Raw genomic sequence first — 57,671 nt, forward strand, 5'->3', positions numbered from 1 at the left:
GAAAAGCCCAGTCGCTTTCGAGCGGAAGGTGGCCTAAACGAGCGCCGGGGGCGGCACAAAAACGGGACAGGTCCAAACTGTACACCACATCCGTATTACCTCTAATGCTCGTCACGATCGTATTCAGCTTTTCGAGCATCTCGTTGAGTGTCAGGGCGATATCGCCGAAAACGCCCTTGTGAGTTGTCGCTACGGTGTGGTTCAGATCGCCGTGAGACAATGCGCTCAGCGCGTCCGAAATGTCGTGCAAGGCTTGCCCGGTCGATTCCGAAATGTCGTTGATGCCGGAACAGATTTTTTCGAACACGCCATCCTTGTCTTGTAGTGATAGTCGTTTGCCAAAATCACCTTCGGCACAGGCCGCCACAACCTCGGAAATCTCTTCGGCGATAGCGATTTCCCGTTTTCTTGCGGCCTCAAGTTCGGCTTCGCGATGCAAAGCCTTTTCCTTCTCGTCTTCCTGCTGTTGTCTTTTTTCTTCCTGCAGAAGCCTCTGATCTTCCTTTTCCCTTTCATGCCGCAGCGCTTCCTGTTCGCTCGCTTTGATGGTTGCGGTGCGGAAATGATCCAGTGCAACGACAATCTCGCCAAGCTCAGAGCTGGTGGCCTGCGGCATCAGTATCGCGAGATCCCCCTCGGCCATCCGCGACGCGGCTATTGAAACTTCGGCCATGTATTCGCGAACGGGGTGTGACACCATCCAGACCGCAAAGGCTCCCAGAGTGATAGCGACCAAGCTCGCCACTAAACTGATGATCGCCTGGTTGCGCGTGTCGCCATGACGAGTTTCGAGCGCGAGGAGTAGATCCTTTGCAAGCTGATCTTCGAAGCCTTTCAAGAGGTTGATTTTCTTTGTCATCGCGCCGAAAAAATCATTGCCGGTGAACCCCTGAAGGTTCTGAAAGGCAGTGCTCTCAAAGGCGACTTCCCGCATGCGTTCGACATCGCCAAAGGCTTCCGAGGTGGTCAGTTCTTCGTAGGCCGTCGCAACCTTTACGCTGGCTTCCTCAAGGAACATGTTGAAAAACGTGTTCTGAACGCTGATCAACTCTTGAAGTTTCAGCAGCCGGTCGACAGTGAAGCGTCCGATGCCAAAGCCGCTGGAACCAATAGCGCGTTCGATACCGGCGCGTTCCTTGCCATTCAGAAAGCTAGAAAACGCCTTTATTTCCATTGCTGTAGTCGTGTCATTACTGGCAAGAGAGGCCAGCGTCACGACACTCAACATGGCATTGTTCAGCCCGGTATAATAGGAAATCGCCTGTGGCGGTGCGATCGAAAGCGCATCGACTTGCTCTCGGATTTCGGTCATCTCGCCAAGTTTCTGCTTTATATCGCGGAGCTTTTCGACAACTCGGAGACTGGTCTCGCTGTCATCGGCCCGGCCCATATATTTCGCCATCGATTGCTCGGCGAGCACGCGTTTTTCGTCGGTGTTCTTTCTCTGCGCGGCGAGTTCTTCGGAAAAGGAAGCACCGGCGGTGCTGAGGAATACCGCCGTGGCGCCGCGTTCCTTTTGTTGTTCGTGTACAAGGTTCGAGAGAAAGGTCGTCAGCTCGGCAATGTCCAGAATCCTGTTGAATTCCGACATCTGGCGGAGCTTGGGGTAGGTCAGAAAGAAGGACATGCAAATGGTGAACGCCACCGGCACGGCGGCCACGAGGATCATGGAACGGGTGATTGGCATGCTTCGGATGGCATGGGCAAAATTTCGCATAGATCTCTTTCTGGAAAACGCTCTTGGTGAAACGGGTAAGCGACAGGGGTTACGGGCCTGTTAATTTGCGTTGCCCTCCGTCGTTCAAAGCTTTCGAATCCGTTCCAAATTTGACGGATCCGTATCGCGGGAAGAAAACGCAACTTTGCTTGCCCTGCTTCCGCAAAGAAACGAGACTGCCGCAATGACGGAACAGGATTTCAAGCTGCGCCTCAGGCTGGTTTTCGGGCCCGAGGAAATGATCGGACCGGGCAAGGCCGAATTGCTGGAACGTATCGCGCGCACCGGCTCTATCGCTGCAGCGGGGCGTGAGATGGGGATGAGCTACAAACGCGCCTGGATGCTTGTCGAAACGATGAACGCCATGTTCAATTCGCCTGTCGTCACGAGTTCGCGCGGCGGGGCCAAGGGAGGTGGCGCCGAGGTGACGGAAACCGGCAACGAGGTGCTGCAAGCCTATCGCGCGCTTGAGGAAAAGGCCCGTCACGCGGCCATCGAAGAGATCGAACAGATGAACAACCTACGGAAACCGACTGAAACCTGAAGTTTTTCCTTGCGAGCACTAGGGGTAGGGTCGATATGTTTTGAGGAACATATCGGAAGTTGGAATGCGCCACGTCCCGCGAAACCTGTTGTCCGCCTTTCTTTTGGCGGTTCTCGTCCTGACCCCGTGGGCGGGAAGGGCGGCGGATCTGACTGTGTTCGCCGCCGCAAGTCTCAAGACCGCGATGGATCAGATCTCCGACCGGTTTGAAGAGGCTTCCGGTCTTGAGATCGCCGTAGCGCTTGCCGGTTCGTCCGCACTGGCGCGGCAGATCGAACAGGGTGCGCCGGCGGATGTCTTCATTTCCGCGAATTTAGATTGGATGGATCATCTTGAAAGAAATGGATTTATCCGGTCGGATAGCCGATTTGATCTTCTCGGCAACAGGCTTGCGCTGATCGCTTATGGCGCTTCTTCTGAGCCGGTTGTCATCGATTCAGCGCTGGATTTGACGGATATGCTGAAGGGAGGCCGCCTTGCCATGGCTCTCGTCGATGCGGTGCCGGCCGGGATCTATGGCAGGCAGGCACTTGCTTCGCTCGGGCTCTGGGAGGAAGTGGCGCCACAAGTTGCACAGGCCGATAACGTTCGCGCCGCGCTGGCGCTCGTGGCGACCGGCGCGGCTCCTTTGGGTCTTGTCTACGCCAGCGACGCCACGGATGAGACACGGGTTAAGGTGATTGGTATCTTCCCCGAGGAAAGCCACGATCCGATCATCTATCCCGTCGCGATCACGTCACGTGGCGGTGCAGAACTGGCGCCGCGCTTTCTCGACTTCCTGCGCGAGCCGGAAAATCGCCTGATATTTGAAGAACAGGGGTTCGAGGTGCTGGCTGAATGAACTGGCTGACGCCCGAAGAAATGGCCGCCGTCATGCTGTCGATGAAGGTGTCTTTCTGGGCGACCTTGGTCAGCTTGCCCTTCGGCATTCTGGTGGCGCATGCGCTGGCGCGGTGGCAGTTTCCGGGCAAGCTTTTGTTGAACGGGCTGGTTCACCTGCCGCTGATCCTGCCGCCTGTCGTAACAGGTTACCTCCTTTTGATGACGTTTTCACCGGTGGCCCCCTTGGGTCGGGCACTGGAAAGCATCGGTATTGTCTTTGCCTTTCGCTGGACCGGCGCGGCGCTTGCGGCGGCGGTCATGGCCTTCCCTCTCATGGTCAGGGCAATCCGGCTGTCGATCGAAGCTGTCGACCCCGGGCTAGAGCAGGCGGCGGCCACCCTTGGCGCCTCAAGGGTCTGGGTCTTTCTCACAGTCACCTTGCCCTTGATCCTGCCGGGCATTCTGACCGGGTGCATTCTTGCCCTTGCCAAGGCCATGGGCGAGTTCGGCGCCACGATCACCTTCGTCTCGAACATCCCCGGCCAGACCCAGACTCTGCCGACAGCGATCTACGCATTCCTACAGGTGCCCGGCGGGGAATCTTCCGCGTTCCGTCTGGTTCTGATCTCGATTGCGCTGGCGATGGGGGCCCTTCTGCTGTCGGAAATCCTCGCTCGTAGGCTCGGCAAGAGATTGGGGGGCGCATGACGGTTTCGGTTCGGCTGTCGCATCAATTCTCGGGGTTCGGTCTCGACGTCGATTTCGAAGCGCCCGCAGGTCTTACCGTGCTCTTTGGGCGATCCGGGTCGGGCAAGACGACCATCATCAACGCGGTCGCGGGTCTGCTGAAACCGGACCGGGGGCGGGTGACCATCGATGGGCGCGACCTGCTTGATACGGATCGGCGGATCGACCTTCCGACCCATCGACGTCAGCTTGGCTATATCTTTCAGGATGCGCGGCTGTTTCCACATCTGACGGTTGCTCAGAACCTGTCTTATGGGCGTTGGTTCGCGCGCCGCCCCCAAGATGGCGATGAAATGGATCGCGTGGTCGACATGCTCGGTCTTTGCCCGCTTATGTCGCGCAGACCCGCGAGACTGTCCGGCGGCGAAAGACAACGTGTGGCCATCGGGCGCGCGTTGCTGGCTCGTCCACGTCTGCTGCTGGCGGACGAACCGCTGGCCTCGCTCGACGAAGGGCGCAAGGCGGAAATCCTTCCGTATTTTGAACGGCTTCGGGATGAGGTTGACGTGCCGATCCTCTACGTCAGCCATGCCCCTGCCGAGGTTGCGCGGCTGGCAACCACGGTCATCGCGCTCGAAAATGGCCGGGTCGTTCGGCAGGGCCCGGCGCTCGAGGTGCTGGGCGATCCGATGGTGACACCGGCGGGTATCCGTGCCGCAGGGGCGGTACTACGCGCAGAGGTAAAGGCGCATCACGACGACGGTCTGAGCGAACTCGATGCCGGTGGCATTCCGCTGTTCCTGCCGCGCGTCCCTCACAGACCGGGCAGCTTCATTCGCATCCGTATCGCCGCGCAGGAGGTGATCCTGTCGCGCGAGCGGCCTGCAGGCCTTTCGGCGCTTAACATTCTGCCCGGCCGGGTGGAATCGCTGCGGGCGGGCGAGGGGCCGGGCATGCTGGTATCGCTCGCGACGCCCGCCGGAACCATCCTTGCCCGCATCACCCGGCGTTCGGCCATGACCCTTGGGCTGGACGAGGGCGTCGAATGCCACGCCATCGTCAAATCCGTCGCCATCGCGCCCGAGGATGTGGGCGGGGCCCGACCCCGGTCAGACGGATAGAACCGTCCAGCTTCCGTCGTCGAACATCAGCCGCTCAAAGGCATATTCGTCCGAATAATAGTGGTTCTTCAGCAGGATATCGCCCTTGGCCCAGCTTATCGACAGATCGTAGGTGCCGCTGCGGGCAAAGCTCAGCTCATCCACCGAAGAGACCGAGTTGAACAGGATCGTGTCGAGACTGTCCGAGCGGCTGTCGTCGAAGGTATCGCTGCCTTCGCTGGCGACATATGTATCGTCGCCGGTCGAGCCGTAGAGGAAATCGTCGCCAAGTCCGCCATCCATCCAGTCGTTGCCATCATAGCCATAGAGACGGTCATCCCCGTCCAGTCCGAACATCCGATCATTTATCGACCCGAGATCGGCCCGGTTGCCACTAAGGGTGTCATTGCCGCCGGTACCTCTCAATTCGGCATTGATGCTGGTCAGATCCTCCTTGGTGCCATCGGCAAACTGAAGGGTTTCAATGGCATAGCGTTTGTTGAACGCGTACTGGATCGTGACGGACCCGCTATCCCAGTGGATGACCAGTTCTGAGCTTGAGGTGAGCGTATAGCTGACATCGCTGGCCGAAATCCCGGATTTCAGCTTGATCACGTCGGCCTTGTCCGCGGAATCTCCATAGTCCGAGATCTTGTCATGACCGTCGCCGACAAGATAGATATCGGCCCCGGCCGCGCCATACATGGTATCATTGCCAAACCCACCGATCAGCGTGTCGTCGCCATCATACCCATAGAGCCGGTCATCGCCGTCGAGACCGTAAATCACGTCCGTCTTCGACCCGATGTCGCCATTGTTGCCCGAAACGGTATCGTTCGCGTTGGTGCCAAAGGTCGGCGCGGCGATCTTGGTCAGGTCCACCGTGGTCCCGTCGGAATAGATGAGCTGTTCGACCGCATAGGTCGACCGGAAGGCGTTCTGGATAGTGAATGACCCGTCGGCCCATTCCGCGATCAGACTGCCGTTGCTGCGCGAATAACTGACATCTGAAGCAGAAACCCCGGACTTCATCCGGATCACATCTTTCGGATCGCCCGTCTGCCCGTAGTCCCAGATCAGATCGTGACCATCTCCGACGTAATAGGTATCGCCCCCTTCGGCCCCGTACATGCTGTCATCGCCAAGCCCGCCGCTTAAGCGGTCGTTACCGTCGTAGCCATACATGGTGTCGTCGCCGTCCAGCCCGACCAGCAGGTCATTGCGCGAGCCGAAATCCCCGCGGTTGCCGTAGAGCGTGTCATCCGCCGTGGTGCCATGGGTCTCGAGCGCGAGCGAGGTGAGATCGACCACAATGCCGTTGCCATAGCGCAGCTTTTCGACCGCGTAGGAGTTGTCGAACCCGTTGTCGATGGTGACTGATCCGTCGTCCCAGCCGATCCAGATATCGCCGTTTTGCAGGCGCATCGTGACATCGCCGGGGTTGATCCCGCTTTTTAGCCTGACTTCGTCATCGCTGTCGCCGGTCGTGCCGCGATCCGAGATATAGTCGTCTCCGTCGCCGACGAGATAGATATCGCCGCCCTCGGCACCATAAAGATTATCGTCGCCAAGCCCGCCATCCAGAATGTCGTTCCCGTCATAACCGTAAAGCTGGTCGTCGCCATCAAACCCACGAAGCGTGTCGTTGCGCGACCCTAGCGTTTCGCGGTTGCCGCGCAGGTTGTCGTTTCCACCCGTGCCGATTGTGGCGACAGAGATCGTCGTCAGATCCTGCGTGGTGCCGTTCCCATAGCGCAATGTTTCCACGGCATAATTTTTGCTGAACGCATTTTTGATCGCAACCGATCCGCCCTTCCAGTCCAGCATAAGCGTGCCGGAACTGTCGCGGCTGAAAGAGACATCGCCGGGGTTGATCCCCGATTTCAGCTGGATCACATCTGCCGCGCTGCCGCTGCTGCCGTAGTCGGTGATCTCGTCATCACCATCGCCCACCTTGTAGGTGTCGCCCCCGTCGCCGCCTTGCAACGTGTCATTGCCAAGACCGCCCTCAAGCGTGTCGGCCCCGGCATAGCCATAAAGCCGGTCGTTGCCGTCTTCGCCTGTCAGGCTATTGTTCCCAGCATCGCCGTAGAAATACTTATTGGGCGGTGTCGTGTAAGCCGTCTTTGCCTGTGTCACGAGGTCGATGATGGTGCCATCGGCCAGCCGTGCCTTTTCCACCTGGTAGCGCGCCGTAGACCAGTTTTGCACCTGTACGGAACCGTCCTCCCATGCCACCCGCAGATGCTGGTTATCGACCAGCAGGAAGGATAGATCGCCCGCGTCGATACCCGCGACAAAGTTCAGATAATCGTCGCCATCGCTTGTGTCGCCATAGTCATTGATGAGGTCATGCCCCTGACCGACTATGTATTCGTCCTCGCCCGCGGCGCCGTAGAGCTTGTCATCGCCAAGCCCGCCGTCAAGCGTGTCATTGCCGTCATAGCCGTAGATCGCGTCATCCCCGTCAAGTCCGGTGATGACATCGTCCCGCGTGCCGAATTCCTCGTCATTGCCATAGATCGTTTCACTGCCGTTGGTGCCAGTGATGGTCACTGCAAGCGTGGTCAGATCGACCGTCACGCCGTTGTCGTAAACCAGCCGTTCCACGGCATAGCGTTGGTCGAAGGCATAGGCGACGCGTGCAGAACCCGTGCCCCATGAAATCAGAAGATCGCCATTGCTATACGCCTGATAGGTGACCATCGCTTGCGTGATACCTGCGGCCAGCCGGATGGTGTCGGGACCGTCGCTCAGATCCGACTTGCCGGCGTCGATGATATAATCATCGCCTTCGCCAGCACGGTAGGTATCCGCGCCTTCGCCACCGTAAATGGTGTCGTCGCCATCGCCGCCTTCGAGGATATCCGCGCCGTCATAGCCGTAAAGCGTATCGTTCCCGTCGCGCCCGACGAGATAGTCGTCGCGGCTGCCAAGCTCTTCACGGTTGCCGCCAAGGGAGTCATTGGCGTTCGTGCCTACGGTCGGCGCAAAAGCATCCGTGAGAGCGATCTTGCCGCCATTGGCGAATTGCAGGGTCTCGATGGCACGGCTCTGGTCATAGGCCGACTGGATGCTGACCGACCCGCTGCCCCAATCCACGAGCAGGGTGCCGTTGCTGTAACGTGTATAGTCCAAGTCGCTGGCGGAAATGCCCGCCCCCAGAAGAAGCGTATCCGCACCGCCTGAATCCTGAATAAAGTTCTCGCCCGCGCCGGGGAGGTAGATGTCGTCGCCATCCCCGCCGTTCATCTGGTCGTCGCCGTCACCGCCATCCAGCCGGTCATTGCCATCATAGCCGTTCAGCCGGTCATCGCCCTCCAGACCATAGAGCTTATCGTCGATGCCGCCGTAATCTTCGGTATTGCCGTAGATGTAGTCATTGCTGCTGGTGCCGATGGTGGGCAGGGCCAGCTTGGTCAGATCGACGCTCGTGCCATTGGCGAAGGCCAGGGTTTCAACCGCGTAGCGGGCATCGAAGGCATAGTCGATCTGGACCGATCCGGTGGTCCACTCGATCATCAAAGCGCTATCGATCGTCCGGCGATAGCTGACATCGCCGGGCGCGATGCCCGTCGCCATCTCGATCCGGTCCTTGCCTTCGCTGCTGGCACCCGACCCGTAATCGCGGATAAGATCGTGGCCGAAACCGACGTGATAGATGTCTCCATCTGCGCCGCCTTCAAGCTGGTCATCGCCTTCGCCGCCATCGAGTATATCGGCCCCGTCAAAGCCATACAGGTAATCGTCCCCGTCCAGCCCGTAGATGGTATCATCACGGCCGCCGTAATCGGCGCGGTTGCCATAGATCGTCTCGCCGCCATTTGTCCCGAGTGTATCGGCAGAGATGCTGGTCAGATCGACCGTAGAACCGTTGGCAAATTCCAGCAGTTCCACCGCGTAACGCTTGGAAAACGCGTTATCGATCCGGGCCGATCCGCCCTTCCACGAGATTACGAGATCGCCGTCGGAATTGCGGGCATAGCTGATGTCGGCGGCGCTGATGCCGGGGGCAAGGACAACCCTGTCCTTGCCATCCGTATCGGTGCCGTAGTCGCTAATGAAATCATCGCCCGAACCGACAAGATAACGGTCCGCGCCGATGCCGCCATACATGTCGTCATCGCCTTCGCCGCCGTCGAGCGTGTCGTTGCCGTCCTGACCATAAAGTCGGTCATCGCCGCCGAGCGCGACAATCTTATCGTCGTGACTGCCAAGTGCCTCGCGGTTGCCGTAGATGTTTTCTCCGTCTTCCGTGCCACGGGTGACGACAGCCTGACTGGTAAGGTTGACTACCCGGCCACCGGCCAGTTCCAGCTTTTCGATCGCGTAAGCTTCGCGATAGGCATTGTCGATCCGGACCGACCCGCCTTTCCACGAAATCAGCAGATCTCCGTCCAGCATCCGTGCAAAGTCGAGATCGCCCAGACCAAAGTTGCGGTCCAGCACGATCCTGTCGGCCTTGCCGCCTTGATATTCATAGTCCTGAACGAAATCGTCGCCGAGGCCGACCACATAGCTGTCGCCGTCCGCGCCCCCATACATCCAGTCATTGCCAAGACCGCCGATAAGGGTGTCATTGCCGTTCGCGCCATAGAGATAGTCGTCGCCCGCACCACCATCGAGCGTATCGTCGTCTTCGTAGCCATAGATGCGGTCGATGCCGAGCCCGCCGCGCAGCACGTCCTTGCGGGCCACGCCGCCTTCGTCACCGCGCAGGTAATCGTTCGCATCGCTGCCCCGCGTCTCGATCGCCATATCCGCGATATTGAGTGTGCTGCTGCCGTTTTTGTTCTTGAGCTTGAGCTGCTCGATGCCGCCGCCTTCGGTAAAGTGGCCCTGCACAAGAATGGAATCCTTGCGGGTTTCGATTGTCAGATCATCGGACAAAGCTGTGCGATACAGCGTTATGTCTTTTTCCGTGAGACCCTTGCGCATCATCACGGTATCCGTGCCGCCATCCTCGATGATGGTTTCCTTGCCGCGCGCTTTGTAGGTGTCATTGCCCATGCCGCCGCGGCTGATGTCGATGCCGGCACCGCCGATGAGCATGTCCTTGCCCGCGCCGCCAATCTGGATGTCGTCGCCTTTCCCGCCCTTGAGCTTGTCGTTGCCGCCTTGTCCCTCGAGAACGTCAGAGCCCTTGCCGCCCTTGATGATGTCCTTGCCGGCAAGGCCGATGATCCGGTCCGAAAGGATGAATTCGTTGACATCGCCTCTCAGAACATCGCCCTTGCGGGTGCCGACGATGCCCTGCGCCTGACGTTCAAGATCAAAGATCGTGCCGTCCTTGAGCTCAAGCAGTTCTATGGCGCCATTGGTGCCGTAAAATCCTTCGATGCGGACGATCAGCTCGCCCGAGGCATAGATTTCAAGATCAAGCTCGTTGGCCTGCGACTTGAGAAAGGCCATGTCCGATAGATCGAACTTCTTCTGGATGCGCAGACGGTCGTTGCCGCTGGTATCGACGATCGTGTCAAAGCCGCTGCTGTAATAGTAGATATCGTCGCCATTGCCGCCGAACATCAGGTCGTTGCCCGCGCCGCCGTTCAGGATGTCGTCGCCTTCGCCCGCGTTCAGGTTGTCGTCCCCGCGCAGACCGAACAGACTGTCATTGCCGACACCGGTGGACAGGCTGTCACGTCCGCCACCGCCGCGCAAATTGTCGTCGCCGCTTGTCCCGTTAAGGCCCAGCGACTGGGCAGGGTAGATCTCGGACAGAACCGCGTCCACGGTGATGCCGGTGTCGCCGTCGAATTTGGACATGACCTTGTCGAGCTTTTTCGCCTGCTTGCGCGACATGGTGTCGATATCGATGGCGGTATCGATCACGCGGATGAGGTTGGTCCATACGCCAGCCATGTCCGCGCCCGATTTCTCATAGTCTTTTGCCAGCTTTTTCGAAGCCTTGAAATTCAGCTTGAGCGGCTCTTCGAAGCGGTCCGGTTCCCATTCGTAATCCGGTTCGCCCTTGAAGATCACCGCCGCATCGGTTTGGGCAAGGATCTTGGTCAGCGTCACGTTGCGCGCGTTCTCATAGGCGGTCTTGAGCGTACGTCCTGCCTCGGGCGCCGGATCCGAGCGATAGCCCTGCAGGAAAGCGCGGTCGGTGAAGGCCTCGATAAAGGCAAGCTGACGGCCATCAATATAATAGCCGCGACCGTTCGGATCTTCGCCAGACACCTCGGCCCACCGGTAGAGGATCGAATCCATCCGGCCAAGCGCATCCTGATCGGGATCAAAGACCTCCTTCGCCGAAAGCGCGGCCAATTCGGCGACAAGCTTTTCCAGTTCGCCGTCGCGCGCCATGGCGGTGTGCAGATCGGGCAGCATGCCATAGCCGCGCAGGTGGGGCAGGGCAAAGGCATCGGGATCAAACGGCACGTCGCCCTGCGCGCGGGTCAGCACGTTGTCATAGGCAAACCAGACATCCGAGATTTCGCGGGTCTGGCCCTTGTCGTTGGTGTAGCTCGAAATATGGGTGACGCGGTTGTCAGCGATCATGCCTGTGCCAAGCGCGGCATCCAGCTTGATCGAGACCACGCCGGATTTCTCGAGGCTTTTCAGCTCGCCCGGATCGGAATCGCCGTCCTGATTGAGATCACGCCAGAGGACGAGATCCTTAAAGGCGTCGTCTTTCTTGTCGATCACCCCGTCAAAATTGGAATCGAGCACCGCGAGATTGGTGAAACCGTCAACGGTTTCGGTGCCGAAGAGCTCGGAGTGATCGTCGATTTCGTCATTGTTGTTGCTGTCGATGGCAAGCAGGCCGTCGTCGGATTTCACCCAGCCGCTGACTTCGCGCATGCCGTCGTTGTCGATGTCCCAGAAAACCGCGCCCTTGGAGGAAATCGAGGACAGCTCCAGCCCGTCGCCATCGAGGTCGAGAATAAGAGGCGAGGCTTCGGTGCGGGCCGTGGTACTACGGTCGCGCACGTCCTCGGCATATTCGACCGGGGCGGTATCGTCGCCCGTCCACCATTCGACAAGACCGTCCCAGAACCCGCCGATCCGCTCAAACCCTGTGTTGATCGCTTCCTTGATTTGGTCGAGGAAATCCGCGCCCCAGTCGTCGGGGTTGCTGGAGTGATCGCGGAAATTGTCGGTCAGATCGTCAAAGGCCTGTTCCAGCCAGTCGCGGCCCTTGCCAAAGATATTGGCACCGTAATCGATGACGTCCGACCCGGTATCGCGCAGCCAGTCGAGCGTGTTATCGGCCATTTCATTGGCCTGCGTGCCGATGTCTTTCCAGGTGTTGACCACGTCCTTGCCAAAGTCGGTGGACTGATCGATGACCCAACCGGCCAGCTTGTTAAGCTTGTCGGCCTTGTCCGCCACCCATGCGCCGGTGCTGTCGAGCGAATCCTGCGCCCAGACGGCAAAGTCACCCATTTGCTTGTCGAAGAATTTGAGCGCCGCGTCCTTGGCGTCACTGATGCTATCAAGCGCCTTTCCCGCCTGGTTCGTGGTCCATTTGGTGCTGGTGCTCCATGCCTCCGAAGCTGTGTCCCAGCCGTGGCGCAGCGCCTGTTCGGCAACCTGAAGCCCCCGGGTACCGATCTCGCCCAGATCCTCGCCAAGATCGATCGCGGCATTCCACCCGGCATTGCCTGTTTCGATGAACAGGTTCGCGCCTTCGGTGCCGATCCAGCGAAAGGCCTCGACCGCCGCCCCGGTCATCGCATCGGTGATCAACCGTTTGGTTTCAGGCACTTCAGCGGCAAGTCTGGGGATCTGCGACAGCGCGGTCCATGTTTCGTCAAGATCGACATTCGTCAGCGTGCCGGGCCCACCAAGAGCCAGTTTGCCGATCCAGGTGGCGAGCGGCTTGTAAATTCCCGGATTGGCCGTCTGGATCGCCTCGTTGTCGTAATAGCCCGGCGTGCCGGTCTTGGCTCCGGCAATCGCCGCGTCCGTGTAATTGCCCAGCTTGTGATCCGAATAGAGGCCGCCGGGCAGCAGGTTCGGGTTTGCCACGACGCTGGTTGCTCCAAGGTGATCGCCGCCGGTTTTCGACACCAGATCGCGGTCGATGTAGAGGTTGAGCATCTCAGCACCGCTCAGCCGCGCGGTATCCAGTGCCCCGCCGTTATTTTCACGGATGGCGTGTTCCGCACCGGGGGCCGACTGGGTGTGGAGGTTCATGTCCGACACGCGCTTGTCATAGGTCCCGGCTGTTTCGTAGATCGCATATTGCGCCAGCGCACCCCCAAGGCTGTGACCGGCAAAGGTGACTTCGTCGCCGCTTTTCCAGTTGGTCTGAAGGAAGGAATTGACCTGAGACCGGGCTTCGTCCCACTGCGCCCAGCCGATGCTGGCCACGTCATCGTAGAAATCGCGCGCTTCCTGCGACCCCTTGAACGCGACGACCACATCGCCGGTCGCATCGTTCTTCAGCCCAAACGCCTGCAACCCGTCCTTGGTATCGCCCTCGATGATCGTGACCACTCGATATTCGGCCAGCGGAGACTTGCTGCCCACTGAATCTGCCCCGAGATCGAGATCCTTGAGCTTGGTCCCGGCACCTTGTTTCTGAAGCTGTTTTCGGATCGTGTCCGCATTGATATAGGCGAATTCAGAGGCATCGCGGCCAAGGGTGGCGTTCGTCATGGGAAAAGGCCTTTGTCAAAAAACTTGGTCGGAAAAGGTGGGCGAAGGGGTAAAAACGTACTTAGTTCAAACAGATACTGGCAGTCATAAGTCGGGGCTTCGAGGCTTCGAAACCGTCCTGCTGCGCGACCCAGAACAGGTGGCAGCCGTCCGGCGACACCCTGAGTGTTTCTGGCATCAGGTCGGTTGAATGGATGGAGGTCCAGCCGCTGACCTCGGCATAGATCCCGGCGATGTTGTCGGTGTCGCGGGTGCCGCCGGTCGTTGCGAAGATCAGCCCGTCACGTGTCATGTCGATGCGATAGCTGCCCTTGGCGTTCCATTCCGCCCAAGGCACGTAAGAGGTGATGGGGTCATCACCAACCGAGAGATCCCAGACCGGAATCCCCGGCAGATCGGCCTTGAAGTCGGCACGGCGGCGGCCTGACCAAGCCGGGTAGACAAGGAAATGGCCGGCTGCAAAACCCGCCGCCGACATTGGCTGAACGCAGACCGGATCAAGCATCAGTTCAACATCGCTTTGCCATTGGCCCAGCACGTCCTCATCGTCGTAAAGCACCAGTTCCGCGCCTTCGGGATGTTCGATCAGCCCGGCCCAGACCTGACCGTTCGTTCCAAGCGCTGACTGCCTGCCGAAACGCGGCTCCATTGCAAGGTTCATCTCGGCTTCGCGGTTCAGGCAGTGGTCGAAGGCATCCGGGTCTGTCGCCTCGGTCGCGTCCCGCTGCCAGTGCAGGCTGTTGCCATTGGCATCGGTCAGCAACAGGCCGCCCGTTGGCAGGGGGCAATGGCCCGGTCCGTCAAGCATGAGAATGGTTTCGGGCGCGCGGTCCGTCCCGGTAACGATCAGCGCATAATCCGCGCCCTGCGACCCCGGCCTCTCCGCGATCACGGCGACCGTTGCATCGTCAAGCCAATAGCTGTTTTCGGTCGGGTGCCAGTTGTCGCCAAGCGCCAGTTCCTGAACGGCAAGACGCTCCAGAACGGTGGACCCGGCCGTCACCGGCGTTGCCCCGATGAGCAGGACCGCGCATAGCATTTTGACCGGATAAAGGTCATGCCCCACGCCGCGCGTCCTGTTGGACCCGCGCACGAAAGTTGCGAAGTAACACGCCTGCACCTGTTGAAATCACCCCGATTGCCCCCCGGAAACCCGCCAGCCGCTTGTTTTTGACTGGAATCATAGAAAATACGAATCAAAATGTCGCAAATGCGCTGCGGGGAGAATAGCCGCGCGCGATCCTTTGCGGCAACTTTAGATGGCTATCATTTTCGAAAAAGTGGGATGGGGTGTTTGCCACTCTCTTCCAAGCGGGGCAGGATGGGGCGGACGGAAAGAAAAGGATTACGATGTCATACCAGCTTGGCAACAGCGATATCGTGGAACTGACCGAATGGCGGCGCGAGCTGCACCGTTTCCCCGAGATCAGCGGCGAAGAGGCGCAGACCGCCAGACGGGTCGAAGACCGGCTGCGTTTGCTTGGCCCGGATCGTATCCTGACCGGGCTTGGCGGACACGGTGTCGCGGCGGTGTTCGACGGTGCTGCCGAGGGGCCGGGTATGATGATCCGCTGCGAACTCGACGCGCTGCCAATCCCCGAGATTTCTACCTTTGAACATCGCTCGAGGGTGCTGGGCAAAGGGCATTTCTGCGGGCATGATGGGCACATGAGCATGGTCATGGCCGTGGCGCGGGCCCTGTCGCGGCAGCGGCCGGAAAAGGGGCGCGTGGTGCTGATGTTCCAGCCCGCCGAAGAGGACGGGTCGGGCGCAGCGGCGGTTATCTCCGATCCGCGATTTGATGAGATACGGACGGATTATGCGCTGTCGCTGCACAACATACCGGGCCTGCCGCTTGGGTCGGTTTCGCTGCGCCGGGGGCCGGTCAACTGTGCCTCGCGCGGCATGCGCATCGGGCTGAACGGTCGCACCGCCCATGCCTCTGACCCGGCGACCGGGGTTTCCCCGATGGCGGCGCTGGCAAGGCTGATGCCGGAACTGACGGCGCTGGGTCGCGGCAACGGTCCCGAGGATGCCGGTTTCACACTTGCGACGGTGACCCATACCCGGCTGGGCGAGCCGACCTTCGGAGTCGCGCCCGGACAAGCCGAGCTGTGGGTCACGTTGCGCACCATGCTGGATGCGGACATGGCCGATCTGGTCGAGAGCGCCGAGGCGCTGGTTGCGGAATGTGCCGTCGATGCAGGGCTGGAACACCAGATCGACTATCACGACGTGTTCCGCCACTGCGAGAACCACCCGGACGCGGTCGAGTTACTGACCCGTGCGGTGACGGCCGAGGGGCTTAGCCCCGGTGAAGCAGGCCAACCCATGCGTGCGTCAGAGGATTTCGGCCGCTTCGGCGATCATGCCAAGGCGGCGATGTTCCTTTTGGGCGCGGGCGAAAGCTGCCCGAACCTGCATAACCCGGATTACGATTTCCCCGACGAGCTGATACCCATCGGCGCGCGGATCTTCCTGCGCGCCGTGGATCAACTGCTGAACGAGACCTAGCTGCGGGTGCCCGAGAAACGCGCCTGCCAATCCTCACGATCTTCATCGCTGATCTTGGCAAAGAGAACGTCCGGCACGCTAAATTCATGGCCGATTGGCAGGGCAGATAGGGCCGAGGCCACATCGTCCGGCCAGCCGGTATCCAGCGTGTTCATCGAGCTTAGCATCCGGGCCGCAGCATCGGGGATGAAGGGCGCCGAGAGCACCGCGTAAAGACGGATCAGGTTCAGGCCCAGACGGACCTGCATCGCGGCTTTCTCGGGATCTTCCTTGAAGGTCGACCACGGCGCGGCGGCTTGCAAATATTCGTTGCCCAGCACCCAGATCGCACGCAGCTCCTGCGCCGACTTACGTACTTCCATCGCGTCCATGAAACCCTGGTACGCGGTGATGCGGGTGGTCAGGTTGGCAATCAGCTCGGCTTCGGGCGCGCCTTGTTCGCAACCTTCGGGCACGGTTTCACCGAACTTGGAGCGGCAGAACTTGGTGATGCGGCTGACGAAGTTGCCCAGCACATCCGCAAGGTCCTTGTTGACCGAGGACTGAAAGTTTTCCCAGGTGAATTCACTGTCCGAGCTTTCCGGCGCATGGGACAGCAGCCACCAGCGCCAGTAATCCGAGGGCAGGATTTCAAGCGCCTGATCCATGAACACGCCGCGCCCCTGGCTGGTCGAGAACTGGCCACCGTCATAGTTCAGGTAGTTGAAAGATTTGAGGTGGTCGACCATCTTCCACGGCTCGCCCGATCCCAGCAGGGTGGCCGGGAAGCCGAGCGTGTGGAAAGGCACGTTGTCCTTGCCCATGAACTGGACATAGCGCACGTCATCGGCCCCCTTGTCGGTCCGCCACCAGCGTTCCCAGTCATTGCCGGTCGCCTCGGCCCATTCCTCGGCACAGGCGATGTATTCGATGGGGGCGTCGAACCAGACGTAGAACACCTTGCCTTCCATGCCGGGCCAGTCTTCTTCGCCCTTTTTCACCGCGATGCCCCAGTCGAGGTCGCGGGTGATGCCGCGATCTTGCAAGCCGTCGCCATCATGCAGCCATTTCTTGGCGATGGAAACGGTGAGGATCGGCCAGTCGGTTTTCGTATCGATCCACTTGTCGAGATCGTCGCGCAGGGCGGACTGACGAAGGAACAGGTGCTTGGTCTCGCGCACTTCAAGATCGGTCGAGCCTGAGATCGCCGAGCGGGGCTCGATCAGGTCGGTCGGGTCAAGCTGCTTGGTGCAGTTTTCGCACTGGTCGCCGCGCGCCTTGTCGTAGCCGCAGTTGGGGCAGGTGCCCTCGATATAGCGGTCAGGCAGGAAACGCCCGTCGGCATTTGAAAACACCTGCTTTTCCGACACTTCGCGGATCAGCCCGGCCTCGGCCAGCTTGCCGGCGAAATGCTGGGTCAGCTTGTGGTTCTGCGGGCTGGAGGAGCGCCCGAAATGGTCAAAGCTCAGCCCGAAACGGCGCGCGATATCGGCTTGTACCTCATGCATCTCGGCGCAGTATTCCGCTACTGGCTTGCCGGCCTTGGCAGCGGCGAGCTCGGCCGGGGTACCATGTTCGTCGGTCGCGCAGAGAAACAGGACCTCGTTGCCGCGACCGCGCAGGTAGCGGGCATAGAGATCGGCCGGAAGCTGCGAGCCGACGAGATTGCCGAGGTGTTTGACCCCGTTGATATAGGGCAGTGCGGATGTGATGAGCGTACGTGTCATGATGCGCCTTTTCTCGATTGGCCTTCCTGTAACGCAGTGTATGTCAAAGGACCAGCCGGGGATTGAGGCGCCGCACGGAAAACGCCGCCCCCGGATCGGGAACGGCGTCGGGAAATGGATTTAGCGCTGTGTTGTTCAGGCGGCCTTGCGGCGACGGCGTGCGATCAGGCCGAAGATGCCGAAACCGGCAGCGGCCAGCGGCAGCGACGCGGGAACCGGCACGTTCGAGACCGGCGGCGCATCGTATTCGACGACGTATTTCTGCAGGCCACCGTTGTTGGCTCTGTCGCCCCATTTGTCGCCGGTTTCCCACCCGGCAAGGTAGTTCTGGAAGATCCAGCCATTCGGCTGTTCCACGGGCCATCCCCAGCCTTCCGCGTACCAGTTGGAATAGGTGAAGGATTCGCCATTCTGCCAGACCCAGTTGCCTTCGGAATCTCTGTCCGTGGCGCCGAGCCATGCGGTGGTGTAGGTGCCGCCGTGAAACGGCGAGCTGGCGGTAAAGGCTGCATTCACCGCGTTCAGGAAAAGCTGCTCTGCCGCGCTGGTGACAGTCGCGAGGTAGCCGGACATGCCGTTCAGCGTCGAGGAGGTCGCCGCTGCGTTGGCGCTTGTCCAGGCAATGCTCTGCCCGACGTTCCAGACGACCTCGTACCAGTGGTCGTTGCCGCCGTCCGCGGCTTTCCATTGCACAGGCGCTGCAACGGCAGGTGCCGCCAGACCCAGAGCAAGGATCGCCCCAGCGATCATTGATTTCTTCATCGTAGTCCCCTTTCAGTTCAAAAATCGATACTTGTCAAAATACCGTGGGGACCTAAGTGACATAATTTCGCCACAATGTCATTTTGCAAATGATTTCAAGCGTTTCGTCTGGGGTAAAACTGTGTTTCCGGCGGGGAAACCTATGCGTTACGCAGGTAGAGCAGCGTTGCGGAGGCTCATCTCTTCGAGGTGGAGCTGTCCCGGCTGCGGCCCATCAGGCGACCGATGAGGAAGGATGTGCGCGGGGCGTAAAGGTACGGCGTCCGCGTGGTGGCGGAGGGGCGCGCGCGCATCCGGGCGATGCCGAAAATGACCAGAATGACGTGGCCCATGGCGATCATGGTGAACAGGGCGTTGGGGCCGTAGGCGGTGATCAGGCTTGACGCGGCAAAGGGCGCGGCAATGGCGCCGAGTGCGTAGAAGAACATCAGCGCCGCCGAAAGCTCGACCCGTTCGGAACTGTCGGCAAAGTCATGGGCGTGGGACGAGGCGATGGAATAGATCGGAAAGGTGGTCAGCCCAAAGACAAAGGCCGCGCCCATCACACCGACGGTGCCGAACCCCTGCGCACCCATCGTCAGCGCGGAACTGGCGATTGCCGCGACCGAGAGCCAGATCAGCACCCAGCGCCGGTCGTATTTGTCCGCGATGATGCCGACCGGGAATTGCGCCAGCGCACCGCCGAGAACGAAGGAGGCGAGGAACCAGCCGATCTGCCCCGGGTTCAGCCCGACTTCCTGTCCGTAGATCGGGCCGACCATCCGGAAAGAGGCGCTGGAGAGCGCGGCGACGATCACCCCGGCCGCCGCCAGAGGGGAGCGTTCTACCGCGAGCCAAGGCCGCAGCCGAGGGGCCTCGGGCGTTTCGGGCTGACGGGTTGTGGTCAGGGTCAGCGGCAGGATCGCGGCACAGCAGAGGATCGCGAGGATGTTGTAAGAGACATAGCTGGCCGGGGCGAGCACCCCGATCATCAGCTGTGCCACGAGAGAACCGCTCATATCGACGACGCGGTAGGCGCCCGTGGTGCGGCCGCGGGTTTCGTTGGTGACCTTGTCCTGCATCCATGCCTCGATCACCGTATAACAGCCCGCAACGCAGAGTCCGGACATAACGCGCATCAGCGTCCAGGCATAGGGATCGACGACCAGCATATGCGCCAGCAACCCGATGGCGCCGGTGGCGGTAAAGGCGGCAAAGGCGCGCGAATGCCCGACGCTGCCCATGAGACGCGGCGCCCACCAGCAGCCGATGAAGAACCCAAAGAAATGCGCCGAGCCGAGCAGACCGATCTGCGTCGTGGTAAAGCCAAGCTGGAGCCCCGAGAGCGCATCGAGAGGGCCGACGCCGCCCGAGGACAGTTGCAAAAGCAAAACGGAAAGGAAGAGGGCGGCAAAGGAAATGATCAGGCGCATGACGTGCTACAAAGAGCCTCTGGGAACCGGGCAGGCTTGCCCCTTTTCGACGGGGACATGTCGTTCTTGGCCCTTGTGACCACTTCCGGCAGAGAGGTCGACCGGAAACCGCCCCGGCCGGCAGATGCGTTCTGGCTAGATGTATTTGAGCGGCACGTCCGGCGGGGTATAGGTCAGGACGGGCGCGCCGGGGGTCACCTCCATCTCAGTGCGGGGGGCGCGCATGATCGCGGTCCATGATTTCACCGGCTCGGTCCGGGCGCGGCGCCGTTCGAGATGCCAGCGCGGGATTTTCCCGAGATAGGCCGCCGACATGGCCCAGCGGGTTTCCACCCCCGGGGCACCGCCATTGCCGGGCGTGACCAGTAGGCCAAGCGGCGGGTTGCCGGTTCTTTCCGCCCCCTGTTCGGCGGCAAGATGCATCCGGCGCACCGCTGTCAGGTTGGGCGGGGCAGGCAGGTCGGCCACCACCAGTGGCACCACGCCCGAGCGCAGCGCCTCTTCGATGCACCAGAGCAGATCCTCGGCCCGGCGCGGATCGACAAAGATGAACCGGCCCGGATCGACAAAGGGCCACATGCCGTCGGGGTTGAGCTTTTCCTTTTGCCAGGCGGGCGAGATCCACATCACCGTCCCCTCCATCCGGCCGGCCAGCCAGACGGCAAAGGTGTGGCGGGATTCGCCGCAGCATTCGTGAACACGGGTCTTGGCCAGCCCGATGTCGCGATGCAGCATCTGGAGCGGGCGGCGGGGGGCCGAGAGGGAATCGAAGAGGTGAGTCGTCATGGGGAGATTTTACATGTTCCTGTTTCGTTCTCAAGGCTGACCTGCGCTTTGCGGTTGCCATCGGCATCCGGGCGGTTAGGGTCGGGCGCGACAAAAAAGGATCCTCCCGATGAAGATGAACCCGCTTGGCCGCACCGGCCTGACCGTTTCCGAACTGTGCCTTGGCACCATGACCTTCGGCACCCAGACCAGCGAGGCCGAAGGCCATGCCCAGATCGACCGGGCGCTGGCCGCGGGTATCAATTTCATCGACACGGCCGAGATGTACCCGGTGAACCCGATCCGCGCCGAGACCATCGGGCGCACCGAAGAGATCATCGGTAACTGGAACGCGGCCAACAAGGCGCGGCGCGGTGAATTCGTGCTGGCCACCAAACATTCCGGAGAAGGGTCGAAGGCGCGGGACGGGGCGCCGATTTCCTCGAAGACGATCCCGGAAGCGGTGGAAGGGTCGCTGAAGCGGCTGCAGACCGAAGTGATCGATCTTTACCAGTTTCACTGGCCGAACCGGGGCAGCTACATGTTCCGCCAGAACTGGACCTATGACCCCTCGGGCCAGAACAAGGATGAGACCATCGCGAACATGGAGGACTGCCTTGAGGCGCTGCAAAAGCAGGTGGACAAGGGCAACATCCGATTCTTCGGCCTGAGTAACGAAAGTGCCTGGGGCACGGCGCAGTTCCTGCGGATTTCGGAAGAGCGCGGCTGGCCCCGCGTGGCGACCATGCAGAACGAATATTCGCTGCTCTGCCGTTTGTACGACACGGATCTGGCCGAGCTGAGCGTGAACGAGGATGTGGGGCTGATCGCCTTTTCGCCGCTGGCGGCGGGTCTTCTGACCGGCAAATACCTTGACGGGGCAGTACCGGAGGGATCGCGCAAGTCGATCGTGTCGGATCTGGGCGGGCGCATGACGCCGAGGGTGCACGGCGCGGTTGCGGCCTATGTGGATATCGCCGAGCGACACGGGCTTGACCCGGTGCACATGGCGCTGGCCTGGTGCCGGACGCGGCCCTTTATGGCTTCGGCGATCTTTGGCGCGACAACGATGGATCAGCTTGATGTCGCGCTCGGCTCGGTTGACGTGGTTCTGTCGGATGAGGTCATGGCCGAGATCGACAAGGCGCACCGGGCGCACCCCATGCCTTACTGAGGCGTCCGGCGCGGCGGCGGGAGCCTCCGGCGGGGATATTTTAAGAACCCAAAGAAGCAGGGGATTTCGCTTTCTGTCGCAGGCGGCGGGCGGCGCTGCCGTGGGCCTTGTGGAAGGCGCGGGAGAAGCTGGCGGGCGAGGCGAAGCCGGTGGCCAGGGCGATGGCAGTCAGAGGCATATCGGTGTCGGTGACAAGGCGGAGGGCCTCGGTCAGGCGCAGGTGCAGGTAATGCGCCTGCGGGGTTGTGCTGAGCCGGGTGCGGAACTGGGCCTGGAGGGCGCGGGGGCTGGTACCCGTGTGTCTGGCGATGGCGGCAATGGTGAGGGGCGTGTCGAGGTTGTCCTCCATCAGGGCACTGGCGCGGGCGGTGAGGGCCGAGTGGCGCGGTCTTGGGCCGGTGCGGCGCTGGGCGCGGGCCGGGTCGGCGGTGCTGTCGTAGATAAAGACCCCGGCGACGCGGGAGGCGAGAGTCTCGCCGCAGCGGGCACCGATCAGGTGCAGCATCATGTCGATTGCCGGGGTGGCGCCGCCGCTGGTCATCCGGGCGCGATCGATATGGAACCGGTCGCGCAGGACGGTGATGGCGGGAAAGCGGATGGCGAAATCTTCCAAGTCTTCCCAGTGGGTTGTGGCGCGGTAGCCGTCGAGAAGTCCGGCGCGGGCCATGAGCCAGGGGCCGCCGTCGATACCGGCGAGGGTGGCGCCGCTGGCGGCGATGCGGCGAAGACTGGCGATCAGGGCCGGGGTCGCATGGGTTTCGAGATTGAAGCCGGCGATCACCAGCAGCAGGTCGCAGGATTCGAGCCGCGAGATCGGGTTCGCCGGGACCTGCAACCCGCTGGTGAGTGTGGCGGGGCTGTCGGTTGCGGTGACATAATGCCAGTCGAAGCTCTTGCCGGGGCCGAGCCGGTTGGCGGCGCGCATCGGGTCGATGGCGGCGGCGAAGGATAGCGTGTTGCAATCGCTGAGCACGAGGGCGGCGACGCGAAGGGGAGTCCGGCTTGGCTGAAAGATGTTTTTGGCGGATTTCATCAAATTCGATTCGTATCATGCAAAGTATGGTGCGCCAAGTCGCGGCATGATCCGCGCCAAAGAGACAAGAAGGAAAAAGCGATGCCGCTGGAAATGAACAAAGAGGTTTTCATCACCTGTGCCGTGACCGGATCCGGGGGAACCCAGGACCGCAGCCCGCATGTGCCACGCTCGCCTGAAGAGATCGCTAACAGCGCGATCGCGGCGGCCAAGGCGGGGGCGGCGGTGGTGCATTGCCATGTGCGCGACCCGGAAACCGGCACGCCGAGCAGGAAAGTCGAATATTATCGTGAGGTTACCGACCTGATCCGTGCCGCTGACGTGGACGTGGTGCTGAACCTGACCGCGGGGATGGGCGGCGATATCGTCTTTGGCTCGCCCGAGGCGCCGCTGCCGCTGAACGAGGCCGGGACCGACATGATCGGGGCCAAGGAACGCATGGCGCATGTGGTCGAATGCCTGCCGGAGATCTGCACGCTCGATTGCGGGACAATGAATTTCGCCGAAGCCGATTATGTCATGGTGAACACACCGGGCATGTTGCAGGCGATGGGCTCGATGATGACCGAGCTGGGGGTGAAGCCCGAGATCGAAGCCTTTGATACCGGTCATTTGTGGTATGCAAAACAACTGGTTAAGGATGGTATCCTTGACAGCCCGGCGCTGGTGCAGCTGTGCATGGGCGTGCCGTGGGGCGCGCCGGATGACCTCAACACTTTCATGGCGATGGTCAATAACGTGCCGAGCGACTGGACCTTTTCCGGCTTTGGCCTTGGTCGCAACCAGATGGCCTATGTGGCGGCTTCGGTTCTGGCGGGCGGACATGTGCGGGTCGGTCTGGAAGACAACCTATGGCTGGAAAAAGGCGTGCTGGCCGAGAACTGGCAGCTGGTTGAGCGGGCCAAGACGATCATTGAGAGCATGGGCGCAAAGGTCATCGGACCGGAAGCCGTGCGCGAGAAACTTGGCCTGACCAAGCGGATGCCCAAGTGATCGCTGGCGGGCGGTGGAAAGGGGCGGTGACAGGCATGCACAAACGGTGCACAAGCCGTACACCCCCTGTACACCGCCGCAGCGCAGCATTGGCGGGGCTTTTGCTCCTGCTCGCCGGGTGTGGCGGGCTTGGCGAGGCACCGGGCTATCGCAACCCGGAGGCGCCGATTGCGGCGACGACACGGTTCGAACCGGCGCGGTTTGCCGGGACCTATTATGTCGTCGCGGCTTTCGCGGCCGAGGGGCAGGCGCCCCATGCGCTGCCGGTCAGCTACGCCTGGGACGGCGCGGCCGAGACCTTTGCCGAGGGTGGGCCGGGCGCGCCCGAGGCGCGTTTTGCACCGCTGGAGGTTATCAAACCGGGACGTCTGCGTCCGGTGGGGCGCAGCAATGTCGAAGACGAGATCTGGGTGCTCTGGACGGATGCGGATTACCGCACCGTGGTGATCAGCGACCGGGCAGGTTCCTTTGGGCAGATCCTTGATCGCAGCCCGGGCGGGTCGCCCGACCGGATCGCGGCGGCGCGGGATATCCTCGACTGGTACGGGTTCGACCTGAGCAAGCTGGAAATGGCGAAATAGGCCGCGTTTCGGCGGCTGGATGAAAGGGCCGGGCAGAGGTCGCGCACCCGCCCGAGAAAGAAGAGAGACAGGACATGACAAAGACAGCAGCGATTGTTGGCGGTGGGGTGATCGGCGGCGGATGGGCCGCGCGGTTCCTGCTGAACGGGTGGAACGTGCAGGTGTTCGATCCCGACCCGGAAGCCGAGCGCAAGATCGGTGAAGTGCTGGCCAATGCGCGGCGCTCGCTGCCGGGGCTTTCGGATGCTCCGCTGCCCGAGGAAGGCAAGCTGAGCTTTCACGATGACATGGGCGCAGCGCTGAAGGGCGCGGTCTGGATTCAGGAAAGCGTGCCGGAAGTGCTGGAGCTCAAGCACAAAATCTTTGCGCAGATCCAGTCGCATTGCGACAAGGGCGCGGTGATCGGCTCTTCGACCTCGGGCTTCAAGCCGAGTGAATTGCAGCAGGGGGCGGACGCGCCGGGGCAGATCATCGTGACCCACCCGTTCAACCCGGTCTACCTGTTGCCGCTGATCGAGGTGGTGACAACCGAGGCGAATGAAGCCGCTTTCATCGAGGCGGCCAAGGCAGAGCTGACCGGGCTTGGGCTTTACCCGCTGCATCTGAAGAAAGAGATCGACGCGCATATTGCGGACCGTTTCCTTGAAGCGGTGTGGCGCGAGGCGCTGTGGCTCTTGAAAGACGGGATCGCCACGACCGAAGAGATCGACAACGCGATCCGCTATGGCTTTGGTATCCGCTGGGCGCAGATGGGGCTGTTCGAGACCTATCGCGTGGCCGGCGGCGAAGCCGGGATGAAGCATTTCATGGCGCAGTTCGGGCCTTGCCTGAAATTCCCCTGGACCAAGCTGATGGATGTGCCGGAGTTCAATGATGAGCTTGTCGATCTGATCGCCGGGCAGTCGGACGAACAATCCGGGGCCTATTCGATCCGCGAACTCGAACGCATCCGGGACAATAACCTTGTGGCCATGATGCGGGCGCTCAAGGCGCAGGACTGGGGCGCGGGCGCCTTGTTAAAGTCGCATGACACGTTACTGAAGGGTGGCACGCCGCTCGGCACCCCGCTTGAGGCGATGGGTGATCTGAGCCAGCCGATTGTGACGCTTGCGCGGGCGGTGCCGCTCGACTGGACCGATTACAACGGCCACATGACGGAATCGCGCTATCTCGATGCCTTTGCCCAGTCGACCGACCGGTTCATGGACCTGATTGGCGCGAATAACGAGTATATCGAAGGCGGCATGAGCTATTTCACCGCCGAGACCCATATTCGCCATCTCGACGAGGTGCGGGCAGGTGAGCGGATCGAGGTGCGCACGCAGATGCTGCTCGGGCAGGGCAAGAAGCTGCACCTATTCCATTCCATGTATGCAAGCGACAAGCTGCTGGCCACGGGCGAGAGCTTCCTGCTGCATGTGAGCCTTGAGACGCGTCGTCCCTGCGAGCCGTCCGAGGCGGTGTCGGCGGCGATGGCCAAGATCGCCGAGGCGCAGGCCGGGCTGCCCTATCCCGAGGGGGCAGGCAGCGCGATCCGGGCGCCAAAGTGAAACGCCGGGTTCTGATCACGGCGGGCGCGGGCGGGATCGGCCGCGCCATGGGCGAGGCCTTTGACGCGGCCGGGTTCGATGTCTGGGTTTCGGATGTGGACGAGGCCGCGCTGGCCGCCTGTCCCGATAGCTGGGCGACCAGTTTGACGGATGTGTCCGATGAGGCTGCGGTCGACGCGCTGTTTGCCGAGGTGGCGGGCAAGTGGAGCGGGCTGGATGTGCTGTGCATCAATGCCGGCATCGCCGGGCCGACGGCCTCGGTCGAGAATGTCGCGCTGGCGGACTGGCGCGCCTGTCTGGGGGTGACTTTGGATGGCGCGTTTCTTACCGCGAAACACGCCATTCCCCTGTTGAAACAGGGGCGGGCCGGATCGATTGTCGTGACCTCTTCGACTGCCGGTCAATATGGCTATCCCAATCGCTCGCCCTATGCGGCGGCGAAATGGGGGGTGATCGGGCTGATGAAAACCCTAGCAATGGAGCTGGGCGGCGACGGTATCCGCGCCAATGCAATCTGCCCGGGCGCAGTGGAAGGGCCGCGTATGGAGGGCGTCTTACAGCGCGAGGCGGCGGCCAAGGGGATGACGCGCGATCAGGTCTATGACGGCTATGCCAGCGGCACCGCGATGGGACACTTCGTCGAGGCGAGGGACATTGCTGATATGGCGGTGTTTCTGGGCAGTGACGCGTCGCGTCTGGTGTCGGGTCAGGTGATCGCGGTGGACGGGTTTACGGTGAATCCGGACCCAAAGGTGTAATCAAGCGGCGCGCCTGTCGGCGCATTCTTTTTGTCGATTTGGCATGCCCTAGCGGGCGTTGCGCTTGCCGAGAGGGTGTTGTTCAGCGGGGCGCCTGCGGCGCATTCTTCCGGTTTGATTTGCCGCCCCATGCGGATGTTGTCTTTACCGGATAAAATCGCGCAGGCGTTTGAGATGTTTGGGGAAGTGTCGGGCCGAGAGATCGGCCTCGCGCACGAGCATGTCGAAATGGCCGGTGAAGGTGGCGATGCGGTCGCTGTCGCGGAAGGCCATGTAATGTCCACCTGCATAAAAGACGCAGAGCAGCGGGCCGAAAATGGTGATCGGCGCGGAATATAGCCGTTTCGCGTCAAAGAGATAGATCCGCAGGCGCGGGTAGAGCTGGTCGCAGAGGGCAAGCAGGAAATCGATCTGTTCGCGCCGCACCCCGGCATCGAGATCGTGGTAATAGCCGATGCCCTGCGCGAAACAGTAGAGCTCGTAGATCGGGATACAGATCTCGTAATCCGAGGCCGAGCCACGCATCCATTGCAGCCGGTCCTCGGAGGCGCCGATGGCCTGATCGGCGGTGCGGCCCAGATGGGGTTTGTATTCCCATTCGATGAGGGCGCGTGTCTTGAGCATGTCGGGCAGGGAAGCGGGCACGTGGCGGATCTTGTAGCCCGCCGCCTCTTTGTGCCAGTCGAAGATTTTCTCATCGACCAGCGCGCGCGGGGCTTCGGTGAGCGAGAGCGATCCGGCCATGAGTTCCGCTGCGCTTTCGCGACGGTCCGAGAGCGACAGGAGCCAGTCGGCAGACACCCCGAGCACCGAGGCGCAGGCCCCGACCACATGGGCATTAGGCAGCCGCGCCCCCTCATCCGCCAGAAGCTGGGAGATCGTCGACCGGTCCACCCCGATGCGCCGTGACAACTCGCTTTGCGTGGTGCCGGTCTGGGCCATTGCGTCGGCGAGGCGGGCGCGGAATTGGGCAGCCCTAACCCTTTTGTCCATTTTTTCGATCATATGTTCACAAATATCATCACTGTGGAGATTTGTTTACTGTAAACCGAATTGTCACAGTTTTGTGATGCTGTTTACTGGAGGCGGGACAGACACGGAAAACAACAATGACAATTGCGACACGCGCGCGGGTACAGGACCGCGCGCCGACTGTGGAGTGGTTTACATTCCTATTGATAACAGGATGTTACGGAACTTGGTTGGGGGCCTTGTTCTGGGCAGCAGCGCCTCTGGGGGCGGCGATCATACCGGTGGTGAGTTTTGCCGCCGTTCTGCATTCATCGCTGACCCATGAGGCGCTCCATGGTCATCCATTTCGCAACCGTTTCTGGAACGAGGCGGTGATGTTCCTGCCGCTGTCGCTGAGCGTGCCTTATGCGCGGTTCCGCGATCTGCATCTGGCGCATCACCGCGATTCAAACCTGACCGATCCTTATGACGATCCCGAAAGCAATTACCTTGACCCGGTGGTCTGGGCGTGGCTGCCCATGTGGCAGCGCGGGCTCTTGCGCGTCAATAACACGCTGGCGGGGCGCATCCTGATCGGGCCGGTGATCGGGCAGGTGGTATTCATGGCGTCGGAACTGCGCCTGATCCGGGCCGGGGCGCCGGGGGTGGCGCGGGCGTGGGGCGCGCATCTGATCGGTGGGGCGATGGTGCTGGCGCTGGTCTGGCTTTCGCCGATGCCGCTCTGGGCCTATCTCGTGGCCTGCTACATCGCGCTGGGCGTGCTGCGCATCCGTACATTCCTTGAGCATCAGGCCCATGAAAAGGTGCGTGGTCGCTCGGTGATCATCGAGGATCGTGGCGTGCTGGCGTTTCTTTTCCTGAACAACAACCTGCACTTGGTCCACCACATGCATCCCGGCGTGCCGTGGTACCGGCTGCCCGCCATCTACCGGGCGGGGCGGGCGCGCTTTCTTGCGATCAACAAGGGCTATACCTACCGGTCCTATGGCGAGGTGTTCCGGCGCTTTTTCCTGCGCGCGAAGGACCCTGTGGTGCATCCGCTCTGGCGGGGGCCGGGAAAGTAAGTCATTAGCATGGCATGGAATTATGGATCCCCGTCACGCTTGCGGCCGCGTCGTTCCAGACGGCGCGGTTCATGCTGCAAAAGACGCTGAGCACCACGCGGCTGAGCGCCGCCGGTGCGACATTCGCGCGGTTTCTCTATTCTGCGCCCTTCGTGCTGATCGCGCTGGCGATCTATCTCTACGCCACCGGGAAATCCCTGCCGCCGCTGGGGCCGGCATTCTGGGGCTTTGCTGCCGTGGGCGGGCTGACGCAGATCCTTGCGACGGTCTTTGTCGTGATGCTGTTCAAGCAGCGCAATTTCGCGGTGGGGATCACCTTCAAGAAAACCGAGGTGATCCAGACCGCGCTGGTCGGCTGGGTGGTGCTGGGCGAGGGGGTGAGCCTGCCTGCGTTTCTGGCCATCCTGATCGGGCTGATCGCGGTGCTGATCCTGTCGAATACGCCCGAGATCACCGGGCCGTGGTGGCGGCAGCTGACCTCACGCGGGCCGTTGCTGGGGCTGGGATCGGGCGTGCTTTTCGCGATTTCTGGGGTGACCTATCGTGGCGCGTCGCTCCAGCTTGACCTTGCCGCGCCCGAGCGGGCCGGGATCACGCTGGCTGCAGTGGTGACGATGCAGATGATTGCCATGGCGGTCTGGCTGACTTGGCGCGAGCCGACCGAGATCCGGGCGGTCTGGGCAGCGCGGCGCACGGCGGTCTGGATCGGGCTGACCTCCATGGCTGGCTCGTTCTGCTGGTTCACGGCCTTTACCTTGCAGAACGCCGCCTATGTGAACGCGCTGGGCCAGATCGAGATGGTGCTTTCGCTGCTGGCGACGGTGCTGTTCTTCCGCGAGAAAGTCTCCACGCGCGAGTTGTTCGGCATGGCGCTGCTGGGCCTGTCGATCCTTGTGCTGATCGCGGTGATCTGACGGCTTAGTCCGGCTGCGGATAGCCCTTGAGGCGGAGGAAAAGGCTTTCTTCGGCGCCATTGTGGAAATAGGGCACGGATTGCGGCGGGTTTTCATCGCGCACGCGGGCCTCCACCTCGGCCAAAACCACCTCGGTGATGAAGGGCAGGTCGAAATTGCGCGCGTCGGTCAGCCTGATCCATTGCAGGTGTGAAAGCTCGTCGCAGGCGGCGTCGAAGTCATCCAGATCGCCCTGGATATGGGCGGCATCGACAAGGAAGAACCGTGCATCGAAACGGCGCGGGCGGCCCGGCGGCGTAAGTGCGCGGAACACGAATTGCAGCGCCTCGGCCGAGGGCAGGTGGCCGGTGGCGGCAAAGGTTTCCCAGTCGGGCGGCGGGACCATGGGCCAGTCGCCGGGCGTGCCGAGCACCAGACCGGTTTCCTCCCACAGCTCGCGGATCGCGCCGGCAGCCAGCGCGTGCTGAAGCCCCGGTTCGGCGTTTTCGGCCAAGCGTTCACTACAGAGCGCGGGCAGAGGGCGGGCCAGAGGAATCTCGGCATCGCCCGGGTCGATCGCGCCGCCGGGAAAGACGAACTTGTTTGGCATGAAGGCGGCCTTGGCGCCGCGCTGGCCCATCAGAATGGCAGGTTCATGATGACGGTCACGCAGCACGATTACCGTGGCTGCGTTCCGGATTGCCGATTTGTCTATGCTCATTCGCCCCCCTTCGCGGGGCGTCTCTTAGCCGGTTTTCCCGAAGCCATAGAGTTGTCGCGCCCATTGATAGCCGACAATCGCCCCTTTCAGTCTGGGCAGAAGGTAGAGGGATAAACCGACGCAGCCAACCGCAAAAATGGTGAAGAGTGTCATCGGTTCAGGGCGCCATGTGACAAAGGCGAAATGCAACCCCGGCGCCATCAGATGGCCGACGATCAGGATCGTCAGATAGGCGGGGCCATCGTCGGCGCGGTGGTGAAAGAATTCCTCTCCACATACCTGACAGCTGTCGTTTACCTTGAGATACCCCTTGAGCAGGGGACCCGAACCGCAATTGGGACATTTACGCCGCCAGCCACGCCACAGCGCTGGTTTCAGCGGGCGTCCGTCCGTTTTCTCATCGGTTTGCGGCAGCTCCGATGGGGTCGTCACAATGGTATCATGGCTCATGGCAATCGTACTCCTTGCGCAGAAAATACGCTTTGATGCGCGATCCGAAAGGGGGCAGGTCGCCGTTGCGTCGCGATGTCGCAAAGCCGGGCGGGAAAAAAAATCCGAAAGCGATGCGACGGAAACCCGGGGGGGCCGCGTTTGAGATGTATGGTCGGCGGGACAAGCCGGTCGAGTAAAGAGGAAAGATATGATGAATTACAAAGGTTTTATCTCGGGCATTCTGGTTGTCGCAGCGACTGTGACGGCGACGTCGGTTCTGGCCGAGGGCCGTATGCACCCGCGTCCCGAGCCGATCAGCTTTGAGTCGCTCGATACCAATGGCGATGGCGGCATCACCATTGAAGAGATGCAAGCCCATCGCATGAACCGCTTCAACGAGGGCGACGCGAACGGAGACGGCGTGCTGGACCGCGATGAGATGCTGGCCGGTGCGATGAAGCGGGCCGAAGCGCGGGTCGACGGCATGATAAAGCGCTTTGACAAGGACGGCGATGGCATGATTTCCGCCGAGGAAATGCCGCAGCCGCCGAAGGACCGCGCCGAGCGGATGTTCAACCGGGTCGACGCCAATGACGACGGTGCCATCTCGGAAGAGGAATTCGCCCAGATGCAGGAGCGGATGAAAGAGCGTCACGGGGACGGCCACATGAAGCGGGGCGACAAGGGCGAAACGAAACCCGCGCCGCAGGATTGATCCGGTGCCGGGACGCGCGATCCTGAGCGGCTTGCCGCAGGACGGCGTGTCCCGGGAACGGGCATGGGTCTGGCCGGGACCGGCCGGACATGCAAGGAAGAGGGTCAGCAGCCTGACCCCGGTAACGACGGTTCCCGCCACGGCGGGCACCGCAGCCCGTCCGCGGGATCAGCGACAGGCAGGCAGGAAAACGGAAGTATCGCCCTCTATGACGTCCATCCAGGATCACGATGCCAAGTGGCTGGAACGTTTTGCCGCCGGTGATCCGCGCGCCGCGCGGGCGCTGACCGACAGTCTGGCGCCGCGCAGCTATGCGGTGGCCCTGCGGGTGCTGGGTGATGCGGCGGCAGCCGAGGACGTGGCGCAGGATGCGATGTTGCGGCTCTGGCGGGTGGCGCCCGACTGGGAAAGCGGATCGGCCAAGGTGTCGACCTGGCTTTACCGGGTGACGCTGAATCTCTGCATCGATCTCAAGCGGCGGCGGCGCGGGGGCATGGCCTCGATCGACGAGGTTGCCGAACCGGCCGATCCGGCGCCCACGGCACCGGAACAGATGCAGGACGCGGCCCGCGTGGACGCGTTGCAGGTGGCGCTGATGCAACTGCCCGAGCGGCAACGCGAAGCGGTGGTCTTGCGCCATATAGAGGAATTGTCCAACCCGGAGATCGCCGGGATCATGGATATCAGCACCGAAGCCGTTGAGAGCCTGACGGCGCGGGGCAAACGGGCGCTCGCCGGATTGCTGGCCGGGCGCAGGGAAGAACTGGGGTATGAACATGGATGACGAGCACAGCGATCTGAACGCGTTTTTCGACGCCGCGCGGCGTGACAGTGTCGTCCTGCCTGATGGCTTGCGCGCGCGCATACTGGCGGATGCCGGACGGGAGCAGGGCCGGGGCGCACCGGGTGCGACCGCTGGTCAGACCGGTTTCTTTGAGCGACTGCGCGAAGTGCTGGGCGGCTGGGCCGGGATCGGCGGGCTGGCGGCAGCCTGTGCCGCCGGTGTCTGGATGGGCTTTGCGCCCCCGGCTTCGATGCCCGATCCGGTGGCGATCCTGATGCAGAACACCGAGACGCAGGTCGATCTTTTTGCCAGCGAGACGCTGCAAATGGCGATGGCAGAGGATTTCTGAGATGGTTGAAGATGTGAAACCCGGCCGGTCGCGCCGGTTCCGTATCGTTCTGATCCTTTCGCTGGCGGCGAACCTTCTGTTCATCGGCTTGATGGTAGGCGCGGTCATGCGTCAGGGCCATGACGGTCCAAGATACCGTGACCGTCCGCCTTCGGTCGGGGCGGCGCTGTTCCGGGCGCTGCCGCGCGAGGACAAGCGCGAGATCCGCGAGGCTATGCACCAGCGGGACAGCCTTGTCAGGGATGCGGAACGGCAGTCGGATTTCGCCGAGATCCGAGCCCTTTTGATCGCCGAGCCTTTCGATTCCGCGGCACTGGAAGACGCTATGCGTCGCCAGATCGACAAGCGCCACGATTTCATCGAGCAGGCACAGGTGGACTGGGTCGCACGGATCGCGGCGATGGATGCGGGCGAGCGGGCCGAGTATGTCGAACGGCTTGACCGGGTGATCGAAGAGAAAACCAGCCGCAAAAAGCCCTGAGAAGTGCCGGATCAGGCCGCCTGTTCCGGGGACAGCATAACCTGATTCCGGCCGCCGTTCTTGGCCTGGTAGAGCGCGCGGTCCGCTTCCTCGATGAGGGATTTCGCGCTGCCTTCGATATCCGAGGGCAGGATGTCGCCGGGCAGGCCCACCATCGCGCCGATGCTGATCGTGAGCGGCACGGGTTCGTGATGGTCCTTTATTGCAAAGGGGCGCGCGTTGATTTCGCGGCAGAGCCGTCCTGCGACCTCGGTTGCCGAAGCACTGTCGATACAGGGCATGACGATCATAAATTCCTCGCCACCGACACGGGCCAGCATGTCGATCGGGCGCATCAGCCCGTGCAGCCGGTCGGCGGTTTCGACAAGCACCGCGTCGCCCGCGAGATGGCCGAATTCATCGTTGATCCGCTTGAAATGATCGAGATCGGCGAGCAAAAGCGCGAATTGCGTGCCATCGCGCACGGCCTCGCGCAGGGTCCGGCTTAGGTAGGGGAGCGCGTAGCGACGGTTGTAAAGCCCGGTCATCGGGTCGAGCACCGCGTCGCGCAAGCCGCTGCGGACCGAGGCGCGCAGCTGGTCGAACCTTGCCTTGCGCTGCAATTGCTTGTCGAGCCGCAGCATCAGTTCCGCCGGGTCGAACCCGTTCTGCATCACGTCATGCGCGCCGCGATCGAGCGCCTCGACCGCGCGTTCCATATTGGCCGGATCGACTACCGCGATCATCGCCGCGTGATGGGTCGAGGCGCGCGCCCTGAGATCGGAGATCATCTGAAGCCCGTTCAGATGCGGCGCGTTCGACACCTCGATCACGAAGGCATCGGCCACCGGGTCCGCCAGCAGCGCCTGTATGTCGTTGCTGGGATGAACGGTGAAATGATGCCGTCCTTCGGACTTGAGAGCCATTTGCCAGCGCAGGGCCGTGCGGCTGTCATTGCTGATGACGGTGACGCGGGCCTTGCGGCCAAAGCTGGCGACCGGTTCGGAGAACCCGAATTCGCGGGTGGCGACGGCCGAGAGATAGGGATCTTCCTCGGAGAGGCGGGCGCGCATGAGCGAACGGATCCGTGCCTGAAGCAGGCGGTCGCTGATCGGTTGGTTAATCACGTCCTCGATCCCCGAGGCGAGCGCGGCGATGCGGCTTTCCTTGTCGTTTTCGGCGGCGATGGCGATGATCGGGATGCGCGGGGTAAGATCAGGCTGGCCGATGATGCGCCCCACATCCATCGCGTTGCCATCTGGCAGGCGCATCGCGGTGAGGATCAGATCGGGCCGGCAGCGGCGCAGCAGACTTGGCAGGTCGGTAATCCGGTCGGCCTGCACCACGTGATAATAGGAGGCCGACAATTGAACCTTTAACATGATTCGGTTCGTGGAAATTCCATCTAGGATAAGGATGGTACCAAGCACATCGGAGCCTTTCCGAATTCGATTATTATTTGAATGACAATGTTGACGAGAGACCTTAACAAACTGTTTCCGCTGACTGAAAAGGGGCTGTGATTTGTCAATCTCAACCGAAGCCGCCGAGGTTCTGGCGCTCCAAGCGCTGGGCTGGCTGTTGTCGCAGGACGAGCTTTTGCCGGTTTTCCTCGGCTCGAGCGGCACCAGCGAAAGCGACCTGAGAGAACGGGCAGGAGACCCGGTTTTCCTTGGATCCGTGCTGGATTTCCTGTTGATGGACGACGCGTGGATCGTGTCGTTTTGCGACGCGAACGAAACCCCCTATGACCGTATCATGATGGCGCGTGCGGCGTTGCCCGGCGGTGAGCAGATGAACTGGACCTGACCCATGACAATCGAGGCGATCATTTTCGACAAGGACGGCACGCTGTTCGATTTCGCTGCGACCTGGGTGGCCTGGGCCGAAGGGTTTCTTCTGCGCGCGACGGATGGGGATCGCGCCCGCGCGGCCAGGATTGGTGATGCCATCGGGTTCGATCTCGAGGCGCGGGAGTTCTCGCCCGAGAGCATCGTCATCGCGGGTACGCCCATCGAGGTGACCGAGGTGCTCGCGCCCCATTTCCCCGAGCTGAGCCGTGAAGACCTGTTCCGGATGCTGAACGAAGAGGCCGAGATCGCGCCGCAGGCCGAAGCTGTGCCGCTGGCGGCTTTTCTTGAGCAGTTGAAAGGGTTTGGCCTGCGTCTTGGGGTAGCGACGAATGACGCGGAAAGCCCGGCGCTGGCCCATCTGGACGAGGCCGGCGTGCGCGGGATGTTCGATTTCATCGCCGGGTGCGACAGCGGTCACGGAGCCAAGCCCGCGCCCGGACAATTGCTGGCCTTTTCCAAGCAGATCGGCGTGGCGCCGGAGCGGATCGTGATGGTGGGTGACAGTACCCATGATCTATTTGCGGGGCGCGCGGCGGGGATGAAGACCATCGGGGTGCTGACCGGCATGGCGGTTGAGGGTGATCTGGCGCCGCATGCGGATGTGGTGCTGCCCGATATCGGGCATATCCCCGCATGGCTGGGGCGCTGCTCCGTCAATTAAGGTGACCAAAGGCCGAATTGGCTGGCCTCTATCCGAAAACGACAGATCCTGTCGCAATTGGCGCGGCAAGCTTTTGACTGCTTTGGCCTTCTGAATGCGCAACAAGCGGAGGTCGTCATGGGTGATACGTTGAGCAGGCGCAAACGCGGCGGCGGCCGGGCCGGCAATGCAGCTCGGCGTGGCGGGGCTGTCATCGAGCAGATGCCGTGGCGGCTGCCGATCAATGTGGATCGTCCGACCGAACCGCTCTCGGAGGAAGGGGTGGCCGCGATCCACGAGGGCGCGATGCGTATCCTCGAAGAGATCGGCGTGGCTTTTCTGAACGAGGAGGCGCTGGAAATCCTGCGCGAGGCCGGGTGCAGCGTTTACGGCGACGTGGTGCGCATGGACCGCGCCTTCGTGATGGAGATGATCGTCAAGGCGCCGTCGCAATTCACCATTACCCCGCGCAACCCGGATCGCGAGATCATCATGGGCGGCAAATACATGCTGTTCGGCAATGTTTCATCGCCGCCGAATTACTGGGACATGTCGATCGGTCGCAAGGTGGCGGGCACGCGGGAAATGTGTGCCAACATGTTGAAACTGACGCAGTACTTCAATTGCATCCACTTCGCGGGCGGCTACCCGGTCGAACCCGTCGACATCCATGCGAGCGTGCGCCATCTGGACGTGCTTTATGACAAGCTGACGCTGACCGACAAGGTGATGCACGCCTATTCGCTGGGGGCCGAGCGAGTCGAGGACGTGATGGAGATGGTGCGCATCGCGGGCGGGCTGAGCCACGAGGAATTCGAGGCCAAGCCGCGCATGTATACCAATATCAATTCGACCTCGCCGCTGAAGCATGACCATCCGATGATCGACGGCTGTCTCCGGCTGGTGCGGCGCGGGCAGGCGGTGATCGTGACTCCGTTCACGCTGGCCGGTGCGATGGCGCCGGTGACGATGGCGGGGGCTGTGGCGCAATCCATCGCCGAGGCGCTGTGCGCGATTGCCCTTTTCCAATACGTGCGGCCCGGCTGTCCTTGCGGGATCGGGACGTTCACCTCGAACGTCGACATGAAATCGGGCGCGCCGGCCTTTGGCACGCCAGAATATATGCGCGCCACGCAGATGACGGGGCAACTGGCGCGGTTCTACGGTCTGCCGATGCGGTCCTCGGGCGTCTGTGCGGCGAATGTGCCGGACGGGCAGGCGATGTGGGAGACGTCAAACTCGCTTTGGGCGGCGGTGCAGTCGGGCACCAATATGGTTTACCACGCGGCGGGCTGGCTGGAAGGCGGGCTGATCGCGAGCCCCGAGAAATTCATTATGGATTGTGAGGTCCTGCAGCAGATCCAGCGCTATATGGAGCCTGAGATCTTTGCGACGGGACCAGAGGAAATCGCGCTGGATGCGATAAAATCGGTGGGCAACGCGGGCCATTTCTTTGGCACGCAGCACACGCAGGATCGTTACACAACAGCGTTTTACCAGCCGTTCCTTAGCGACTGGAAGAACTATGAGGGCTGGGAGGCGGCGGGTGCGGTCTGGACGCCGGAACGCGCACATGCTCTGTTCAAGCTCATCATCGAGAATTTCGAAGAACCGCCGATGGACGCGGCGATCCGCGAGGAGCTGGCCGCCTTTGTTGCGCGGCGCAAGGAGGAGGGCGGCGCGCCGACCGACTTCTGATCTGTCAGGGGGTTACGGGCCGCTGCATGGTGATCGAGGTCGGCCTGTCATAGCCCTCATGCGCGGTTTCGCCGGTCTTGACGAAACCCATCCTTTCAAAGGCGCGGTGGTTTTCGATTAGCTCCACCCGCGTTTGCAATTCAAGCCGGGGCACGCCAAGGGCGCGGGCGCGATCCTCGGCTATGGCAATCAAGTGATGTGCAAGCCCTTGGCCGCGAAGAGTTTTGTCGGTCGCCAGCTTGCCGATGTAAAGCGCATCGGGCCTGAACGTCAGCACCACGCAGGCGCGGGGCGGCGGGCCGAGTGACCAGACCTCACCCGTCTCACATGCCTTGGCCAGCGCCTCACGTGTGAGGCGATGCATGGAGGAGGGCGGATCGATCCGGCCCTCCATATAGGCAAAATTTTCCCGGATCAGGTTCAGAATGCGACCGAGATCAGGATCATCGCGGCTGTGGCGTTTCGGCGTGAACATGGGCCTATCTGAGCGGGTTTCCGGCGACCGGCAAGGCGGAAAACCGAAATATAGCTTTATTTGCCGTCGGTAAGCGGCAGGTTCGTAAAGTTTTATCATTGGCCGTTTCTTAACGTCTGAGCGCCATATGCTAACCCGACTTTCAACAAGGGTTCGCGATGCACGGCCTGATCAACAAGGCAGTCGAGACATTTTTCTGGCACACCTACGGGGCAGAGCGCTGGCAGCGCGTCGTCACGACGGCAGAGCTTGGCTTTTCGGAGTTCGAGGCGATGCTGATCTACGACGATGAGCAGTCGGAACGGCTGCTCGAGGTCGTCTGCGCCGAGATCGGCCGACCGCGCAACGAGGTGCTGGAAGATCTGGGCACTTTTCTCGTTTCCCACCCGATGCTTGAGCCGTTGCGCCGGCTACTGCGCTTTGGCGGGGTGACCTATGTGGATTTCCTGAATTCCCTCGACGATCTGCCCGACCGGGTCCGTCTGGCGGTGTCGGATCTGCACCTGCCGCAGCTGGAATTGCAGGAGCATATGCAGGGGCTGTTCAGCCTTGTCTGCGACCCGGACATGCCGGGATTCGCGAATGTCCTTGTCGGGGTGCTGCGGGCGATGGCGGATGATTACGGGGCGCTGGTCATGATCGATCATCGCCGACGCCGCGATGGGTCCGAGCTGATCACCATCGCACTGATCGAAACCTCATATGCGGAGGGGCGTACATTCGAACTTGGGGCGGGAACGGGATGACGCAATCCGACAATCTGGCTGCGATGCTGGATATCATGTGCCCGATGTCGATTTCGGTGGATCAGGACGGGCGGATCAGGCGCGTGGGGCCGACGCTGCAAAAACTGCGCCCGGATGAGCCCATGCCCGGGCGTTTGCTGCTGGATTTTTTCGAGATCAGGCGGCCCCGCAACAATAGCAATCTTGCCCGGGTGCTGACCCAACCGGGTGAGCGGCTCGATCTGCGGTTTCTCGATGCGCCGCGCACGGAACTGAAAGGGGTGGTCGCTCCCTCCCCGGATGGCGAGGGGGCGGTGATCAACCTGTCTTTTGGTATCTCGGTGCTGGATGCGGTTCGGGATTATTCCCTGACCTCGGCGGATTTTCCGGTGACCGATCTGACGATCGAGATGCTTTACCTCGTGGAGGCGAAATCCGCTGCGATGGAGGCATCGCGCAAGCTGAACCTGCGGCTGCGCGGGGCGATGATCGCCGCCGAAGAACAGGCCTTTACCGATACGCTGACCGGGCTGCGTAACCGGCGGGCGCTCGATGTGATGGTGCAGCGGCTGATCGACTCGCGCACGCGGTTCTCGCTGATGCAGCTCGATCTGGATTTCTTCAAACAGGTCAATGACACGCTGGGGCATGCGGCGGGCGACCACGTGCTGCAATGCATCGCCGAGATCATGCATGAGGAAACCCGCGAGAGCGATATTATTGCGCGGGTCGGGGGCGATGAATTCGTGATCGTTCTGAACGGGTTGGTGGAAAAACACCGGCTCAGCATGATTGCCCGCAAGCTGATCTCGCGGATCAGCAAACCGATCCCGTATGGCGGCGCGAAGTGTCGGGTGTCGGCCAGTATCGGCACGGTGCGCGCGCCAGAAACGGGGTTCGTCGATATCGACCTGATATTGCACCAGGCGGATCTGGCGCTTTACGCGGCCAAGCGGTCGGGGCGGGCGACGCATGTGTTCTACAGCTCTGACATGGACGACCGGCAGGCGCCGATGGGCGCGCCGGTCCGGCCGGCCCGCGTCGAACTTGACCGTCCGGCAAGACGCAAGCGGAGCTGAACAGGCAGGTCGCGCGATCGGGGAGAGGGTTCTGCTCCCGGAGAAGGAGGGTGACCTGAGACATCACGCGGAAACGTGAGATTTGCTGCCCGGTATCTCTGGGTCGTGGGCCGGGCGGAAATATCCTAGACATTCTTCCAATTTCGGCGCGCAGCCTATGCAAGGCTGAATGGCAGAACCGCGCCGAAACCGGCGGCGCAGCCTGTTGCATGGGCCTTGCTCCGGGCGCGGGGGTCGGATTAGGTTTAACCTGTTGGAAATCCGGCCTTTGCTTCCCCGTCGACCGGGGCGGGAGACGGCGGTCGAAACCGGGAGTGACATGCGTCTTGCTGTAGCAATCCTTGCGCTGCTGCTTGTGTTGGCAAGCGGCGCGTCGGCCTATCTGGTGCTGCAAGCCTGTGGTGTCCTGTTGCCGTTGACGGGCACGCGGATCAGCGTCTGCGAAGATCCGGGCCGCGCGGCGGTGCGGGCCGAGCTTGCCGGGGCCTTGCAGGAACGCGATGACCTGAGTGCGCAGGTCGCCGGGCTTGAACGCGAGATCGCGCTGTTGCAATGCAAGGCCGATCCTCCGCCACCGCCACCACCCCCACCACCGCCGCCGCCGGAAACCCCGAGCGGGCTTGCCCCTGATGCCTTTGATGAGAATGACATCTCGGTGATGGAAGGCTGCTGGGAGCTGTCCTCGAATTACGATGTGCGCGATATCCGGACGAACCGGATCACGCGGTTCCGCTACTGGCAGATCTGTTTCGACGAAAACGGCAACGGGCGCGAGGTGATGCGCGCGACAAATGGCACGCGGTGCGAGGGGCGGCTGAGCGGCACACTGAACAACGGGCAGCTGAGCATGCGCGAGCCGGGAAATCTGCAATGTGACAATGGATCCGAGATTTTCCGGCGCGACGTGTTCTGCACGCTCGATGCGCAAGGCGTTGCGAATTGCGACAGCCTGCAGCCGGAGATCAACGGCCGCGGTTCGGCCACGCTGCGCCGGGCAGGGAGATAAGAATGGCAGAGCATTATCTGGGCAAACTGAAGGTCGACAATGCCGATTTCGTGGAGATCGGCGGCACGCCCGCCCTGGAACAATACGACGCGCTCTACCGGCTGCTGAGCGAACGCGCCGGGCCGGAAGTTGCCGCGCTTTTCGCCGAGCCGTTGATCAGCCGGGGCAACGATGCCGCGCCGCCGACCGTGTCTTGGTATGGAGAGGGCGAGGGGCGACCGCTCGAGAGCCTGTCGGGGGCGGAACGGGCGCGGGCCGAAGCCTATCTGGCGGATCATCTGCGGCCCGTTCGGGCGCTGGCCGAAGAGCCGGGCGGTGCGCTTGCGATGGCGGCGCTGACGGTCTACGGGGCCGAGGATGTAATGGTCGTCGGCGATCGCCCGGTTATCGTCAACTGGGGTCTGATGCCGGGGGGGAAGGGCGCGAGCGTAGCGACGCGCCCGGCGCATTATGCCAAGACGCTTGGGAAATTCGTGCCGATGGAGGCCGCCGCGCGTCCTGTGTCCGAGCCGCCAAAGGCGGTGGCGACGGCGGCCGCCGCGCCGGTCACGCGGGTCGAAACCCGCCGCGTGGTGACGCCGCTGGCCTGGGTGCCGCTGCTTATTCTGCTTTTACTCGCGGGCGGAACGCTGGCCTGGCTGCTGACGCCGGGGGTACGGCTTTTTGCGGATGACACAGCCCCGGCGGTAACGGATGAGGCGCTTTTGGCAGCAACGCGGGCCGAGACCGAAGCGCTGAATGCGCGGCGCGATCAGCTGGAGGCGGCGCTAGCCGGAGCGGTCTGCCGCGCGGACGGGCAGTTGATCCTGCCGGGGGGACTGACGCCCGAAGGTCTTTTGCCGCCCGAACCCGGCGTGCAGCCTGCCGAACGGGCCGAGGCCGCGCCGGATGCGATCCTGCCGAGCCGCAGCAGCCGGGTGGTTATGCCGGATGAAACCTCGCTTTTGGCGCGGATCGAGGCAAGCACGGTGATGGTGTTGGCTTCGGGCGCGGGGCCGGTTTCGACAGGGTCGGGGTTCGTGATCGGGCCGGGGCTGATCGTGACCAACCATCACGTGGTGGAAAATGCGCTGGACGGGGCCGGGCAGGTGCTGGTGACGGGCGAGGCGCTGGGCGCGCCGCAACCGGCCGAGATCGTCAAGACCCAAGGCCCGCTGGCCGAGACAGGAGGCGATTTCGCTCTGTTGCGTATTGCCGAGACATCGCTGCCCGCGCTGTCGGTGCATCTGCCCGAAGGTTCGCTGGTGCTGAACAACGTGGTGGCGGCGGGCTATCCGGGCGATGTGCTGGAAACCGATGCCGGGTTTGCAGCCCTGCGTAGCGGCGATCTGAGCGCGGTGCCGGGGTTGACGGTTACCGACGGGATCGTGAATACAGAGCAGCAATTGTCGCCGACGACCCATGTGCTGTTGCATTCCGCCGCCTTGTCGAGCGGCAATTCGGGCGGGCCGCTTCTTGATATGTGCGGGCGGCTGGTTGGGGTGAATGCCTTTGTGCGGCAGGGGGTGATGCAGAACCGGGGCTTTGCGCTGACGACCGGCGATCTGATGGCGTTCCTGAACGGGACGGGGGCCGCGCCCACGGTCGTGTCGGAACCCTGCGCGCCGGTGGTGGCGCGCCCGGATGTGGCGGTTGGGGAATAGCGCATGGCCGAAGGCGTGATCGTCACCACCTCGACGGAAGGCTTGCAGCCGCTGGGTTCAGCGGCGCAGCGGTCCTATGAGCTGGTGAGCGACGCGGTGGCCCGGCGGTTCGGCACCGATTACGGCGCGCTTTTCGCCGAGCCGGTGGCGGCCGAGCATGGCGACCGGATCGACTGGCACGGGCCGGTGCATACGGTGCCGCTCGCCGATCTGGGCGAGACCGATCAGGCGACACTAAAAGCGCAACTGGGCGAAATGACCGCCGCGATCCGGGCCGAGGCGGCGCGGCTTCGCGACAGCGACAGTGCCGATGACCAACGTCTGGGCGAGGCACTGGATTACGCGCTGGAGATTCCCGGCACGGACATGATTTATGCCGCGCCGGTGGGGGCGGGCTGGGCGCCGGTGCTGGTGCACTGGGCGTGGCTGCGCGACGATGCGCGCGCGGTGCGCGGGGTGCTGAGCGCGATGGTGCCGCGTCCTGCCGCGCCCGAGGTGGCGGAACAGCGCGAAAGCCGCTTTCCATGGGCCTGGCTGCTCTGGCTCGGGTGGATCCTGCTGGCGCTGATGATTGCCGCGATCCTCTACCTGCTAATCGCGCCTTGCGGGGTGAAAGGTGGGCGGCTGATCTTTTGCCCGACGGACCCGCAGGCGATTGAGTCCGCCCTGAGCGAGGGAAGGGTTGCGGCCGATGAAGTCGCCGCGCTGGAACGCGAGATTGCGCTGGTGGATCGGCAATGCCATCCGACGGTGCCGGTGCTTCCCGCGACGCCCGTGCCGGAGGAGGAAACGCAGGATGAGAAAAATGCCGATCCGTCGAACCCGACGGTGGTCGAGCAGGCCATAGAAGATCGTGGCGCCAGACGGGGCGATCTGAATTTCGCGCTGGCCTGGTCGACGCGGGACGATATCGACCTCTACGTGACTTGCCCGAATGGCGCCACCGTGTCCTACCAGAACCGGACAGCCTGCGGCGGCGTTTACGATCTGGACGCCAATGTGGTGGAGGCCGAGGCGATCAACGATCCGGTGGAGAATATCGTTTTCGAGGCGGCCGAGCCGGGGATCTACACGGTGCGCGCCCACCTGCGCAGCGAACGGACATCCGGCGAGAAACAGGTGAATTTGCATGTATTGCGTCGCGATGGACCTTCGTCGAGCTATGCAGGTAAGGTGGGGGGAGCAGTGACCGAATGGACGACCAATATCAGCATTTCAAGGTAGGCCCGATGCAGAATGCCCAGACCCTTGCGCAACTGACCGACTGGCGGGACGAGATCACGCTGGTGCCCTATTCGGGGACGCAGATGCTGGATTTCGGCTTTCAGCTCGACGCGCTTGAGCTGCGCAGTGCCCGGTTTGTCGAACGGGTCGTTGGCGGCAGCGCCGAGGCCGAGGAATGGGCGCTGGTGCCGCTGACCGGGGATGCGGATACGGATGCGGCGGTGGAAGAGTCCGCGCGGGCGGATGATGACGAATATTCGGTGCGCTCGGCTGCGGCGCTTGAACCGTTTCTGAACAAATGGGTGCCCGTGCCGGTGCTGCGCATCCGCAACGATCGCGGCCCCGGTGGCGAGGAACGCTATGATGCGGGGCCGTCGGCATGGGCGCGGATGCGCGTGGTCGAACTGGACGAACCCGACGAGGACACCGGGCACACGCACCGGGTGCAGCTGGCGCTGGACACGGCGCTGATGGAATCGGCCCAGCCCTTGCAATACACCGCGCCGGAACGGGCGGACGCGGAAAAGGCGCGCGACTTCAGGCTGGTGAGCGATCCGGCGCGGATGGACTGGTTCCTGCGGCGGCTGGAACCGGACAGCGAAGGCGAGATGCTCGACTTGCAGAAATGGGTCTCGGACTGGCTGGACGATCTGTTCATGGCGCATAAGCGGGCGGAACGTCCGGGTCGCAAGATCACCCATGAGACGTTGCCGCACCGGTTCGAGCACTGGGCGCGCTACCTCGCCTTTCTGCGTCTGATCGACCACGCGGTTGAGGTACCCAAGATCCGGCTGGCCAACACGGTGAGCGAACGCGAAAGTGTGTCGCCTGTCGAGGTGGAACTGGTTCTCGACGTCGGCAACTCGCGCACCTGCGGCATCCTGATCGAACGGTTCCCCGGCGAAACTCGGCTGGATCTGGCGCGGTCTTTCCCGCTTGAGATCCGCGATCTGTCGCGGCCCGAGTTCCTCTATTCGGGCCTTTTCGACAGCCGGGTCGAGTTTTCCGAACACAAGATGGGCGATGAACGCTATGCCTCGCGCTCGGGGCGGCGCAACGGGTTTCTCTGGCCGTCCATCGTGCGGATCGGCCCCGAGGCGCTTCGACTGGTGGCCGGGGAAGAAGGGACCGAGACCGCCTCGGGCCTGTCTTCGCCGAAACGCTACCTTTGGGACGATGCGCCGGTGCAGCAGGACTGGCGGTTCCATCATCATTCCGATCCGAACAATCTCCCGAAATCTTTGCGGGCGGCGATGCGGCATCTGAACGAGGGTGGCGATGTGCTGTCGCAGATCCGCGCGGATGAGCAGGCCAAGCTGCGCCCGCGTGGCAAGACGCCGTTGAGCCCCGCCATCCGGCCGCGTTTTGCGCGGGCCTCGTTGTTTGGCTTCATGCTGGCCGAGATCATTGCCCATGCGCTGATCCAGGTGAACGCCCCGGCGAGCCGGGCGCGGCGGCCGCAGTCAGAGCTGCCCCGGCGGCTTGACCGGATTATCCTCACGCTGCCGACCGCGACCACGGCACAGGAACAGGCGATCATCCGGTCCAAGGCCAAGGGTGCGCTTGCGCTGGTCTGGACAATGCTGGGGCTGAAGGATGGCGAGAGCACGATTTCGCGGATGCCCGAGCTGGTGGTGGAATGGGACGAGGCGAGCTGTACGCAGCTGGTCTACCTTTATTCCGAGCTGACCCAGAAATTCGACGGGCGGATCGACCGGTTCCTGTCGCTCAAAGGGCGCGAGCGGGGCGGGGAGCCATCGCTGCGGCTGGCCTGTGTCGACATCGGCGGCGGCACGACCGACCTGATGGTCACGACCTATCGCGGTGAGGCCGGGCGGGTACTGCACCCCGAGCAGAAGTTCCGCGAAGGATTCCGCGTCGCCGGGGACGAGTTGATGCAGCGGGTGATCGCGACAGTTATACTCCCCGGCTTGCAGGCCGAGATCGAGGCGATGGGTGGGCGGTTCGTGGGCGAGAAGCTGCGCGAATTGTTCACTGGCGATATCGGGGGGCTGGATCAGCAGAGCGTTCAGAAACGCCGCCAGTTCGCGCTGCGGGTGTTGATGCCGGTGGCGGTGGCGATCCTGAACATCTGCGAAACCGCCGATCCCTATGAGCCGCTGAATGTCAGCCTGAGCGATGTGCTGCCGCTGGGCGAGGAGGACAATGACCTGCCTGCCGCCCTTGTCGCCTATATCGAGGATGCGGCGGCCGGGCTTGGCGCGACCGATTTCCGGCTGGCGGATGTCACGCTGGGCTTCAACCGTGAGGATGTGGATGCCGCCGCGCGCGAGGTGTTCCAGCAGGTGCTGAGCAACATGGCCGAGGTGATCGAGCATCTGGGCGTGGATGTGGTGCTGCTGACGGGGCGGCCGTCGCGGCTGCCGGCGGTGCGTTCGATCCTTGAGGAGATGATGGTGGTGCCGCCGCATCGGCTGATCTCGATGCACGCCTACAAGACCGGGCGCTGGTATCCGTTCCGCGATCCGGTGACCCAGCGCATCGGCGATCCGAAATCGACGGTGGCGGTGGGCGGTATGCTGATCGCGCTGTCGGAATCGCGCATCCCGAATTTCAAGGTCACGACACAGGCGTTCCGGATGCAGTCGACCGCGCGTTATATCGGCGAAATGGACAGTTCGGGGCAGATCATGTCCGACCGTATTTTGTTCAGCGATGTCGATCTGGATGCACGCAAGAGCGAGGCCGATATGGTGTCGAGCCTGACCATGTATGCGCCTGTCTACCTAGGTTCGCGCCAGCTGCCGCTGGAACGCTGGACGACGACGCCGCTTTACCGGCTGGATTTCGCGACGCCCGCCGCCGAAACCCGCGCACCGCTGCGCGTGACGTTTGAACGGACCGAGGCGGATGACGATCCCGAGCGCGAGTCGCCGGAATCCGTGCTGCGCCGCGAGGCCATGCGTGAGGCATTCGACGTGGTGGAACTCGAAGATAACGAGGGCACGGCGATGAAAAAGGGCGAGGTCAGGCTACGTCTGCACACGTTGGGATTCGAAGATGACTATTGGATTGATACAGGGCTGTTCCGGCTGTGAGGGATGAAACGGGCATGACGCAGGAACAGGAACAACTGGCGCAGGACTGCGCGGCGCTGACCGATCTGAACGGGCAGGCGCTTGCATGGGTGAACGACCCGGAGAACGCCGAACTGGTCGGGGCCGAGGCGCGTTCGCTCACCAAGATGATGCGGCGTGCGGCGCGGCGGTCGCGGCGGCTGGGGCGGGCGGCGGTCACGCCGATGTCGGTCAGCGTTTTCGGGCCCTCGCAGGCGGGGAAGTCCTTTCTTGTCTCGGTTCTGGCGCGCCCCGAAAATGGGCGTCTGGTCGGCGATTTCCCGGACCGGCAGCTTGACTACATCAGCGAGGTCAATCCCGAGGGAGAGGGCGAGAGCACCGGGCTGGTGACACGGTTCACCATGCGTCGCGAGCCGTGCCCCGACGGGTTTCCGATCCGCCTGACCCTGTTGAGCGAGGCGGATATCATCCGCACGATCCTCAATTCTTTCTTCAACGATGGCGATGAATCTGAAGTGCCGCCCGACCCGGCGGAACTGGCGGCCCATCTTGATGCCTACAAGGCACGCGCCGGGGCGGCGCAGCCCGGTCTGGAGGCGGACGGGGTGCAGGAAATCGGCGAATATGTCGAGAACGTTTTTCGCAAGAGCGCCTATGCGGCGGCGCTGCGCCCGTTCTGGGACGAGGCCTCTGAAATCGCGCCGGGCCTGTCGTTGGCGGATCGGGCCGGGTTCTTTTCGATCCTCTGGGGTGGGCACGAGGCGCTGGGCGAGATGTACCAGCAACTGGCCGGGGCGCTGGCGCGGCTGGGCCATGCCGAGGAGATCCATGTCGAAATGGCCGCGCTGATCCCCCGCGAGCAATCGATCATCGACGTGAAAACCCTGCGCGGGCTGCGCGGCGGCGACGTGGGGCCGGATCTGCGGGTACATGCGGCCGGGCGCGACCTGCGCCTGCCACGGTCCGAGATCTGCGCACTGGCGGCGGAACTGGTCTTTCCGATGGCCGAGCAGCCCTCGGAGCTTTTCGGGCGCACCGATCTGCTGGATTTCCCCGGTGCACGCAACCGGTTCGAGGAACCGTTGTCGAAAACGCTGGGCAATCTCGACAAGAACCTGCCCGAGCTGCTGTTGCGCGGCAAGGTAGCCTATCTTTTCGATCGTTATGTGGAAAATCAGGAAATCACATCGATGCTGCTGTGTGTGCCGGGCAGCAATATGGAAACGCTCGACCTGCCGGGGCTGGTCGATCAGTGGATTGCGCTGACCCATGGCGCCACGCCCGAACTCCGGGCGCAGACGGAGACCGCGCTGTTCTTCGTGCTGACCAAGTTCGACATGCAGCTTGGCGATTCCGCCGCCGATGGGGGCGCGATGACGCGGTTTGAACGGCGTATGAAAGCCTCGCTTCTGGAGCGGTTCGGTCGCGGACAGGACAGCTGGGTCGAGGAATGGGAGCCGGGCAGGCCGTTTGACAATTGCTATTGGCTGCGCAACCCGAATTACTTTGTCGATGGCTTGATCGACTACGACGAGAATCGGCGCGAGATCCAGATCCGGCCCGACAAGGAGGCGCGGATTGCCGAGTTGAAAGCGGGCAGTCTGGCCGCCGCGCCGGTGCGCCGCCATTTTGCCGACCCCGAGGCGGCATGGGACGCGGCGCTGACGCTGAACGATGGTGGGGTGACCTACCTGATGGAGCAGCTTGCCAAGGTCTGCAAACCCGACAGCAAACTGCGCCAGATCCGGGTGCAGCTGGACCAGATTGCCGCCGATCTGACCCGGGCGATGGCGCCATTCCATGTGTCCGACGACGTGGAACAGCGCATCGCCGAGAAACAGGAAGCGGTGACGCGGGTGATCGACGATCTGGAACAGGCGCTCGGGCGGCATCGGTTCGGGGCGGTGATGGCGGCGCTGATGGTCGATCAGGACGAGATCGAAACCCGCATCGCGCGGGTGCCAAGTTCCGTGCGGATCACCAGCGCGGTCAGCGCGGCTTCGGCCCCGGCGGCGGAAACCGTGGCCAAGGGCCCGGCGCGGCCCGGTCGTCCAGCGCGGCCCCGCCCGGTGCGTCCGGTTGAAAAGGCCGAGATCCGCACGCTGACGCTGGAACAGTTTCAGGCGGAGACGGCGATCGAGACATGGATCGACCGGCTGAAATCCCTGCGTGACGACCCGGTGCGACGCAATGCCTTTGGTCTGGGCGAAACCACAACCGCCGATCTGGTGACCGAACTGATCCACGCGGCGCGGCGTGTCGGACTGTCGCGGCGCACGGCCGAGGCGCTGCGGGCGGTCAATTTCGGCCTCAGTGTCGAAAAGCAGGCCCAGCCCGCTGCCATTCTGGGCGCCGAGAGCATCAACGGCTTTGTCGCGACCCTTGGCATGGAGGATGTACCCTTGTCGGAAAGGCCGCAGGTCGACCTGCCGGAGGGCGGCTCGCGTCCGATCTTTGCCCCACGCGCGTCGGCGGATCATGTGGACGGGTTGCCGGAACAGCCCCGCAACCTTGCCGAAGAGGTCTGGAGCGACTGGGTCTTTGCGCTGGATGCGATTGCGCTTGCCAATGCCAAGGACGGCGTTGGCGGCGAGATCAATGTCGAGCAGAACCTTGCGCTTGGACGCATTCTGACGGCGCTTGGGGAGCAGCGCGCGGCATGAGCCTGATCGTCCATCCCGATCCGCAGCAACCGGCTGGCGGTTTCGCCTTTTTCGAACTGCCGGAAGGAAGGCTGACGGGCGAGGAGGAGACGGTTGCGATCTTTGACGCCTACGGCGAACGCTGGCTGGCCGAGGGGGATGGGCAATGGCAGGCCGATCCGCATGAATTCGGCCCCTACAAGGTCTATCGTCACGAAGGGGCGGACTGGCTGCGGATTGGCCCCGAGATCGTCGACCAGATCGAGGAATATGCACCGCTGAAAATCCGCGTGGCCGGGCGCGACTATGACGTGAACTGGCCCGATGATGTGCCGCCCCGCGCCGGTGCGGCGGTACGCGGCGGGTTGCAGCCGGTGGCGCGCGCGCAGGCGGAGGAATCGGTTTCGCAGCTTGTGGGCCGGGTCCAGAATGAACCCGAACCGGTCGAGGCCGAAAAACCGAAGACGATGCCGGAGCAACCGCAGGTGGAAACAGCCGCGGTTGAGGAACCGGTGCGCAGATCGCCGCGACGGCGGCGACGCCTGCGCAGGCTGTTGCTGGCGCTTTTTGTGATCCTGCTGCTTCTGGCGGGGGGGCTGCTTTGGTGGTATTTCGATCCGTTGACCCTGCTTGCGACCGAAGAACCTGTTCAGAACAACACCGAGGAAGAAGTCATCACGCAAGAGGTCGTGCCGGAAAATCCATGTTCGCGCGAAGCGTTGCGGGCGATTTCCGGCGGGTTTGAAGGGGTCGATCAGAGGTTGCGGGAATGCGGGTCAGAGGTCTCTGCCGATACGGCATTGGCGCTGGTCGAGACCTATGCCGGGGTGGACGATCCGGCGGCGCTCTATCTCTTTGGCGCGCTTTACGATGGCGAAACGCTTGAGGCGCGGATTGAGAACCTGATCGGTCTGAGCTTTGAACCCGACGATGCAAAAGCGGCGGAATATTACGCCCGCGCCGTTGAAGCCGGGTCGGATCGGGCGACCGCGACGCTTGAGGCGACCTGCGAAAGACTGTCCGGATCGGGCGATACATTGGCGAGAGGGGCTTTTGATGATTACTGCCGGTAAAACCCTGTTTCTGTCGGCTCTGCTGGGGCTTGGGCTGAGTGCGGGGGCGGTTGTGGCGCAGGACGGCGACCGTCCGCTGCTGCGCGAGGGGCGCGAAACTGTCTATAAGCGGGTGCTGACGCGCCCCGGTGCGACGCTTATGGAGGCGCGCGATGGGGAAGAGCTGCGAGTCTACCCGGCGTTTCAGCCGCTCTATGTCTTCGCGGCCGAACCGGGTTGGGTGCAGGTGGGGCCGTCGGTTTCCGCACCGCCTGAAGGCTGGGTGACCGAGGACTCGGTTGTCGAATGGAAACAGAATATCGTCGCGGCCTTTACCAACCCGGCGGGCCGAGAGCGCCAGATCCTGTTCGAAAGCGAGGAGCGGCTGCGCGATCTGATGGAGCATGAGGCGCTGCGCGAGATGCAGGGTCAGATCCTGCAAGAGATCGAGACAGGCGAGGTGCCGGATGAGCGTGGCGTCGTCGCCGCCGAACCGCCGGTCTACGTAAACATCGTCGATCAACTCTACCTCATGCCGATCCTTGATTTCACGCAGGATCTGCATCCGCTGAACTATGACGAGAACCTGCTGATGGAGGTGGCTTCGGTACCGCTGCGTGCCGAGGGAGAGACTGCCGCGCCAACCGGCGGGACGGATGATTTCGACGTGGGGATCGTGTTTGTCTTTGATACGACCCAGTCGATGGAGCCTTATATCTCGCGCACGCAGAGCGCGGTTGAGCAGGTGGTGCGCGATATGCGCGGCTCGGATATCGGGGATCATGTGCAATTCGGCGTGGTCGGGTTCCGCGACAGTATCGAGGCCGCGCCTGCGCTTGAATACCGCACCCGGACGCTGCTGCCATTGCAACGGCGGCAGGACCAGACCGAGGTACTGGCCACGATCCGCGCGGCTACACGGGTGGCGCAGGCCGACAGCCCCGGGTTCAACGAGGACAGCCTTGCCGGGGTGGAGGATGCTATCGACCTGACCGACTGGAACGGCGGCGGCGATCCTTTCGATGCGCGGATCGTCATCCTGATCACCGATGCCGGTCCCAAGGACGCGCGCGACCCGAATGCGCGCTCGGCCATCGGTACCAAGGAATTGCAGCGCGCCGCGCAGGACAAGGGGATCGCGGTGATGACGCTGCACCTCAAGACCACCGCCGGGGGCGAGGCTCAGCATGCCTATGCGGCAGATTCCTATCGCAGCCTGTCACGGTTTCAGGACGACACCTATTACTACGGGATCGATAATGGCTCGCCACAGGCGCTGGAGGCGACGGTCAAACGGCTCGTCACGGCGATGAGCGACGTGATCCGCAGGGCACAGGATGAAACGCCGGTGCTGAGTTCGGAAGAGACCGGCGAGGAACTGGTGAACCTGGGGCTGGCGATGCAGCTTGCTTATCTTGGCCGCAAGCAGGGCGCGCAGGTGCCGGACGTGATCCGGGGCTGGGTATCGGAAAAGGCAATCGAAGACCCGTCGCGGCTGGCGATCGAGCCGCGTCTTCTCGTGACCAAGAACGAGATGGCGACCATGGCCGATTTGCTGTCGAATCTTCTGGATCTGGGCGAGCAGAGCCGCAGCGCCGAGGACGCGGCGAGCTTTTTCGCGCAGGTGCGCGACGTGGTGGCGCGGATGGCGCAGAACCCGGATAGGTTGGTGAACACGGATGCGGAAACGCTGGGCGGCGCGCTCGAATTTCTCGAAGACCTTCCGTATGAAAGTCAGCTGATGCTGACGACCGAGGAACGCTGGTCGCAAAGTGCGATGAACCGGCGGCAGATCCTTGACGGGATGCGCCAGAAGCTTGTGCAATATCGCAAGTGGCTGCTGGATCCGTCGGTCTGGACCCGGCTTTATCCCGGTGCGCCGGATGGGGAATATGTCTTTGCGATGCCGTTCGACGTTCTTCCCTGAGACCTGATGGACCGGGGCCTGCACCTGAAATCGGGACGGATCGAGCTTGCCGATGGCGAGCGGTCCTTTCGGCTCGAGGTCGACGATTTCCGGCTGGTGCCCGGGCAGGCGGTGGCGCTGACCGGGGCGAGCGGATCGGGAAAGACCCTGTTGCTGGAACTGCTTGGCCTGCTGCGCGCGCCTGCTCCGAGCGCGGTATACCATTGGGAGGGTGAGAAGGAATCGCGCGATCTTGCGGCGCTTTGGGCGAAAGGACCACGCGGGGCAGAGCTTGCCCGGATGCGCGGTGCGCTGTTCGGGTTCGTGCCGCAGACCGGCGGGCTGGTACCCTTCCTGACCGTGTCTGAAAACATCGCGCTGCCGCAGAAGGTTACCGGACGGCTCGACGCCAACCGGGTGAATGAATTGATCGAGCGGCTGGAAATCGCGGATGTGGCCGGGCTGCGGCCAGCAGCCTTGTCCATCGGTCAGCGCCAGCGCACCGCGATTGCCCGCGCCCTTGCGCATCGCCCGCCCTTTGTCGTCGCCGATGAACCGACCGCCGCGCTGGATCCCGAAGCGGCGGACCGGGTGCTGACGCTGCTGTTGGAAACCGCCGAGGCGCAAAGGACCGGGGTGATCCTGTCGTCGCATGACCTCGACCGGGTCGCGCGTTTCGGGCTTGAGCGTCACCGACTGATTGTCACCAATGACCCCGTGGTCAGTCGGCTGGAGCCTGTGACATGCTGATCCTGCGGCTGGCATGGGCGGATGTGATCCGCGACCGGTTCTTCCTGTTCTGCAACGCGGCGGTGATGGTCGGGATACTGGTGCCGCTCCTTGTGCTCTTTGGTGTTAAAAACGGGGTCTACGCGGCGCTGATCGGGGAAATGCTCGCCGATCCGGCGAATTTGCAGATTGATACGGCGGGGAACGTGACGCTGTCCGAGGCGGATATCGCGCCGCTGCGCGACTGGCCCGAGATCGCCTTTATGACCCCCAAGGTGCGCGGCCAGTTCGATTACGTGAACCTGCGCGCGGTGGACGGGCGGCGCATCCGCGCGGCGCTGATGGTGCCGACCGGCGCGGGTGACCCGACATTGCCCGAGGGCGCGACGCTTGGCGAAGGTGAGGTTGCGGTGAGCGCCCAGCTTGCCGAACAGCTTGAGTTGCAGGCGGGAGATGAGGTGCAGCTCATCACGCAGGCCGAGGACCGTCCACGCCAGCTGGTGCTGGACAAGCGGATCGGGCTGGTGCTTGACCCGGGCGCGACGTCGGGGCGGACGGTGCTGGCGCCCTTCGAGACATTGTCTTTGATCGAGGCGTTTTACGACAGCTACAGCCTGCCCAAGCATGGCATCGAAGGCAGCCGCGATCTGGCCGACCGGGTGGCGGCCTATGCCGGGCTGCGGATCTATGCGCACCGGCTTGAGGATCTGTCGGCGCTGCAGTCCCGTGTCGAAAGCGAACTGGGGCTGGGGACCACCGCCAATACACGCGCGGTCGAATCCCTTCTGGGTCTGGGGCGCAAGCTGAACATGGCGCTGGCGGGCACGGCGGTGCTGGCCGCGCTGGGGCTGGGAGCGGCACTGGTGCTGGGGTTCTGGTCTGATGTGGCGCGCAAGCGGGGGGTGCTGGCGGGTATCGCGCTGATCGGCGTGCCTAGCCGCCAGCTTGCGCTGTTCCCGGTGATACAGGCCGGGCTGACCGCCTGCCTTGGATTGATCCTGTCCTTTGCGATATTCCTTGTCGCGGGGCAGGGAGCTGAGGCGCTGTTCGGGCAGGGGCTGCCCGGGGCCGCGCCGCTGGTGCTCTTGCAGCCGGGGCAGGCGCTGGCCATCGCCGCCGTTGTGCTGGTGCTGGTGGTTCTGGCCGCCGGGGCGGCGGCCTGGTCGGCGCTGCGGCTTGACCCGGCCAGCGTGCTACGCGAGGCCGCGTGATGCACCGGTTTTGGATCCATATCGCCTGTTGTCTCGCGCTGGCGGTGCCCTCTGCGGCGCAGACGGAAACCGGCGACGCGCCCTGGCCGAAAGACCTGTACGATCCGGCCTTTGAAGGCGCACCCGCTGACCTGATCCTGCCGATGCCCTGCGGCGGGGCGATGGCGTTCCAACGGGTGAATGTGCCAATGGAGGCGCCCGATCCGATGGCCGACCGCCGGGTCCGGCTTGGGCAGACGCAGGAGGAAAGTGGCTATTCCGATTACCTGCACCCGGCCTTTCTGCGTGGCTCCTTCACCGATGAAAATTCAGGCGCGACCTATTACTACATCGCCCGGTATGAGCTGACCCGGGGCCAGTTCCGCGCGCTTAGCGGGGATTGCGAGGCACCGACGCGGGCGGATCGTATCGCGCAGGGCGAGATTTCGTGGTTCGACGCGCAGGCGCTCGCGCAGGCCTATTCCGGCTGGTTGCTGTCTGTGCGCCCACCCGAACTGCCGATGGCCGATGGTGTGCCGGGGTTCGTCCGCCTGCCGACCGAGGCCGAATGGGAATATGCAACCCGGGGCGGGGCGCGGATTGAACCGACGCTGTTTCCGGGACGTCGCTTTTTTGGCGATGGCGACCTGCGCGACTATGCGCGCTATCAGGCGCCGGGATCGTCGCGAGGTACGCTGGGTGCGGTGGGGCTGCGCAAACCCAATCCGCTTGGGCTTTACGACGTTTACGGCAATGCCGAGGAACTGATGATGGAGCCGTTCCGGCTGAACGCGCTGGGACGTGCGGGCGGGCAGGTGGGCGGCATCGTCACGCGCGGCGGTTCGGTCCTGTCGCAGGCTGCGCAGATCTATAGCGCGGTGCGTACCGAATACCCGCCCTATGACCTGTCGAGCGGACAGCCGCTGGGGGCCGAGACCTTTGGCATGCGGCTGGTCATCGCCACCCACATCACCACCTCCGACGCGCGGCTGCGCGCGATCCGCGACCGGTGGCAGGCGCTGGCCGATACGCTGGATGTGCAGACCGATGCCGATCCGCAGACCTTGCTGTCCGGGCTGATCGACGCGGAGATCGACCCGTCGCGGCGCGACGCGCTCACCGATCTTGATCTTGAATTCCGTCGCGCGACCGACCGCGCCCAGACCGCGCTGCAACAATCGGCGCGGGCGACTTTGCTGGCGGGGGCGGTGTTCGTCGATTCCATTATCGAAACGACGGCAGATATCGCGGCAAAGGCCGCCAACATCCGGATGCTGGTGGATCTGCAGCGTGCCCGGAGCCAGACGCCGGTTTATGCCCGTCAGCTTGACCGGCATGTCGAAGAGATCAACGCGATGCGGCGCGAGCAGGCGACGTTCCTCCTGTCGTTCCGCGCCGCCCTTGAATCGCTGAGTTCGGATGTGCCGGAACCGGCCCGTGTCGCAGCCTATAACGTGCTGAGCGAAGAATTGTCGCTTGCCGGGCGCGGGCAGGTGGCGCGGATGCTGGAACGTTTCTGGGAAGACCTTGCGTATTACGGGGCGCATCCGGATCTGGAAATCGACGCGCTGCGTGACCTCGCGCTTCAGTGAGATCGGCACGGGGGGCCGAACGGTGCGAATTTGCGCCAATTCCCCTTAATTTGATCGCGCTGATCGGTATGCACGCTTGACTTTCAAGTCTATGTTTGTTCGTCTCTTGTTCCATGGCGGGGAGTCATTGACCACCGTACCAATCATGTTGCGTGCGCGTGGCTGACCAAAGTTTGCTACCGGAGGGTTTCTTTATCATGTTTAAAACAAAACACATTTGTGCGTCATTCGTTGCTGCCAGCCTTGTGGCGGTGCCGGTTCAGCGGGCTCAGGCCAACGAGGCTGCGGCATTTCTGGGCGGTGCGCTTCTCAGCGGCATCATCGTGAACGAAGTTAACAAGAACAAGCGTCGCAAGACCTATAGCAGCTCGAATTCGGCGGCTTACTCGGCGCAGCGCGCCCAGAACCGGCAGGTTCAGACCGCGCTGAACTATTTCGGCTATAATGTCGGCAGCGCCGATGGTGTGCTGGGCAGCCGTTCGCGCGCGGGGATCTCGCAGTATCAGGCGCAGATGGGGTTCAACCCGGATGGTCGGCTTGACGATTACGAGCGTGACTTCCTGCTGGGCAGCCACCAGCGTGCGCTCGCAAGCTCGCATGTAGCGCCCTATAACCAGATCATCGCGTCGCAGGGGCCGTCCGGTCTGCTGCGGACCTATCGCAACGAACAGCTTGGCATTTCGACCACAGCCGCAGTTCAGCCCGCGCCGGCTCCTGCTCCGATTCCTGCGCCGGCCCCTGCACCGGTTGCGGCGGCAGCAGCGCCTGCACCGGCTCCCGCGCCTGCACCGGCGCCGGCCCCGACACAGCCTGTCACCACCCGGTCGGAAACCGCAACGCTGCCTAACTTTACCTTTGGGCAGACCGACCGCTCGGTCAACGAGCACTGCAACGAGATCAATGTGCTGACTGCCGCCAATGGCGGGATCACCGCGCCGGGCCGCGTGTCGGATTCCGAATTCGTGCTGAACGAACAGTTCTGCCTTGCCCGGACCCATGCGATGGCGGAAAGCAGCTCGATCACCGCGACGATCCCGAACATGACGGATTCGCAGATCGAGGCACAGTGCGGCGGTCTTGCGCAGGTCATCGCGCCGCAGCTTGACGGTCTGTCGACCAAGCGTCCCGATCAGGTGATCAGCGATGCGTCGGCCGTGCTGCAAAGCTCGGGCCAGCCGATGGATCAGCTTGTCTCGGGGGGCAAGGTCTGCCTGGGTGTTGGCTACCGTATCGACGATGCGCAGATGGCGCTGGCTTCGGCCGTGCTGCTCGCTTCGGCCGGTCAGCTTGGCTATGGCGAAGCTGTGAGTCACCACATGCGCGAAGGCTTTGGCACATCCAAGGCGGATGCGTCCAAGTCGACCGCATGGATGAACCTCGCGATGGACTCGGTCTCTTCGACCGCGGGTGCGGCCGTGATGGGCCAGTCGCCTGACCGTGTCGCCGTCATCGAAGAAGCGCTGAGCGGCAGCGGCGGCGGCGCAAGCAGTGCGGCGCTCCCGGTCTTCTCGGTGCCGAAGAACTGATCGACACGACATTCCGGAAATAGGGGAATCGCCTGCCGTCTTCGGCGGGCGATTTTCGTTTCCGCCAAGGACAGCCATTTCAGGCACGGGCCGATTGCCGGAACATGCGTCCCCTGGGCACAGACATGCGGAACTTAACGTCTTTATGACGCGCGGGTGCTTGAATGCTTGGCGGGGCTGATCTAGCTAGACCTCAAACGGTGCAACGGAAAGCCGCCCTAATGACCTATATCGTCAACGACAACTGCATTGCCTGCAAATACACCGACTGCGTCGAAGTCTGTCCTGTGGACTGCTTCTACGAAGGCGAGAACATGCTGGTCATCCATCCGGATGAATGCATCGACTGCGGCGTGTGCGAACCGGAATGCCCCGCGGATGCGATCCGTCCGGACACCGATCCAGAGGCCGAGAAATGGGTGGAATTCAACCGTAAGTATTCCGAGCTCTGGCCGGTCATCATCACCCGCAAAGATCCGCTGCCCGAGGCCGAGGAGCGCGACGGCGAAGAGGGCAAGCTGGACAAATACTTTTC

46 protein-coding genes (1 of these 46 running past the window's edge) are annotated in these 57,671 nt (G+C 62.7%); 33 read left to right on the top strand and 13 right to left on the bottom strand.

What is annotated here, in order from left to right:
* The coding region (locus MF268_RS07160) for a nitrate- and nitrite sensing domain-containing protein (protein WP_238370226.1) at window positions 1-1,717 on the bottom strand (1,717 nt) is incomplete at its 3' end.
* A gap of 184 nt (window positions 1,718-1,901) precedes the next feature.
* Between MF268_RS07160 and MF268_RS07165 the strand changes: the two genes are divergently transcribed.
* From MF268_RS07165 to modC, 4 genes are all read left to right on the top strand, one after another.
* Window positions 1,902-2,261 (top strand): winged helix-turn-helix domain-containing protein, encoded by a 360-nt coding sequence (locus MF268_RS07165; RefSeq protein WP_238370227.1) that lies wholly within the window; start codon window positions 1,902-1,904, stop codon window positions 2,259-2,261.
* Window positions 2,262-2,325: 64 nt separating this feature from the next.
* A complete protein-coding gene (modA, locus tag MF268_RS07170) occupies window positions 2,326-3,102 on the top strand; it encodes a molybdate ABC transporter substrate-binding protein (protein WP_238370228.1) in 777 nt (258 codons plus the stop codon).
* A complete protein-coding gene (gene modB, locus MF268_RS07175; RefSeq protein ID WP_238370229.1) occupies window positions 3,099-3,791 on the top strand; it encodes a molybdate ABC transporter permease subunit in 693 nt (230 codons plus the stop codon). The genes modA and modB overlap by 4 nt, the downstream gene beginning before the upstream one ends.
* Window positions 3,788-4,891 carry a molybdenum ABC transporter ATP-binding protein gene (gene modC / locus MF268_RS07180; RefSeq protein WP_238370230.1) on the top strand — a complete coding sequence of 368 codons (1,104 nt, stop codon included), beginning with the start codon at window positions 3,788-3,790 and terminating at the stop codon, window positions 4,889-4,891. The genes modB and modC overlap by 4 nt, the downstream gene beginning before the upstream one ends.
* On the opposite strand, the gene MF268_RS25175 is transcribed toward modC, so the two are convergent.
* Entirely contained in the window at window positions 4,880-13,480 is an 8,601-nt protein-coding gene (locus MF268_RS25175; RefSeq protein WP_273544942.1) for an alpha/beta hydrolase family protein, read from the bottom strand. The genes modC and MF268_RS25175 overlap by 12 nt on opposite strands.
* A 61-nt stretch (window positions 13,481-13,541) precedes the next feature.
* On the bottom strand, window positions 13,542-14,546 hold the full coding sequence (locus MF268_RS07200; protein ID WP_238370231.1) for a hypothetical protein: 1,005 nt from the start codon (window positions 14,544-14,546) through the stop codon (window positions 13,542-13,544).
* Between the two features lie 284 nt (window positions 14,547-14,830).
* Here MF268_RS07200 and MF268_RS07205 point away from each other — a divergent pair, with 284 nt between their 5' ends.
* Window positions 14,831-15,994 carry an amidohydrolase gene (locus MF268_RS07205; RefSeq protein WP_238370232.1) on the top strand — a complete coding sequence of 388 codons (1,164 nt, stop codon included), beginning with the start codon at window positions 14,831-14,833 and terminating at the stop codon, window positions 15,992-15,994.
* On the opposite strand, the gene metG is transcribed toward MF268_RS07205, so the two are convergent.
* From metG to MF268_RS07225, 4 genes are all read right to left on the bottom strand, one after another.
* The gene (gene metG, locus MF268_RS07210) at window positions 15,991-17,700 is read right to left on the bottom strand and encodes a methionine--tRNA ligase (RefSeq protein ID WP_238370233.1); all 1,710 of its coding nucleotides are present in this window, start codon (window positions 17,698-17,700) and stop codon (window positions 15,991-15,993) included. The genes MF268_RS07205 and metG overlap by 4 nt on opposite strands.
* Before the next feature lie 135 nt (window positions 17,701-17,835).
* Entirely contained in the window at window positions 17,836-18,462 is a 627-nt protein-coding gene (locus MF268_RS07215; RefSeq protein ID WP_238370234.1) for a lectin-like protein, read from the bottom strand.
* A 176-nt stretch (window positions 18,463-18,638) separates the two neighbouring features.
* Window positions 18,639-19,874 carry an MFS transporter gene (locus MF268_RS07220; RefSeq protein WP_238370235.1) on the bottom strand — a complete coding sequence of 412 codons (1,236 nt, stop codon included), beginning with the start codon at window positions 19,872-19,874 and terminating at the stop codon, window positions 18,639-18,641.
* 135 nt (window positions 19,875-20,009) lie between these two features.
* The gene (locus MF268_RS07225) at window positions 20,010-20,660 is read right to left on the bottom strand and encodes an ImuA family protein (protein ID WP_233145733.1); all 651 of its coding nucleotides are present in this window, start codon (window positions 20,658-20,660) and stop codon (window positions 20,010-20,012) included.
* A 109-nt stretch (window positions 20,661-20,769) separates the two neighbouring features.
* Here MF268_RS07225 and MF268_RS07230 point away from each other — a divergent pair, with 109 nt between their 5' ends.
* Window positions 20,770-21,813: an aldo/keto reductase gene (locus tag MF268_RS07230; RefSeq protein WP_238370236.1), complete on the top strand. Its 1,044-nt coding sequence runs from the start codon at window positions 20,770-20,772 to the stop codon at window positions 21,811-21,813.
* A gap of 40 nt (window positions 21,814-21,853) precedes the next feature.
* On the opposite strand, the gene MF268_RS07235 is transcribed toward MF268_RS07230, so the two are convergent.
* A complete protein-coding gene (locus MF268_RS07235; RefSeq protein ID WP_238370237.1) occupies window positions 21,854-22,846 on the bottom strand; it encodes a GlxA family transcriptional regulator in 993 nt (330 codons plus the stop codon).
* An 81-nt stretch (window positions 22,847-22,927) separates the two neighbouring features.
* Between MF268_RS07235 and bcoG the strand changes: the two genes are divergently transcribed.
* From bcoG to MF268_RS07255, 4 genes are all read left to right on the top strand, one after another.
* Window positions 22,928-23,839: a 3-dehydrocarnitine:acetyl-CoA trimethylamine transferase BcoG gene (gene bcoG, locus MF268_RS07240; RefSeq protein WP_238370238.1), complete on the top strand. Its 912-nt coding sequence runs from the start codon at window positions 22,928-22,930 to the stop codon at window positions 23,837-23,839.
* An 89-nt stretch (window positions 23,840-23,928) separates the two neighbouring features.
* Window positions 23,929-24,420 carry a lipocalin/fatty acid-binding family protein gene (locus tag MF268_RS07245; RefSeq protein ID WP_238370239.1) on the top strand — a complete coding sequence of 164 codons (492 nt, stop codon included), beginning with the start codon at window positions 23,929-23,931 and terminating at the stop codon, window positions 24,418-24,420.
* 74 nt (window positions 24,421-24,494) lie between these two features.
* Window positions 24,495-25,970: a carnitine 3-dehydrogenase gene (locus tag MF268_RS07250; RefSeq protein ID WP_238370240.1), complete on the top strand. Its 1,476-nt coding sequence runs from the start codon at window positions 24,495-24,497 to the stop codon at window positions 25,968-25,970.
* Window positions 25,967-26,728, top strand: coding sequence for an SDR family oxidoreductase (locus tag MF268_RS07255; RefSeq protein ID WP_238370241.1), 762 nt, complete (start codon window positions 25,967-25,969; stop codon window positions 26,726-26,728). Before MF268_RS07250 ends, MF268_RS07255 begins: the two co-directional genes overlap by 4 nt.
* Window positions 26,729-26,872: 144 nt before the next feature.
* On the opposite strand, the gene MF268_RS07260 is transcribed toward MF268_RS07255, so the two are convergent.
* The gene (locus tag MF268_RS07260) at window positions 26,873-27,733 is read right to left on the bottom strand and encodes a helix-turn-helix domain-containing protein (protein ID WP_238370242.1); all 861 of its coding nucleotides are present in this window, start codon (window positions 27,731-27,733) and stop codon (window positions 26,873-26,875) included.
* Between the two features lie 104 nt (window positions 27,734-27,837).
* On the opposite strand from MF268_RS07260, the gene MF268_RS07265 reads away from it, so the two are divergent.
* Both MF268_RS07265 and MF268_RS07270 read left to right on the top strand, forming a co-directional pair.
* Window positions 27,838-28,764, top strand: coding sequence for a fatty acid desaturase (locus tag MF268_RS07265; RefSeq protein WP_238370243.1), 927 nt, complete (start codon window positions 27,838-27,840; stop codon window positions 28,762-28,764).
* A 14-nt stretch (window positions 28,765-28,778) separates the two neighbouring features.
* On the top strand, window positions 28,779-29,678 hold the full coding sequence (locus tag MF268_RS07270; RefSeq protein WP_238370244.1) for a DMT family transporter: 900 nt from the start codon (window positions 28,779-28,781) through the stop codon (window positions 29,676-29,678).
* 4 nt (window positions 29,679-29,682) lie between these two features.
* Here the strand turns inward: MF268_RS07270 and MF268_RS07275 are convergent, their stop codons facing one another.
* Complete coding sequence (locus MF268_RS07275; RefSeq protein WP_238370245.1) at window positions 29,683-30,378, bottom strand: NUDIX hydrolase; 696 nt, start codon at window positions 30,376-30,378, stop codon at window positions 29,683-29,685.
* Window positions 30,379-30,402: 24 nt separating this feature from the next.
* On the bottom strand, window positions 30,403-30,828 hold the full coding sequence (locus MF268_RS07280) for a DUF983 domain-containing protein (RefSeq protein WP_238370246.1): 426 nt from the start codon (window positions 30,826-30,828) through the stop codon (window positions 30,403-30,405).
* A 190-nt stretch (window positions 30,829-31,018) separates the two neighbouring features.
* Between MF268_RS07280 and MF268_RS07285 the strand changes: the two genes are divergently transcribed.
* From MF268_RS07285 to MF268_RS07300, 4 genes are all read left to right on the top strand, one after another.
* Window positions 31,019-31,525, top strand: coding sequence for an EF-hand domain-containing protein (locus MF268_RS07285; RefSeq protein WP_238370247.1), 507 nt, complete (start codon window positions 31,019-31,021; stop codon window positions 31,523-31,525).
* Between the two features lie 208 nt (window positions 31,526-31,733).
* The gene (locus MF268_RS07290) at window positions 31,734-32,309 is read left to right on the top strand and encodes an RNA polymerase sigma factor (protein WP_238370248.1); all 576 of its coding nucleotides are present in this window, start codon (window positions 31,734-31,736) and stop codon (window positions 32,307-32,309) included.
* Window positions 32,296-32,658, top strand: coding sequence for a hypothetical protein (locus tag MF268_RS07295; protein WP_238370249.1), 363 nt, complete (start codon window positions 32,296-32,298; stop codon window positions 32,656-32,658). The genes MF268_RS07290 and MF268_RS07295 overlap by 14 nt, the downstream gene beginning before the upstream one ends.
* 1 nt (window position 32,659) lies before the next feature.
* Window positions 32,660-33,139 (top strand): periplasmic heavy metal sensor, encoded by a 480-nt coding sequence (locus MF268_RS07300; RefSeq protein ID WP_238370250.1) that lies wholly within the window; start codon window positions 32,660-32,662, stop codon window positions 33,137-33,139.
* An 11-nt stretch (window positions 33,140-33,150) separates the two neighbouring features.
* Here the strand turns inward: MF268_RS07300 and MF268_RS07305 are convergent, their stop codons facing one another.
* A complete protein-coding gene (locus tag MF268_RS07305; protein ID WP_337926791.1) occupies window positions 33,151-34,548 on the bottom strand; it encodes a diguanylate cyclase domain-containing protein in 1,398 nt (465 codons plus the stop codon).
* Window positions 34,549-34,642: 94 nt separating this feature from the next.
* Between MF268_RS07305 and MF268_RS07310 the strand changes: the two genes are divergently transcribed.
* The 3 genes from MF268_RS07310 to MF268_RS07320 all read left to right on the top strand — a co-directional run bounded on the left by MF268_RS07310 (window position 34,643) and on the right by MF268_RS07320 (window position 37,309).
* A complete protein-coding gene (locus MF268_RS07310; protein WP_238370252.1) occupies window positions 34,643-34,927 on the top strand; it encodes a DUF3572 domain-containing protein in 285 nt (94 codons plus the stop codon).
* A 3-nt stretch (window positions 34,928-34,930) separates the two neighbouring features.
* Window positions 34,931-35,632 (top strand): HAD family hydrolase, encoded by a 702-nt coding sequence (locus tag MF268_RS07315; protein ID WP_238370253.1) that lies wholly within the window; start codon window positions 34,931-34,933, stop codon window positions 35,630-35,632.
* A 117-nt stretch (window positions 35,633-35,749) separates the two neighbouring features.
* On the top strand, window positions 35,750-37,309 hold the full coding sequence (locus tag MF268_RS07320; protein WP_238370254.1) for a trimethylamine methyltransferase family protein: 1,560 nt from the start codon (window positions 35,750-35,752) through the stop codon (window positions 37,307-37,309).
* Between the two features lie 4 nt (window positions 37,310-37,313).
* On the opposite strand, the gene MF268_RS07325 is transcribed toward MF268_RS07320, so the two are convergent.
* Window positions 37,314-37,784 (bottom strand): GNAT family N-acetyltransferase, encoded by a 471-nt coding sequence (locus tag MF268_RS07325; protein ID WP_238370255.1) that lies wholly within the window; start codon window positions 37,782-37,784, stop codon window positions 37,314-37,316.
* Between the two features lie 158 nt (window positions 37,785-37,942).
* On the opposite strand from MF268_RS07325, the gene MF268_RS07330 reads away from it, so the two are divergent.
* From MF268_RS07330 to fdxA, 14 genes are all read left to right on the top strand, one after another.
* Complete coding sequence (locus tag MF268_RS07330) at window positions 37,943-38,530, top strand: heme NO-binding domain-containing protein (protein ID WP_238370256.1); 588 nt, start codon at window positions 37,943-37,945, stop codon at window positions 38,528-38,530.
* A complete protein-coding gene (locus MF268_RS07335; protein WP_238370257.1) occupies window positions 38,527-39,588 on the top strand; it encodes a diguanylate cyclase in 1,062 nt (353 codons plus the stop codon). The genes MF268_RS07330 and MF268_RS07335 overlap by 4 nt, the downstream gene beginning before the upstream one ends.
* Before the next feature lie 319 nt (window positions 39,589-39,907).
* Window positions 39,908-40,594: a hypothetical protein gene (locus MF268_RS07340; RefSeq protein WP_238370258.1), complete on the top strand. Its 687-nt coding sequence runs from the start codon at window positions 39,908-39,910 to the stop codon at window positions 40,592-40,594.
* A gap of 2 nt (window positions 40,595-40,596) precedes the next feature.
* The gene (locus MF268_RS07345; RefSeq protein ID WP_238370259.1) at window positions 40,597-42,237 is read left to right on the top strand and encodes a trypsin-like peptidase domain-containing protein; all 1,641 of its coding nucleotides are present in this window, start codon (window positions 40,597-40,599) and stop codon (window positions 42,235-42,237) included.
* A 3-nt stretch (window positions 42,238-42,240) separates the two neighbouring features.
* Window positions 42,241-43,461 (top strand): hypothetical protein, encoded by a 1,221-nt coding sequence (locus MF268_RS07350; protein ID WP_238370260.1) that lies wholly within the window; start codon window positions 42,241-42,243, stop codon window positions 43,459-43,461.
* Window positions 43,431-46,520 carry a virulence factor SrfB gene (locus MF268_RS07355; protein WP_238370261.1) on the top strand — a complete coding sequence of 1,030 codons (3,090 nt, stop codon included), beginning with the start codon at window positions 43,431-43,433 and terminating at the stop codon, window positions 46,518-46,520. Before MF268_RS07350 ends, MF268_RS07355 begins: the two co-directional genes overlap by 31 nt.
* Before the next feature lie 14 nt (window positions 46,521-46,534).
* The gene (locus MF268_RS07360) at window positions 46,535-49,162 is read left to right on the top strand and encodes a virulence factor SrfC family protein (RefSeq protein WP_238370262.1); all 2,628 of its coding nucleotides are present in this window, start codon (window positions 46,535-46,537) and stop codon (window positions 49,160-49,162) included.
* Window positions 49,159-50,214, top strand: coding sequence for a hypothetical protein (locus MF268_RS07365; protein ID WP_238370263.1), 1,056 nt, complete (start codon window positions 49,159-49,161; stop codon window positions 50,212-50,214). The genes MF268_RS07360 and MF268_RS07365 overlap by 4 nt, the downstream gene beginning before the upstream one ends.
* Window positions 50,198-52,120 (top strand): vWA domain-containing protein, encoded by a 1,923-nt coding sequence (locus tag MF268_RS07370; RefSeq protein WP_238370264.1) that lies wholly within the window; start codon window positions 50,198-50,200, stop codon window positions 52,118-52,120. The genes MF268_RS07365 and MF268_RS07370 overlap by 17 nt, the downstream gene beginning before the upstream one ends.
* A gap of 6 nt (window positions 52,121-52,126) precedes the next feature.
* The gene (locus MF268_RS07375; RefSeq protein ID WP_238370265.1) at window positions 52,127-52,849 is read left to right on the top strand and encodes an ABC transporter ATP-binding protein; all 723 of its coding nucleotides are present in this window, start codon (window positions 52,127-52,129) and stop codon (window positions 52,847-52,849) included.
* Entirely contained in the window at window positions 52,843-54,039 is a 1,197-nt protein-coding gene (locus MF268_RS07380; RefSeq protein ID WP_238370266.1) for an ABC transporter permease, read from the top strand. The genes MF268_RS07375 and MF268_RS07380 overlap by 7 nt, the downstream gene beginning before the upstream one ends.
* The gene (locus MF268_RS07385) at window positions 54,039-55,610 is read left to right on the top strand and encodes a formylglycine-generating enzyme family protein (RefSeq protein WP_238370267.1); all 1,572 of its coding nucleotides are present in this window, start codon (window positions 54,039-54,041) and stop codon (window positions 55,608-55,610) included. Before MF268_RS07380 ends, MF268_RS07385 begins: the two co-directional genes overlap by 1 nt.
* 197 nt (window positions 55,611-55,807) lie before the next feature.
* A complete protein-coding gene (locus MF268_RS07390) occupies window positions 55,808-57,136 on the top strand; it encodes a peptidoglycan-binding domain-containing protein (protein ID WP_238370268.1) in 1,329 nt (442 codons plus the stop codon).
* 221 nt (window positions 57,137-57,357) lie between these two features.
* Window positions 57,358-57,671 carry the 5' portion of a ferredoxin FdxA gene (fdxA, locus tag MF268_RS07395; protein WP_088635587.1) on the top strand. The gene runs 25 nt beyond the window's last position, so only the first 314 of its 339 coding nucleotides appear in the window; the start codon lies at window positions 57,358-57,360; the stop codon falls past the right edge of the window.

It is taken from the genome of Heliomarina baculiformis (assembly GCF_019966545.1).
In the GTDB taxonomy this organism is placed as follows: domain Bacteria; phylum Pseudomonadota; class Alphaproteobacteria; order Rhodobacterales; family Rhodobacteraceae; genus Heliomarina; species Heliomarina baculiformis.

Bases quoted from the DNA above. Each gene is read 5' to 3' on its own strand.
- MF268_RS07165 (WP_238370227.1), top strand. From the start codon at position 1,902: ATGACGGAACAGGATTTCAAGCTGCGCCTCAGGCTGGTTTTCGGGCCC.
- modA (WP_238370228.1), top strand. From the start codon at position 2,326: ATGCGCCACGTCCCGCGAAACCTGTTGTCCGCCTTTCTTTTGGCGGTT.
- modB (WP_238370229.1), top strand. From the start codon at position 3,099: ATGAACTGGCTGACGCCCGAAGAAATGGCCGCCGTCATGCTGTCGATG.
- modC (WP_238370230.1), top strand. From the start codon at position 3,788: ATGACGGTTTCGGTTCGGCTGTCGCATCAATTCTCGGGGTTCGGTCTC.
- MF268_RS25175 (WP_273544942.1), bottom strand. From the start codon at position 13,480: ATGACGAACGCCACCCTTGGCCGCGATGCCTCTGAATTCGCCTATATC.
- MF268_RS07205 (WP_238370232.1), top strand. From the start codon at position 14,831: ATGTCATACCAGCTTGGCAACAGCGATATCGTGGAACTGACCGAATGG.
- metG (WP_238370233.1), bottom strand. From the start codon at position 17,700: ATGACACGTACGCTCATCACATCCGCACTGCCCTATATCAACGGGGTC.
- MF268_RS07215 (WP_238370234.1), bottom strand. From the start codon at position 18,462: ATGAAGAAATCAATGATCGCTGGGGCGATCCTTGCTCTGGGTCTGGCG.
- MF268_RS07220 (WP_238370235.1), bottom strand. From the start codon at position 19,874: ATGCGCCTGATCATTTCCTTTGCCGCCCTCTTCCTTTCCGTTTTGCTT.
- MF268_RS07225 (WP_233145733.1), bottom strand. From the start codon at position 20,660: ATGACGACTCACCTCTTCGATTCCCTCTCGGCCCCCCGCCGCCCGCTC.
- MF268_RS07230 (WP_238370236.1), top strand. From the start codon at position 20,770: ATGAAGATGAACCCGCTTGGCCGCACCGGCCTGACCGTTTCCGAACTG.
- MF268_RS07235 (WP_238370237.1), bottom strand. From the start codon at position 22,846: ATGAAATCCGCCAAAAACATCTTTCAGCCAAGCCGGACTCCCCTTCGC.
- bcoG (WP_238370238.1), top strand. From the start codon at position 22,928: ATGCCGCTGGAAATGAACAAAGAGGTTTTCATCACCTGTGCCGTGACC.
- MF268_RS07250 (WP_238370240.1), top strand. From the start codon at position 24,495: ATGACAAAGACAGCAGCGATTGTTGGCGGTGGGGTGATCGGCGGCGGA.
- MF268_RS07260 (WP_238370242.1), bottom strand. From the start codon at position 27,733: ATGATCGAAAAAATGGACAAAAGGGTTAGGGCTGCCCAATTCCGCGCC.
- MF268_RS07265 (WP_238370243.1), top strand. From the start codon at position 27,838: ATGACAATTGCGACACGCGCGCGGGTACAGGACCGCGCGCCGACTGTG.
- MF268_RS07270 (WP_238370244.1), top strand. From the start codon at position 28,779: ATGGAATTATGGATCCCCGTCACGCTTGCGGCCGCGTCGTTCCAGACG.
- MF268_RS07275 (WP_238370245.1), bottom strand. From the start codon at position 30,378: ATGAGCATAGACAAATCGGCAATCCGGAACGCAGCCACGGTAATCGTG.
- MF268_RS07280 (WP_238370246.1), bottom strand. From the start codon at position 30,828: ATGAGCCATGATACCATTGTGACGACCCCATCGGAGCTGCCGCAAACC.
- MF268_RS07285 (WP_238370247.1), top strand. From the start codon at position 31,019: ATGATGAATTACAAAGGTTTTATCTCGGGCATTCTGGTTGTCGCAGCG.
- MF268_RS07290 (WP_238370248.1), top strand. From the start codon at position 31,734: ATGACGTCCATCCAGGATCACGATGCCAAGTGGCTGGAACGTTTTGCC.
- MF268_RS07295 (WP_238370249.1), top strand. From the start codon at position 32,296: ATGAACATGGATGACGAGCACAGCGATCTGAACGCGTTTTTCGACGCC.
- MF268_RS07300 (WP_238370250.1), top strand. From the start codon at position 32,660: ATGGTTGAAGATGTGAAACCCGGCCGGTCGCGCCGGTTCCGTATCGTT.
- MF268_RS07315 (WP_238370253.1), top strand. From the start codon at position 34,931: ATGACAATCGAGGCGATCATTTTCGACAAGGACGGCACGCTGTTCGAT.
- MF268_RS07320 (WP_238370254.1), top strand. From the start codon at position 35,750: ATGGGTGATACGTTGAGCAGGCGCAAACGCGGCGGCGGCCGGGCCGGC.
- MF268_RS07325 (WP_238370255.1), bottom strand. From the start codon at position 37,784: ATGTTCACGCCGAAACGCCACAGCCGCGATGATCCTGATCTCGGTCGC.
- MF268_RS07330 (WP_238370256.1), top strand. From the start codon at position 37,943: ATGCACGGCCTGATCAACAAGGCAGTCGAGACATTTTTCTGGCACACC.
- MF268_RS07335 (WP_238370257.1), top strand. From the start codon at position 38,527: ATGACGCAATCCGACAATCTGGCTGCGATGCTGGATATCATGTGCCCG.
- MF268_RS07340 (WP_238370258.1), top strand. From the start codon at position 39,908: ATGCGTCTTGCTGTAGCAATCCTTGCGCTGCTGCTTGTGTTGGCAAGC.
- MF268_RS07345 (WP_238370259.1), top strand. From the start codon at position 40,597: ATGGCAGAGCATTATCTGGGCAAACTGAAGGTCGACAATGCCGATTTC.
- MF268_RS07350 (WP_238370260.1), top strand. From the start codon at position 42,241: ATGGCCGAAGGCGTGATCGTCACCACCTCGACGGAAGGCTTGCAGCCG.
- MF268_RS07355 (WP_238370261.1), top strand. From the start codon at position 43,431: ATGGACGACCAATATCAGCATTTCAAGGTAGGCCCGATGCAGAATGCC.
- MF268_RS07360 (WP_238370262.1), top strand. From the start codon at position 46,535: ATGACGCAGGAACAGGAACAACTGGCGCAGGACTGCGCGGCGCTGACC.
- MF268_RS07365 (WP_238370263.1), top strand. From the start codon at position 49,159: ATGAGCCTGATCGTCCATCCCGATCCGCAGCAACCGGCTGGCGGTTTC.
- MF268_RS07370 (WP_238370264.1), top strand. From the start codon at position 50,198: ATGATTACTGCCGGTAAAACCCTGTTTCTGTCGGCTCTGCTGGGGCTT.
- MF268_RS07375 (WP_238370265.1), top strand. From the start codon at position 52,127: ATGGACCGGGGCCTGCACCTGAAATCGGGACGGATCGAGCTTGCCGAT.
- MF268_RS07380 (WP_238370266.1), top strand. From the start codon at position 52,843: ATGCTGATCCTGCGGCTGGCATGGGCGGATGTGATCCGCGACCGGTTC.
- MF268_RS07385 (WP_238370267.1), top strand. From the start codon at position 54,039: ATGCACCGGTTTTGGATCCATATCGCCTGTTGTCTCGCGCTGGCGGTG.
- MF268_RS07390 (WP_238370268.1), top strand. From the start codon at position 55,808: ATGTTTAAAACAAAACACATTTGTGCGTCATTCGTTGCTGCCAGCCTT.